The sequence below is a fragment of the Achromobacter sp. PD1 genome (assembly GCF_048541815.1).
In the GTDB taxonomy this organism is placed as follows: Bacteria; Pseudomonadota; Gammaproteobacteria; order Burkholderiales; family Burkholderiaceae_B; genus Achromobacter; species Achromobacter bronchisepticus_A.
Genome location: NZ_CP183349.1, coordinates 1,790,698 through 1,846,561 on the forward strand (window position 1 = coordinate 1,790,698; position 55,864 = coordinate 1,846,561).

Here is a 55,864-nt window from a genome sequence, read left to right on the forward strand (position 1 = left end):
TGACGCCGGCCGAGGTCCAGTACTTGCCGCTTTCGATGTAGATGCGGTCGTCTTCGACGCGCAGGGCCGGGTGTAGCTGGCGCAGCCGATCGGCCGAGCGCCAGTGGGTGGTGACGGCGCGACCGTCCAGCAGGCCGGCGGCGGCCAGCACGAAGGCGCCGGTGCAGACGCTGCAAGTGCGTCCGGCGTCCGCGTCGCGGCGGCGCAGCCAGGCGCGCGTCTCGCCATGGGCGCCCGCGAAATCGGCGCCGGGACCGCCGGGTACGAACATCATGTCCAGACGCTCATCGCCGTCGTCGGCAAAAGTGCCGTCCACCTGCATGCGCAGGCCCTGTTCCCAGGTGGAGACCTGCGGCGTGGCGCCGATGGTGCCCAGGCGGTAGAGCTTGCGGCCGGCTTCCTCGTTGGCCGAACTGAAGGCTTGCCATGGTCCGGCCAGATCCAGCGGCTGGAAGCCGTCATACAGGACGAATTGCACGCGCAATGGCGCATCGGGCGGCGTATTTGGCGCACGCGTCCGGGCGCGTCCGCCTATGCTGGAAGTCGTCGTTTCTAACGGAGCATCGTCATGCATGTGAATTTTCTCTTGTTCGAAGGGCTGACCCAGCTGAATATGACCGGACCGTACGAAGTGCTGGCAGGCGCGCCGGGCTTCACCGTGGATTTTGTCGCAAAAACGCGCGATCCGGTGCGCAGCGATCGCGGGCTGTGTTTCGTGCCCACGCAGGCCATCGCATCGGCGCCGCCCTGCGACTTGCTGGTGGTGCCAGGCGGGCCGGGCACGGATGATGCCATTGTCGACGCCGACTGGGTAGCGTTTACACGTGCGCAAGGCCTGGCGGCGCGCTACGTATTCGGCATCTGCACCGGTTCGCTGCTGCTGGGCGCGGCTGGCCTGCTGCGCGGCAGGCGTGCTTCCAGCCACTGGCGCGCACGTGAACTGCTGTCGCGCTTCGGCGCCATTCCCAGCGATGAGCGCATGTGCGTGGACGGCAAGTTCTACACCGCGGGCGGCGTGACCTCCGGCATCGACATGGGGCTGAAAGTGGTGGCGGACCTGTGCGGCGAGGACGTGGCCAAGCTGATCCAGCTGCAGATCGAATACGACCCCAAGCCGCCGTTTCCTGGCGGCACGCCCAAGACTTCGGAGCCGGCCGTGGTGCAGCGTTATCTGGAGATGTCGCAGGCGCGCTTCGAGCGCCGCTCGCAGGCGGTGGACCGGGCCGCGGCCGCGATGGCGTGAGTTCGTGCGCGCGGCGCGCTCACTTCGCCAGATGATCCAGCGGCAGCGGGCTTTGCGGCTTGACGGTCTGGATGGCGAAGTTGCTGCGGATGTCCTTCACGCCGGGCAGCTTCAATAGCGTGCCCAGCAGGAAGCGTTCGTAGGCGCGCAGGTCGGGCACCACCACCTGCAGCAGAAAGTCGGACTCGCCCGACACCAGGTGCGCGGCGATGACTTCCGGCAAGGTGCTGACTTCCTCGCGGAACAGGGCCGAGTCGCGCTCGTGGTGCCGCTCCACCTTGATGCCGACGAAGACGGTCAGGCCCAGGCCAACTTCGTCCGGCGCCAGGCGGGCTTCGTATCCCTGGATGACGCCGGCTTCTTCCAGCAGCCGCACCCGCCGCAGGCAGGGCGAAGGGGACAGGCCGATCTGTTCGGCGAGTTCGACATTGGTCAGCCGGCCGTTCTGCTGCAGGGCTTCCAGGATCCGGCGGTCGTAGGCGTCCAGTTCGCGTTTTGGCATGGAATTAGGATTAGGTTTGTTTGATTGGTTGAATATGCCAATCATCATAAATCTGATGGCATGAATAGGATGCACATGCCAGCGCCATTTTCCTAGAATGATCGCCTGAGTCAGGACGGAAAGGAGCGGGGAAATGGCGGATATGGCGATGTTTCTAGGGGCTTTGCTGATCGTCTACGTGGTGCCGGGACCCGACATGATCCTGCTGCTGGAAACCGGTGTGCTGCGCGGCAGAGGGCAGGCGCTGGCCGTGGCCGCGGGGCTGGCCATCGCGCGGGCCGCCCACGTGACCCTGGCCGCGCTGGGCTTGGCGGCGCTGTTCAAGACCCATCCCTGGGCGTTCGATGCGGCGCGCACGGTGGGCGGCTGCTATCTGGTCTGGTTGGGCTTGCGGCTATTGCGCGCAGGACCCGTGTCCTACGATGCTTCCGGGCAGGCGCCCGCGAGCCGCGCGGGACTGGGGCCGGCGCTATTGAGCGGCGTGTTGACCAATGTGCTCAATCCCAAGGCCTTGCTGTTCTGCTCGGTGCTGCTGCCGCAATTCGTGTCGCCCGCCCAGGGGCCGATAGGCCAGCAGTTCGCCGTGCTGGGCGTGATCCTGGTCAGCCTGGGCCTGGCGCTGGACGTGCTGTGCGCGTTGGCGGGCGGGGCGGTGGGGCGCTGGATGTCGGCCAGCCCCCGTGCGCAGAAGATCCAGAGCCGGGTGTTCGGGCTGGCGTTGATCGGCTTCGGCTTGCGCCTGACCGTGGCCCAGCGTCCGGCCTGAACCGCCGGCCCCGCAGCTTGCGCCGCGGGACCGGCCGCCAGGTTTACTTGGCGTAGGCGTACGAGGACTCGTCGGCTTCCTCGTCCTTCGGCCGCGGCGGGACCGCGCCGTCCTCCAGCAATTCCGACTGCGTCAGGCCCTTGGTCAGCTCCAGCGCCTGGCGTTCGAACAGGCGCCGGTACAGGCCGCCCTTCAGGCGGATCAGCGCGTCATGGCTGCCTTCCTCGATGACGCGGCCGCGGTCCATCACCAGCAGGCGGTCCAGCGCACGCACCGTGGACAGGCGGTGCGCCACCACTAGCGTGGTGCGGCCCACCATCAGGCGGTCCATGGCCTGCTGGATCAGCACTTCGCTTTCGCTGTCTAGGCTGGACGTGGCTTCGTCCAGGATCAGGATGGGCGCATCGGCCAGGAAGGCGCGGGCCAGGGCCACGCGCTGGCGTTCGCCGCCCGACAGCTTGACGCCGCGTTCGCCGACCAGCGTGTCGTAGCCCTTGGGCAGCGCCATGATGAAGTCATGGGCGCTGGCCAGCCTTGCCGCCTGCTCGATCTCGGCCTGCGTGGCGCCGGGGCGGGCATAGGCGATGTTCTCCGCCAGCGTGCGATGGAACAGCACGGGTTCCTGCTGCACGATGGCGATCTGGCTGCGCAAAGACGCCTGCCGCGCCTGGGCGATGTCCTGCCCGTCGATCGTGATGCGACCGTCGTTCACGTCGTACAGGCGCTGGATCAGCTTGATGAACGTGGTCTTGCCCGAACCCGAATGGCCGACCAGGCCGACCCGTTCGCCCGGGGCGATGCGCACCGAGAAATGGTCATACAGCGCCTTGTCGTGCGCGCCATAGCGGAACGTCACATCTTCGAAGCGGATCTCGCCAGCCGTCACGCGTAGCTCGCCCGCGCCGGGCCGGTCGTCCACGCCCAGCGGCTGCTTTTCCAGCGCGACCAGTTCTTCCATGTCGTTGACCGAGCGCTGCAGGTTGCGGATGTGCATGCCCACGTCGCGCAGATAACCTTGCAGCATGAAGAACATCGTCAGGGCGAAGGTGATGTCGCCCACGCTGGCCTGGCCGCGCGACCACAGCAGCAGCGACGCGCCCAGGATGCCCGCCTGCATGGCGACCAGCATGGCGCCCTGGATGCCGCCGTTGATCGTGCCGCGGATCCAGGTGCGGCGCGTGCGGCGGCGCCATTTGTCGACGACGCGGTCCAGCCTGACTTCTTCGCGCGCTTCGGCGCCGAAGGCCTTGACGACCGCATTGCAGCTGACGGCGTCGGCCAGCGCGCCGCCCATGCGCGTGTCCCAGGCGTTGCCCAGCCGCGCGGCCGGCGCCACATAGCCCAGCGACAACGCCGCGGTCACGGCGATGTACAGCACCGAGCCCAGGCCCACCACCAGCCCCATGATGGGCCAGTGCGCGCCCAGCAGGGCGGTGGCGCCCACCAGCATCACGACCGACGGCAACAGCGCGATCAGCAGCGTGTCGTTGAGGATGTCCACCGCCCACATGCCGCGCGTGATCTTGCGCACCGTGGAGCCGGCGAAGCTGTTGGCGTGCCAGTCCGTGGAAAAGCGCTGCACGCGGTAGAACGCGCTGGACACGATCCCATTCATCATCTTCAGCGTGAAGGTGATGATGTTCTGGAATATGGCCTGGCGCAGTAGCGTGCCGCCGATGCCCAGCGCGATCAGCAGCCAGAACGCGGTGACGGCCGCGCTCCAGACGATTTCGTCGCCGGCCGCGCCCGAGGCCACTGCGTCAACCAGTTTGCCGGCGTACAGCGGCGTCAGCACATCGGTCACCGCCGACAGCAGGGCGAGCACGATGATGCCGGAGGTACGCCAGGGCTGCGCGCGCCAATGGCGGAAGGTAAAGCCAAGGACATCCTTGAAGGTCTGTCCTCGTAGATCGATTTTTTTTCTGGCCATTGCAATGGCCCGGCGTCACCAGGACGCCGGGAGTCCTTGTGTGGAAAGAGGAAGGAGCGGCCTGCGCGGCGAGGCGCGGGCGATTGCGTTCAGGTTTTTGGGGCAGGCACGGAGGACCAGTCGCTAGATAGGCATCCAGCGATGGGTCCGCGCGGGCGACGACTTAATGGCGTCGCGGGGACACGCGCGGGATGGCGGTATGCGGATTCATCATCTTGCGCCTCCCAGTGGTGTGAGATGTGGGGGAAAAGGAATGGGCAGAGGCCCGAATTGAAGATTCTATAGAAGTGGTGTAAGCGAAGCAACGGGTAGGCGCGCGCCGGTGTGGGTTTTTTTCAACTGCGCGCGGCGTTCAGCCTGGGGTGAACAGCGTGGGCGGCAGGCGCGCCACGGCGTCGTAGGTCAGGCGGATGTGGGCGGCCAGCAGGTCACAGGCGTGGTCGGCATCGCGCGCCAGCGTGGCGTCCAGGATGCCCTTGTGCTCATCGTCCAGGTCGCGCGCGATGGGTTTGCGCGTGACGGTCAGGCGGCGGTAGCGCTCGGCCTGCTGGTACAGGATGCCTAGGAAATGGTGCAGCCAGCGCGACGGACAGGCGCGGATCAGTTCGCGGTGGAATTCGCGGTTGCGCTGCTCCCATTCTTCAAAGCGGGTGTCGGGGTCGGCGGCCAGGCGCTGCTCGGCCTTGCTCAGCCGGTGGAAGGCGGCCAGCACCGCGCTTTCCCAGTCGTCGTCGCCCAGCGCGATGGACTGGCGCAGGGCCTGGGTTTCAAGCAGCACGCGGTTCTCGGTGATGTCGCGGAAGTCTTCCAGCGAAATCGGCGTGACGTGGAAGCCGCGCTGTCCTTGCGCGATGACCAGCGCGTCCGACACCAGCAGCGCCAGCGCTTCGCGCAGCGTGCCTGCGCCCACGCCGTAATCGTCCTTCAGGTGTTCGACGCGCAGGCGGGAACCCGGCGGATGCACGCCCTGGATGATGTCGCGGCGCAGGTTGACATAGGCCGCGCCGACCAGGGTGTTGGCCGAGGCGGAATGGGCGAGCGGGGGGAGGGTGGCGCCGTCTGACATGGGAGCTACTTTATCACTGCGTTCAAAAAATCTCGATAAAAATTATTGACGCCGAGATTTATGCTGCTTATCGTAGAAAAAAAGCGTCGAGACCACGACCGGCAAGGAGCCGGCGGCAGGCGCAACCTGGAGACAAGCAGTGATACGGCTACACGACATCCGGTACGTCCGGCTGGGTACCCGCGACCTGGAATCCGCGGTCCGCTACGCGACCGCGGTGCTGGGGCTGGAAGTGGCGCGCAAGGAGCACGGCGCGGTCTACTTCAAGTCCGACTCGCGCGACCACACCCTTTGCTACTTCGAAGGCGATCCGCGCGACCACACCACCGCGTTCGAAGTGGACACGTCCGAAGAACTCGAGCATGCCGGCGCGGTGCTGGAGCGCAGCGGCTATCAGGTCGCCGCAGGCAAGCGCGAGGACGCCGAGCAGCGCTACGTGCGCGATTTCCTCAGTTTCATCGACCCCTCCGGCAACCGCATCGAGCTGGTGCACGCGCCGCATCACAGCGGCCGCCGCTACTTCCCCAGCCGCGATGCGGGCGTGACCGGCTTTTCGCATATCGGCCTGCGCACGCTGGACGCGCGGCGCGACGAAGCCTTCTGGACCGGCCTGCTGTCGGCCCGGGTCAGCGACCGCATCGGCGAAGCGCCGCTGCTGCGCATCGACGAAGTGCACCACAAGATTGCGCTGTTCCCGTCCAGCTATCCGGGCGTGCAGCACATCAACCACCAGGTCGAGAGCATCGACGACATCATGCGCGCCTGGTATCAGCTGAAGGAATGGCAGGTGCCGATCCGCTTCGGCCCGGGGCGGCATCCGACCTCGGGGGCGATGTTCCTGTATTTCGACGGCCCCGACGGCATGATCTACGAATACTCCACCGGCGTGCGCCTGATCACCGCCGAAGACGAGAAGACCTACCGGCCGCGCAGCTTTCCCGCGGTGCCGTCCTCGTTCTGCATGTGGGGCGCCAAGCCCGACATCCCGGAGTTCAAGACGTGAGCGCCGCGCCGATGAAAGCCGACGCCGGCCAGGAAGCCCTGGTGCGGACGGCGGCGCGCGGCCTGGCCCGCGCCGGCCTGGTCCACGCCTACGGCCATTGCAGCAGCCGCCTCGACGCCGGTCACTTCCTGGTATGCGCCGCGCGGCCCATGGGCCTGATCGAACCGGGCGAGGCGGGCACGGTGGTGCCGGTGCACGGCGAGCTGCCCGAGGGCGTGCTGGGCGAGGTCCGCATCCATCAGCACATCTACCGCATGCGCCCCGAAGTGGGCGGGGTGGTGCGTTCCATGCCGCCCACGGTCATGACGCTGTCCTCGGCCCGCGTGACGCCGCAGCCGCGCCATGGCATGGGCTCGTATTTTTCTCCGTCCGTGCCGCTCTGGGACGATCCGCAGCTGGTGCGCAGCGACGCCCAGGCGCGCGGCGTGGCCCAGACCCTGGGCGCGGCGCGCGCCGTGGCCATGCGCGGCAACGGCGCGGTGGTGGCGGCCGAATCGCTGATGCATGCCGTGGTGCTGACCTGGTATCTGGAGGATGCCGCGCGCATCGAATGGCAACTGCGCTCGGCCGGCCTGGCCGAAGGCGCGCCCACGCTCTCGCCGGAAGAGGCGGCTACCCGCGCCGTGGGCACGGGCCGCATCTACGAGCGCATGTGGGAATACCTGACCGCCGGCGACCCTGAAGCGGCGCTGGCAGACCTGTCACAACCGAGGACGCAATGACCGATTTCCGCAATTTCATCAATGGCGAATGGGTCGCCACGGACAAGACGTTCGACAACCGCGATCCGGTCGACAACCGCCTGATCGGACGCATCCACGAGGCCGGCGACGCCGAGGTCGACGCCGCCGTGCGGGCCGCCAAGGCGGCGCTGCGCGGCCCCTGGGGCAAACTCAAGACGCAGCAGCGCGTGGAGCTGCTGCACGCGGTGGCCGACGGCATCATCCGCCGCTTCGACGAGTTCGTCGATGCCGAGATCGCCGACACCGGCAAGCCCTACGACCTGGCCAGCCATCTGGACATTCCGCGCGGCGCGGCGAACTTCAAGATCTTCGCCGACCTGGTGCGCAACATTCCCAACGAGACCTTCGACCTGGAAACGCCGGATGGCGGCCATGCCCTGAACTACGGCGTGCGCGTGCCGCGCGGCGTGATCGGCGTGATCTGCCCCTGGAACCTGCCGCTGCTGCTGATGACCTGGAAGGTGGGGCCGGCGCTGGCCTGCGGCAACACCGTGGTGGTCAAGCCTTCCGAAGACACCCCGGCCACGGCCACGCTGCTGGGCGAAGTCATGAACGAGGTCGGCGTGCCGCCCGGCGTCTACAACGTGGTGCATGGCCGCGGCCCCGGTTCGGCGGGCGAAAAGCTCACGCGCCATCCGTTGGTCGACGGCATCACCTTCACCGGCGAAACCCGCACCGGCGAAGCCATCATGCAGGCCGCGGCGGTGGGCGTGCGCCCCGTGTCCTTTGAACTGGGCGGCAAGAACGCGGGCATCGTGTTCGCCGACGCGGACTTCGACAAGGCGGTGGCCGGCATCGCGCGCGCCGCCTTCGACAACACCGGGCAGGTCTGCCTGGGCACCGAGCGCGTCTACGTGCAGCGGCCGATCTTCGACCGCTTCGTGGCGGCGCTGGGCGAGCGCGCCCGCGGCTTCAAGCTGGGCCGTCCGAAGGACCCTGGCGTCAACCTGGGGCCGTTGATCTCGCAGCGTCACCGCGACAAGGTGCTGGGCTATTACGCCCGCGCCCGCGAAGAGGGCGCCACGGTGGTCGCGGGCGGCGGCGTGCCGGACATGCCGGATGAGCTGGCCGGCGGCGCGTGGATCCAGCCCACCGTGTGGACCGGACTGCCGGAAACCTCGGCCGTGATCCAGCAGGAAATCTTCGGCCCCTGCTGCCACATCGCGCCCTTCGACACGGAAGAAGAAGCCGTCGCCCTGGCCAACGCCACGCCCTACGGCCTGGCGGCCTCGGTCTGGACCAGCAACGTGGGCACCGCCCATCGCATGGGGCAGGCCCTGGAAGTGGGCATCTGCTGGATCAATTCCTGGTTCCTGCGCGACCTGCGCACGGCCTTCGGCGGGGCCAAGCAGTCCGGCATCGGCCGCGAGGGCGGCGTGCACTCGCTCGAGTTCTACACGGAGCTGCGCAATGTCTGCGTGAAGCTCTGACCTGTAAGCAAGCCTTAGTACCGGCAGGCGCCGCGCAGAACGGCGCCGCCGTCCATCCCCCAAGGAGACTTAGCATGCAAGCATACGCACGCGGCCTGTCCGCGCTGGCCGCGGTCGCGGCCTTGACCGTGGCCAACGCCGCAATGGCGGACATCCGCATCGGCTTTACCGGGGTGCTGTCCGGCCCCCAGGCGGCATTGGGCCAGGATCAGTACGACGGCCTGATGTTGGGCATCGAGCAGCTGGGCGGCAGCCTGGGCGGCCAGAAGGCCGTGGTGATCCGCGACGACGACCAGCTCAAGCCCGACGTGGGCGCGCAGATCGTTCAGAAGTTCATCGAGAAGGACAAGGTGGACGTGATCGTCGGCCTGGGCTTCTCCAATGTGCTCATGGCCGAACTGCGGCGCATCAAGGAGTCGGGCGTGGTGGCCCTGTCCACCAATGCCGGGCCCGCGCCCATCGCCGGCCGCATGTGCCTGCCCAACCTGTTCGTACTCGGCTGGCAGAACGACAGCATGTCCGAAGCCATGGGCAAGTACGTCAAGGACCAGGGCTACAAGCGCGCCTACCTGATGTCGTCCAACTACCAGGCCGGCAAGGACAAGCTGGCGGGCTTCAAGCGCTTCTATGGCGCCGCGCCCGCCGACGAGATCTACACCCAGCTGGGGCAGCTGGATTATTCGGCCGAGATCTCGCGCATGCAGTCGGCCTCGCCCGACGCGCTGTTCGTGTTCTACACCGGCGGGGTGGGCGTGAACTTCGTGCGCCAGCTGCGCCAGGCCGGCCTGATGGAAAAACTGCCGTTCTTCTCGGAAAGCCTGATCGACTCCAACACGCTGACCGCGCTGAAGGAACAGGCGGTGGGCGCGATCTACGGCACGCCTTGGGCCACCACGCTGGACAACCCGCAGAACCGCAAGTTCGTCGAGGCCTTCAAGGCCAAGTACGGCCGCTTGCCGTCGGAATATGCGGTAGGCGGCTATGACGCGGCGTTCCTGCTGGATGCCGCCATCAAGCAGCAGGGCGGCAAGGTCGGCGACAGCAAGGCGCTGGCCGCGGCGGTAAAGGCCGCCGGCGCCAACTTCCCCACGGTGCGCGGCAAGTTCCGCTTCAACAGCAACAACATGCCGGTGCAGGACCTGTATGCCTATCAGGTCGTGAAGGAAGGCGACAGCGTGGGCCTGAAGCAGCTGGCCAAGGTGTTCACCGACCACCAGGACGCCTACGTGGCGGACTGCCCGCTGAAGTAACCGTCCCGGGAGACGCCCCATGAACGGATCCTTGCTGTTGTCGCAGATGCTCAATGGCCTGCAGCTCGGCGCCTTGCTGTTCCTGCTGTCCTCGGGGCTGACCCTGATCTTCGGCATCATGAACTTCATCAACCTGGCGCACGGGTCGCTGTACATGATCGGCGCTTTCCTGGGCGCCACCGCCTACAACGCCAGCGGCTCGTTCGCCTTCGCCATCCTGGCGGCGGTGACGGGCAGCGGCCTGGTGGGCGTGGCGCTGGAACGCCTGATCGCGCGGCCGCTGTACAAGCACGACCACCTGTACCAAGTGCTGGCCACCTTCGGGCTGATGATGTTCTTCAATGAACTGGCTTCCGTCATCTGGGGCAGCCGGCCGTATTACGCCGCCGTGCCGCAGGGGCTGGAAGGTGCCGTCAGCCTGTTCGGCAACGACTATCCGGTGTATCGCCTGATGATCATCGGCGTGGGCGCGCTGGTGGCGGTGGGCGCCTGGTTCCTGATCCAGCGCACGCGCTTCGGCATGCTGATCCGCGCGGGCGCCAGCAACGCGCCCATGGCCAGCGTGCTGGGCGCCAACGTGGACCTGCAGAAGACGCTGCTGTTCCTGCTGGGCGCGGTGCTGGCCGGCGTGGCGGGGGCGTTGGCGGGGCCGATCCTGTCGGTGCAGTCCGGCATGGGCGAGCCGGTGCTGATCCTGGCGCTGGTGGTGATCGTGGTCGGCGGCATCGGCTCGGTGCGCGGCACGCTGGTCGCGGCGCTGCTGATCGCGATGATAGACACGCTGGGCCGGGCCTTCCTGCCCGACCTGCTGCGCGCCGTGTTCGACGCCTCCGTCGCCAACGCGGTCGGGCCGGCCCTGGCTTCCATGCTGATCTACGTGCTGATGGCCGTGGTGCTGGCGTTCCGGCCGCAAGGCCTGGTCTTCTCGGCGCGCCGTTGACGCGCGCTTGTACTGGGGTTGGATCATCATGCAAGAACACACATACCGGCGCTGGGCGCTGCCCTTGCTGTTCCTGGTCCTGGCCGGCGTGCCTTTCGTGGCGCAATGGCTGGGCGAACCGTTCTACGTGACGCTGGGCGCGCGCATCCTGATCTATGCGTTGGCCGCGCTGGCGCTGAACCTGGTGCTGGGCTTTGCCGGATTGGTGAGCTTCGGCCACGCCATGTTCCTGGGCCTGGGCTGCTATGCCGTGGGCATCCTCAGCTATTACGGCTTCGGCAACGGCTGGCTGCAACTGGCCGTCTGCATCGCGGTGTGCGCGCTGGTGGCGCTGATCGTCGGCACGGTCTGCCTGCGCACCTCGGGCATAGGCTTCATCATGATTACGCTGGCGTTTGCGCAGATGTTCTATTTCCTGGCGGTCAGCCTGCGCGAGTATGGCGGCGACGACGGCCTGAACATCTACGAAGCCAGTTCCTTCGGCCTGTTCGACCTGGGCGGCAGCCAGCCGGTGTACTGGGCGGCCTGGGCGGTGCTGCTGGTGTCCAGCCTGGCGATGCTGCGCCTGCGCCGCTCGCCCTTCGGCATGATCCTGCGCGCCACCCATGCCAACCCGCGCCGCGTGGACGCGCTGGGCTATTCGGTATTCGGCGTGCGTCTGACGGCCTACGTGGCCTCTGGCGTCCTGACCGGCGTGGCCGGGCTGCTGCTGGCCAACCTGACCGCCTTCGCCTCGCCCAGCTACATGTCCTGGCCGGTGTCGGGCGAGCTCATCGTCATGGTGGTGATAGGCGGGCTGGGCAATGTGCTGGGTCCGATCTTCGGCGCCGTTGCCTATCTGTTGATGGAAGAAGCCTTCAAGAGCATGACGCAGCATTGGATGCTGCTGATGGGGCCGGCGGTGGTGATCATCGCCATGGTGGCCAAGGGCGGCTATGCCAATTCGCTGGCCTGGCTGCGGCGTCCGCCGCCCGCCGCGCCTGCGGCTCAGCCGCCGGCCGCGGGTGAGCAACAGGACCGCCGCCCGCCGGACGCGATCGCCAAGGAGGCTTCGGCATGAGCACGCAAACCGCTGCCGCGCCCGTTGGACTGTCCACGCAGGACCTGGTGCGCCGCTTCGGCGGCCTGAAGGCGACCGACGGCGTGTCGCTGGACGTGGCCCCTGGCGAACTGCACGCGCTGATCGGCCCCAACGGCGCGGGCAAGACGACTTTGATCAACCTGCTGTCGGGCGAGCTGCGGCCCGATGGCGGCGCCGTGCGCCTGGGCGCCTCCGACGTTTCCCGCGCCTCGGTGCAGGAGCGCGTGGCGCTGGGCATGCTGCGTTCCTATCAGGTGACCTCGGTGTTCGACAGCTACACGGTGCTGGACAACGCCTGCCTGGCGGCCTTGCGCAAGCGCCGCCGGCGCTTGTCGGGCTGGACCGCCTTGCGCGATTGCGCCGACGTGGTCGACGCCGCGACCGAGGCGCTGCGGGCCTGCAAGCTGGAAGACGTGGCCGAGGCGCAGGTGGACAGCCTGGCCTACGGCCAGCGCCGCCAGCTGGAGATTGCCATGGCCTTGGCGGGCGAGCCGTCGGTGCTGCTGCTGGACGAGCCCATGGCCGGGATGAGCGCGGCCGAAAGCGCCGGCGTGATCGCCTTGCTGCAAAGCCTGAAGGGCCGCTACACCATCGTGCTGGTCGAACACGACATGAACGCCGTGTTTGCGCTGGCCGACCGCATCAGCGTGCTGGTCTACGGCAAAGTCATCGCCACCGGCAGCGCGGACCAGATACGCAACCATCCCGACGTGCGCCGCGCCTATCTGGGCGACGACGCCGACGCATAAGGAGCCCCGCCATGTTGAGCATCAGCGGATTGACGGCGGCCTACGGGCATTGCCAGGCCTTGTTCGGCGTAGACCTGGACGTGGGCCAGGGCGAGGTCGTCGGCCTGATCGGCCGCAACGGCATGGGCCGCAGCACCGTCATCAAATGCCTGTTCGGCCTGCTGCCGGCCAGCCAGGGCAGCATCCGCTACGGCGAACGGTCCCTGCGCGGACTGGCGCCGTACCGCATCGGCCGGCTGGGCCTGTCGCTGGTGCCTGAAGGGCGCCAGATCTTCCCGACCCTGACGGTGGAAGAGAACCTGATCGCCACGGCGATACACCGCGGCGGCGGCCGCGGCTGGACGCTGGAACGCGTGTATGAACTGTTTCCGCGCCTGCACGAACGCCGCGCCAACCTGGGCACGCAACTATCCGGCGGCGAGCAGCAGATGCTGGCGCTGGGCCGGGCGCTGATGACCAACCCCAGCCTGCTGGTGCTGGACGAAGCCACCGAAGGGCTGGCGCCGGTGGTGCGCGCCGAAATCTGGCGCGTGCTGGCCCAATTGAAAGCCGAAGGTTTGTCGATGATCGTGGTGGACAAGAACACCACGGCCTTGCTGCGCCTGTCGGACCGCAACGTCATCCTCGACAAGGGCGTGACGGTGTGGCGCGGCAGCTCGGCGGAATTGTCCCAGCGGCCCGACCTGGTGGCCGCCTACGTAGGAGTCTGAGATGAGATTGCAGGACAAGGTGGCGCTGGTCACCGGCGCGGCCGGGGGCATCGGGCTGGCGATCGCGCGGCGCTTCGCGGCCGAGGGCGCATACGTGCTGCTGGCCGACCGCAAGGAGGCCGAACTGATGGCCGCGGCCCGCGCCCTGGGCGACCGCGCCGCCGCGCTGGTGGCCGACGTGACCGACCCGGCCGACGCCCAGAAGCTGGCCGGCGAGTGCGTGCGGCGCTGGGGCGGCCTGGACATCTGCGTCTGCAACGCCGGCGTGATCCGCGCGGCGGACTTCCTGGACCTGAAGCTGGAAGACCTGGATGCGGTCATGAACGTCAACGTACGCGGCACCTTCCTGGTGGCGCAGGCCGCCGCGCGCGCCATGGTGGCGGGCGGACGCGGCAACGGCGCCATCGTGACCCTGTCCTCGATGACGGCGGAACTGGCGATGCCAGACCAGTTGGCCTACGGCGCCAGCAAGGGCGCGGTGCGCCAGATGACCAAGTCGATGGCGCTGTCCCTGGCGCCGCACGGCATCCGCGTCAACGCCATCGGCCCCGGCAGCATCGACACCGAGATCCTGGCCACGATCACCAGCAACCCCGAAGCCCGCAGGACCGTGCTGTCGCGCATTCCGATGCAGCGCCTGGGATCGACCGACGAAGTCGCCAAGGTGGCGGTGTTCCTGGCCAGCGATGACGCCAGCTACGTGACCGGGCAGACGGTGTACGCGGATGGCGGCAGGCTGGCGCTGAACTATACGGTGCCGGTGCAGGAGTAGGGGGCGCGTGCCGACGCCGGATGGGTTTCGACAGCGGGCGGGGCAGGGTGATAAATTTTCGGGCGTCACCTGGAAAACGAACCCTGTCCATGAAAACCGCCGCAATTACCTCCTGCCGGGATAACGCCTGGCTCCAACTGCGCATGGCGCTTTGGCCTGACGCGTCAGCTGCCGAGCATCAGGACGATATGGACGATCAGGTCTGCGCGCCGGACCGGTACGTTCAGTTCCTGGTGCGCGCCGACGACGGGCTCGCGATTGGGTTGGCCGAAGCTTCCATCAGGACGGACTACGTCAATGGAACGGACTCCAGTCCGGTGGCGTTCCTGGAAGGCCTGTACGTCATGCCCGAGGCCAGGCGGCAGGGCGCGGCCAGGGCCTTGATTGCTGCCGTCCGGGCATGGGCCAGCGACAGGGGGTGCAAGGAGCTGGCCTCGGATACCGCGCTGGACAATGTCGTAAGCCAGGCCGCGCATGCGCGTCTGGGATTCAGCGAGACGGAGCGGGTCGTCTATTTCAACATGCCGATCTGAGACGCCAACGCGAGCCTCGCATTGCGAGTAAGGTATGGGCTGGAGGCCCTGATTTTCTGGCACCCAGGCCTGTGCCCTTCAGCGGGAACCCGAACACCATGAAGATACTTCGTCCGGCGCTGCGGACCGTTCTTGCCGCAGCCGCATGCACCTTGATCGCCGCTTGCGCGGACAAACCTCCCCAGCAAACCGAGCTGGACTATCGCAGCCGCTCTCCGTCCACGGGGCAGGGCACGAACAACGCGCCTGGATCCTCGGACCAACGCCTGACCATACAATCCGGCGAAGGCGAGCGCCTGAATCTGCCCTGGTTCGTCCGGGATACGCAGGAATGGATCAATAGCAACTGACACATGACCAAGCCCATGACCATGCGATGGATACTCCTGGCGCTTGCCGCGCTGGCGGTGTCGCCCGCCATCAATGCCCAAACCACTTCCAAGCCTGCCGCCTGGACCCCGCCCGGCCCGACCGCATGCAGCTTCTCCGGCTGGACGACGAACGACAAGCCGGCCATCCAGGTGCGCGCGGCGGCATCCGCTCAGGCAGCGGTGCTGGGCAGCCTGCCGACGACGCGCGGCGACGGCCCCGATCCCGGGATCGACTACTACAGCGTGACCTTCGACGTGACCGAGGCGCGCGACGGCTGGCTCAAGATCAGGAACGCCAGCGACGACAAGACCGGCGACGAACAGAGCAAGCCGCGGCCCGTGTATCGGGGCGAGGGTTGGATCGAAGCCGCGGATGCGCAGGTCGGCATCCAGTCGGCGCGAGGCTACGCCCGGCCGGATGCAGGCAGTGAACGTTTGCTGGACCTGGGCGGCGACTGGCTGACCGAGCGCGCCACGCTGCGCGGCATCGTCGCCTGCCAGGGCGAATGGCTGTTGCTGGACTACGAGCTGCGCAACAGCGACACGTTCGAACCGCTGGCGCCCAAGGACCGCACGCGCGGGCGGGCGTGGTTTCGCGGCATCTGCTCGTCGTCGGAGACGACTTGCGACATGCGGTCGGTGGACAAGTAGGGCGCGGCACGCAGGGCTCAAATCCAATTTATTGACATATCGGGAAATCCCGATATCATGACGGCATGGATCTGCTCGAAATATTCAAAGCCCTCTCCAACCGTACGCGCCTTGAGATCCTCAAAGGATTGAAGGACCCCGCGAAGAACTTCCCGCCGCAGGACGAAGGCGATGTTCACACGGTGGGCGTCTGCGTCAGCAGCATCCAGGAAGGCGTGGGGCTGTCGCAGTCCACGGTGTCTGACTACCTGGCGACGCTGCAACGCGCCGGCCTGGTGGAAGCCAGGCGCATTGGTCAGTGGACCTACTACAAGCGGAACGAAGCAACCATACGCGCTCTTGCCGGGCTCATCGGGAAAGAGCTGTAATTTTTTTGCAGGTAAATATCGGAATTTCCCGATATCCCTATTTTTCGAATCAAGGAAAACCATGAAAGCGATGACACTCCAATCATTCGGCGGCCCGGAGTCGTTCGAACTCCGCGACCTGCCCAAGCCCGTGCCGCAGGCGGGACAAGTCCTGGTCCGGGTACACGCCACCTCGATCAATCCCCTGGATTACCAGGTCCGGCGCGGCGACTATGCCGATCTGGTGCCGCTGCCGGCCATCACCGGGCACGACGTCTCGGGCGTGGTTGAAGCCGTGGGGCCGGGCGTGACGGCTTTCGTTCCTGGCGACGAAGTCTGGTACACCCCGCAAATCTTCGACGGGCCGGGCAGCTATGCCGAGTACCACGTCGCAGCAGAAGGCATCGTCGGCAGGAAGCCGCCCGCGCTCAGCCATCTGGAGGCGGCAAGCCTGAGCCTGGTCGGCGGGACCGCTTGGGAAGCGCTGGTCGTGCGCGCGGGGCTGAGAGTCGGGGAGAGCGTTCTGGTGCACGGCGGCGCGGGCGGCGTCGGCCATGTGGCGATCCAGCTGGCGAAGGCCATCGGAGCTCAGGTGTACACGACCGTGCGCGCAGCCAACGCGGAATTCGCACGCAGCATGGGCGCCGACGGGGTCATCGACTACGAAAAGGAAGACTACGTCGACGCCGTCATGCGCGAGACGGGCGGGCGCGGCTTCGACGTCGTGTTCGACACCATTGGCGGCAATAGCCTGGCGCGCAGCCCCGATGCGCTGGCGCAACTGGGGCGGGTCGTCTCGATCGTGGACATCGCCCAGCCGCAAAACCTGATCCAGGCCTGGGGCAAGAATGCGAGCTACCACTTCGTGTTCACGCGGCAGAACCGCGGCAAGCTCGACGAGCTGAGCGCGTTGGTTGCGCGCGGCCAACTACGGCCGCACGTGGGCGCGGTCTATGCGCTTGCCGAGATCCCGCTCGCCCATGCGCGGCTGGAGAGTCCCAATCACGGGGTGCGCGGCAAGATTGCGATTGCCGTTGCGCCCTAGGCTTGGGGGCGGCTGCTTACCAGTTGATGCGTGCCGTCAGCGTGACGTTGCGTTCATCGCCATAGAAGCAGGTGCCGGGGCAGGCGGCCACATAGGTCTTGTTGGCCAGGTTCTTCACGTTCAGGGCGAACTGCCACTTGTCCCATTGATAGCGCAGCGCGGCATCGTACGTGGTGTACGACGGCACCGCCAGGTCGTAGATCTCCTGGCGTCCCACGTAGCGCACGCCGACGCCCGCGCTCAGGCCCGGCACGGAAGCAAAGCGGTAGTCCATCCAGAGCGAGGCCATGTTGCGCGGGACCGAAGCGGGCCGCGAGCCTTCATTGCCCAGATTGCTCTTGGTGACGCGGGCATCCGTCGTTGCCAGCGCCGCCACCAGGTCCAGTTGGCGATTCAGGCTGGCGCGGGCCTCGATCTCGGCGCCCTTCGAACGCACTTCGCCGGTCTGCACCAGGAAGCCCGCGTGGGCGGGATCTCTGGTCAGCACATTGCGTTGCGTGATTTCGTAGAGCGCCACGGTGATGGACGCGTCCACGCCCTTGGGTTCGTACTTCAGGCCGATCTCGTGCTGCACGCCCGTGGTCGGTTTGAAGGGATTGGCGTTGAAGTCCAGGCCCGGGGTGGGTTGGAAGGACTTGCTGTAGCTGTAGTAGGGGGCCAGGCCGTTGTCGAACAGGTACATCAGGCCGGCGCGCGGCGTGAAGGCATGGGAGCTCTCTTCACCCGTACCCGGCCTTGTGTCGGTGCGGACCGAATCGTAGCGGCCGCCCAGCAGCACGATCCAGCGGTCCTTGAACTTGATCTGGTCCTGCGCGTAGAAGCCCAGTTGGCGCATGCTGTTTTCGGAATAGTTGGCGGGGCCAAGATTCGGCCGGGCGCCATAGACGGGCTTGTACAGATCGATCGGCGCGATGCTGCCGAACTCCTGGGAACGCGTGAATTCGCTCTTGCTCCAGTCGATTCCGAACAGCAGCGTGTGTTCGACGCTGCCGTGGCGCAGCTTGCCCAGCAGCTGGTTGTCCACGGCGAGTCCCTTGTCGGTGTCGTAACGGGTTATGGCATAGCGATTGCCCAGGGCGGGGGTCGACGGATTCACGCGCGCGCTCACGGCGGCATACTGGTTGTCGGCCTTGTGTTCGTAGGCCAGCAGGTTCTGTTTCACCTGCCAGTCGTCGTTCAACCGGTGTTCGAGCAGGTAGCCCAGGGTCGTGCCCTTGACGACATAGCGGTCGAAGCCGGGTTCGCCGACGAAGCGGGAGCGCGATATGGGGCCGTTGGGATTGGATAGCAGCGTGCCTTCCAGCGGTTTGCCTGAATCGTAGGGGCTGTCGGTCCGGCTGTAGCTGGCCAGGAGCGTGATCAAGGTGGCGTCGCTGATCTGCCACTCCAGCGCGCCGGCAAGCGACCTGCGGTCATTGTTGATGTAATCGATCATGGTGTCGCTGTCGCGCGCCAGTCCAGTGAGGCGGTAGCGCACGTTTCCGTCCTCCGTCACCGGGCCGCCCAGGTCCATGGCGATCTGCTTCTTGTTCCAGCTGCCTGTCTGCAATTCGAATTCGCGCAGGGGTTCCGCCGTGGGGCGCTTGCTGACCAGGTTGATGATGCCGCCCGGCGCGGCCTGGCCGTACAGGATCGAGGCCGGCCCCTTGAGCAGTTCGATGCGCTCGAAGTTGTAAGGCTCGATCGCGCCGCTGAGCGAATTGATGGGGAACTTGGTGCCGTTCAGATACAGCGGGGCCGCGCCCGTGATGTTGAAGCCGCGGACCGTGAAGCGTGTGCCTATGTGCCTGAGCGCTCCGCCTTCCAGCGACATGACGCTGGCGGTGTAGCCCAGCGCCTGGTCGAGCGAGTCCGCAGCCTGCGCGACGACCTGGTCGCGCGGAACCACCGATACGGACTGGGGCGTTTCGTGCAGCGGCGTGTCGGTCTTGGTGGCGGTCGCGCTGCGGTGGGCGACGAATCCCTGCACCGGGCCGGAGGCGGACTCATGGATGCCCGTGACCGTGACCGCGGGCAAGGTCTGCGCGGACTCCTGGCCCGTCTGCCCGCCGGGCAGCGGGCGCAGCACGTAGCCGCCATTCGGCTGCAGGCGGGCCGCCAGTCCGGTGCCCGCCAGCAGCCTGGCCAAGCCCTCGGACGCCTGGAAGCTGCCTTGCAGGCCGGAACTGCGCTTGTCCGCGATATCGCTGGCCGAATAGGACAGCATCAATCCGCTTTCGAGCGCATAGCGGGTCAGCGCGCTTTCCAGCGGGCCGGCGGGGATCGCGTAGGTCCTGGCGCTGGCTTGGGCCAGGACGGGGGGCGTGCCGGCGCTCAAGGCGATGCCCGTTGCCGTGAACCAGAAGGCGCGGCTTGCGGCCAGCGCCAGAGTGCTGCGGGTAAGGAGGCGCGCGGCGCGCCGAGACAGGCGGTAGTCCATGAGAGATACGGTTTCCGGTAGAAAAATGTGGCTTCTATTAGGTTTGCCACTTGAGAATCGGAAACCCCTCACGTTTGCCCAAAAAATCAGGCGGATGTCTTGCGCATCGCGGCGCTAGATCGTGCGCAGGCGCACGGTGACCCAATACCGCGTCATCCGGTCGACTTCGATCGGATGAGTCCGGCGCAGCATGTCCAGCACCCGGTCGGTGTCGTCCAGCGGATAGACGCCGGAAACCTTCAGGCGGCCGGCATCGGTATCGCAGGACAGCCGGCCGGGCATGTACCGCGCAAGTTCAGCAATGAAATCGGACAGAGGCATGTCCTGCGCGACCAGCATGCCCACGGACCATGAGGCGTCACGCGGGCTGGAGGGGCGGCTGGGCCCCATCGAGTCTTGGGTGAACGAGGCCTGTTCGCCAGCATGGATAAGCCGCGGCGCGTCCGCATGGAGCGCGGGACGGATTTCCACTGTGCCCTCGAACACCGCGACGTGGCTGCGGCCTGGGAACTGGCGCACGCTGTAGCGGGTGCCCAGGGCGCGCACGCGGCCCTGGGCCGTCTCCACGATGAAGGGGCGTCCAGCAGGGGAGACCGGATCGGGAGCGGTGGCGACGAGTATCTGGCCGCGCAGCAGCCGGACCAGGCGCTGCGCGCCATCGAAGCGCACGTCGATGGCGCTTCCGGTGTCCAGGTCGATGCGGCTGGCGTCGGCCAGCGTGATGCCCTGGCGTTCGCCGGTACGCGTGTGATAGTCGGACTGCCAGTCTTGCCAGCCGCGCCACAGGCTGTCGCGCGCCAGCCAGGCGCCGCCGCCGGCGAACAGGGCCAGGGCCAGCGTCTTGACGGCGCGGCGGCGCGCCCGGCCGCCTCGTTCATCATGCGCCAGCGTGCCGCGCACCAGCGGCGTGTTCAATTCCCGCAGTTGCTGGCCGAACGTCTCGATGTGCCGCCAGGCGCGCTCATGGTCGGGATGCGCCTGGCGCCAGCGTTGGCAGGCTTCGCGCGTGGCGTTGCTGGCATCGGCGGCTTGCAGTGCGACCAGCCATTCCACGGCGCGCAGGCTGACACTCGCGGGCAGCGGCGGGCCGTCCAGCAGGGGAAATGCGGTCGGGCTCGGGTCCGTGGAGGCGATGGGCATGGCGGTGTGGGTCGCGGCCGCGGGAGGGCGGCGATCAGGCGCCGAAAAAACAAAGGTGCGCCGCTTTTGCGATATGGCGCTGCACGGTAGCGAGCGAGACGTTCAGCGTTGCGGCGATGTCCGCCTGCTTCATGCCTTCAAGCTGCGAGAGCAGGAATGCCTGGCGCACCGGCGCGGCCAGCGTATCCAGGCGGCGGTCCAGTTCGATCAGCGTCTCGAGCAGGATGGCGCGCGTCTCGGGGCCAGGCGCTTCCCGCTCCGGCAGGTTGGCCAGGCTGGCCAGATAGGCCTCTTCGATCCTGCGGCGCCGCATGAAATTGGACACCACGCCCTGCGCCACCGTGGTCAGCAGCGCGCGCGGTTCGCGCACCGCGACGGTCTCGCCCCGGACCAGCAGACGCATGAACGTATCGTGTGCGAGATCGGCCGCGTCAGAGGAATTGCCCAGCCGCCGCCGCAGCCAGCCCTTCAGCCAGCCATGGTGATTCGCGTACAGCACATCGATGCCCTGGGGCGGCACTGCAAACTCGGTCGCGGACATGCGGCCCTCCGGCTCGTCGCGGGCCAGGAGGAAACCGGTGCCCGGAAATAATGAGAATCATCCGCATTCTAAGATGAGTCGCGACGCGCCGACAAGAGGCCGGAGAGCAAGGAGCCGGTGGCGGTTCTTCTCGATCCGGCCTGGCAAGGCTCCTGATTGATTGAAGCGTAGAAGAGGGCAGCGGAGGCAAACCTTCAAGCCGCGCCGTGCGCGGCGATGTTCCGATACTGTCCTTTGAAATACAGCAACGGCTGCGTGGAAGCAGCTTCTTGCAGATTCAACGCTTTCACTTCGCCAATCACGATCAGGTGATCGCCCGCGGCGTGTTCGGCATAGATCTCGCAATCAAGCCAGTGCAGGCTGCCGGCGATGATGGGATTGCCGAGCGGCGATTCCTGCCACGCGACTTCGTGCCACTTGTCCGTGCCGCGCTGGGCGAATTGGTTGGAAATCCTGACTTGCTCGTCTGACAGGATATTGACTACGAACCGGCCTGCCCGGCGAATCTTGGGGTAGCTGGCCGAACTGGTCATCACATTGAACGACACCAGCGGCGGATTCATCGAAACGCTATGGAACGACTGGCAGGTGAAGCCTATCGGCTCGCCTTCGATGTGCGACGTTATTACCGTGATGCCGGACGCGTAGTGCCCGAGAGCTTCGCGAAAGCGCCTGGGCTCGATCGCAGTACTGGAAAGTGACATAGTGGGGGTTGAATACTGGGTGCAGCTCGATTTGGTCGCCGCGAGCCGCTCGCGACGACCATTTCCGCCTGGGAATCAGTTCGAGAGTTCCCTGCGGACGATTTCAGCGCCGGCGCTCAAGGCGCTCAGCTTGCCTCGTGCGACTGCGCGGGACAGAGGAGCCATGCCGCAGTTGGTGCAAGGATAGAGCTTGTCGGCATCGACAAATTGCAGCGCCTTGCGCAGGGTGTCGGCGACTTCCTCGGGAGTTTCAATGGTATTGGTCGCCACATCGATGGCGCCGACCATCACCTTCTTGCCCCGAATCAGCTCGATCAGATCCATGGGAACGCGAGAGTTCTGGCATTCCAGCGAGACGATGTCGATACTGGATTTTTGCAGCTTGGGAAAAGCCTCTTCGTATTGCCGCCACTCCGATCCCAGCGTTTTCTTCCAATCCGTATTGGCCTTGATGCCATAGCCATAGCAGATGTGGACGGCGGTTTCGCACTTGAGCCCTTCAATGGCTTTTTCCAGCGTGGCCACGCCCCAATCATTCACTTCGTCAAAGAACACGTTGAAGGCGGGCTCGTCAAACTGGATGATGTCGACGCCAGCAGCCTCCAGTTCCCGGGCTTCCTGATTGAGAATCTTGGCGAATTCCCACGCCAGCTTTTCGCGGCTTTGATAGTGGCCGTCGTAAAGCGTATCGATCATCGTCATGGGACCCGGCAAGGCCCATTTGATCGGTTGCTTGGTCTGCTGGCGCAAGAACTTGGCGTCTTCGACGAACACCGGCTTGCGGCGCGCCACGGCGCCCACGACCGTCGGCACGCTGGCATCGTAGCGGTCGCGGATCCTGACCGTCTTGCGGTTCTCGAAATCAACGCCTTCCAGGTGCTCGATAAACGTCGTCACGAAATGCTGACGCGTTTGTTCGCCATCGCTGACGATATCGATGCCGGCGTGCTGCTGTTCCTGCAGAGACAAACGCAGCGCATCCTGCTTGCCCTCGGCCAAGCCCTCGTCCTGCAATTTCCAGGGAGACCAGAGTTTTTCAGGTTCTGCGAGCCAGGAGGGTTTAGGCAGGCTGCCGGCAGTGGAAGTAGGTAGCAATTTTTTCACAATAGATGCCTTGGTGCTTTTGATGATCAAAGAGGGGTGTTTGCGGACCACTGCTCAAGAATCGCCTGGTATGGTTTGATGAAATGCTCTTCGACAAACCGTCCCTGCTCTATAGCCAGCTGGCTACGCTCCTCTCGGTCATAGACAATCCGGGTCAACGAATAATCCTGGTGCTTCAAACTGGGCTGATAGGATTTTCCGGCCGCGGAATTCGCGTTGTAGATCTCTGGCCGGTAAATCTTCTGGAAAGTGTCCATCGTGCTGATGGTGCTGATGAGCTCAAGATTGGTGTAGTCGCTCAGCAAATCGCCGGAAAAATAAAAAGCCAAGGGCGCGGCGCTGTTCGGCGGCATGAAGTAACGAACCTTCATCCCCATCTTCTTGAAATATTCATCCGTCAGCGAGTATTCATCCTGCTGGTATTCCACGCCCAATACAGGATGCTGATTTTCAGTCCGATGATAGGTCTTGCTGCTGGATACGCTCAGGCATATGACGGGCGGCTTGCTGAAGTGCTCTTTGTAAGTGCTTGAATTTACAAAGCACTTGAACAGCTTGCCGTGGAGGTCTCCAAAATTGTCCGGAGTGCTGAACGTGGCTTGATTCTTGGTGTGTTCCAGCAGCAGCACGCTGAAGTCGTAATCCCGCACATACGAGGAGAAGTTATTTCCTACGATGCCTTCAATGCGCTCGTTGGTCTTGCTGTCGACGATGCTGGTCTTCAGTATTTCGATCAAGGGGAGGGCATTGCCGCTGCTTGCGCCGTCTATGCTCATCTCGACGGAAATGATCTCAAGGTTGACGGCATAGCGGTCGCCCTTGGGATTGTCCCAATGCGCCAAGGCATTGAAGCGATTGTCAATCATCCGGAGGGTGTTGCGCAGGTTCTCCTGGCGACTCGTGCCCCTGGCCAGATTGGCGAAGTTGGTCGTGATCCGCGTATTGTCTGAAGGACGATAGTCCTCATCGAAACAAATGCTCTTGATGGCAAATGCAAACTCGTTACTCATGGTGCTCTGCTGCCCTGAATCCTGGATAAAACCCGCGTCTATTTCCTGCTTTTTCAGCGCTGCTTTTTTTATTCAGCAGTCTTGACATTGACGATATAGGAGGCGTAGTTTATGTCGGGCTATCCATGAATAAAAGTGAATTGATCTCATGAAGCCATTAGCTTCATTCATGGATGGATTTGCGGTCGATCGGTCTCGGATCCGACCGCCTGGCGAGCAGACGCTACCGTGAAGAATCAAGCCGCGGCGGGCCTTTTGGCTTGTTCAATGAATGCGCGCAGGTAGTCGATTCCCACGTCCGCCTGGCGAGCGCCCAGATAAATGTGCTTGGCAATGCCTTTCTTGCCCAGCCGGACTGGCACCACATTCATCGTGTCCGCGTACTCCAGCACCAGCCAGCGTGGCAACGCCGCCACCCCGCGGCCGCTGGCGACCATCTGCAGCATGATGTCCGTGGTCTCGATGGCCTTGTGCCGCCTGGGCGTGATGCCGGCCGGCGTCAGGAACATGTTGTAGATGTCGAGCCTGTCGACCGGCACCGGATAGGCCACCAGCACTTCGTTGGAGAGTTGTTTGGGGGTGACGTACTCCTCCCGGGCGAGAGGATGGTTGCCAGCGACGACCAGCACCTGTTCGTAGTCGAATACAGGCTCGAACACGAGTCCGGGCTTGTTCAGCGGATCGGGTGTGACCAGCAGGTCGATTTCGTAGCCGAACAGCGCCCCGATGCCCCCGAACTGGAATTTCTGCTTCACATCCACGTCCACATCCGGCCAGGCCGCCAGATACGGGGAGACGATCTTCAGCAGCCACTGGTAGCAGGGATGGCATTCCATGCCGATGCGCAGCGACCCGCGCTCTCCCTGGGCGAACTGGCGCAGACGCTCTTCGGCCAGAGCCAGTTGCGGCAACACCCGGTTGGCCACCGCCAACAGGTATTGACCGGCTTGGGTGAGTCGCAGGCTGCGGCCTTCACGCAGCCAGATGTCGGTCCCCAGTTGCTGCTCCAGCTTCTTCATGCTGTGGCTCAGGGCCGACTGCGTCACGTGCAGGACGCCTGCGGCGGCAGTCAGCGAACCCTGCTTTTCGACCTCCTGCACGATGGATAGATGGATACGATCAAGCATGATGAAAATTCATGGTTTATTGAGATAAAACCATTCTACTTAATCGTTTCGCCCTATCAGAAGGTCCCGCGTACCGTCAGCGTCGCGTTGCGCGGTTCACCATAGAAGCTGCCCCATCCCGGGGCGCCTATCGTCTGGTAGTAGGTCTTGTCGAACAGGTTGTTCACGTTCAATGCCGCCGACCAGTTCTTGTTGATCTTGTAGCCGATGCGCGCATTCCAGACGGCGTAAGGCGCCTGCGAGACCCGCACCGAGCGGGTTTCCGTGTAGCTGCCGGTCTGGTAGTTCACGCCGCCGCCCAAGGTCCACGCCGACCATTCGCCGGGCAGGCGGTAGTCGGACCACAGGCGCAGGATGTGCTTGGGCGTTACCGTGCGTCCGAAGTTGGTGCTGGATACTTCGGTGTCGTCCAGGAACTTCAGGGTGTTGAAGGTGTAGCCGGCAAACAGCTGCCAGCCGGGGGCCACCTCGCCGCTGATTTCGGCGTCCACGCCCTGGCTGCGCACCTTGCCGCTGGACAGATAGCAGATGTCGCCCACGGAGCATGCGCTGACCAGGTCTTGCTGGGCGCGGTTCTTCTGGTCGACGCGGAAGAGGGCGACCGAGGCGTTGACCCGGCCGTCGAGCAGCTCGCCCTTGATGCCCGCTTCATAGTTCTTGCCCAGGATGGGGTCCAGTATCTGGCCCGATGCGTCCACGGCGTTCTGCGGTTCGAAGATCTCCGCAAAGCTGACGTAGCCGGACCACTGGGGATTGAAGGCGTAGATCAGGCCGCCGTAGGGCGTGACGACGCCATTTTCCTTGTAGGGGTCGGTGTACTGCTTGCCATCGTCCCGGTACTTGCCGGTGTTCTCGTACCAGCTGACGCGGGCGCCCGCCACCAGCGTCAACGGATCGGCCAACTTGAAGCGGCCGACGCCGTAGACGCCGGTCTGCTTCATCGTGATGACGGTCGCGGCGCCGCGGTAGGCGTTCTCGCGCAGCCAGTCATCGGTGGGTTCGGGCACGTGGTGATCCGGATCCCAGACGTTCACGGCGCGGTTCAGGCGCGCAGTCGCGAAATCGTTCTTGCTGGTCAGTTCGTTGATGCTGGCGCCCACGCTGATCGAGTGCTTGCGGCCCAGCGCCTCAAACGCGCCGTCCACGTCCAGGTTGAGCGCCTTGTTGTGCGTGGAAAAATCGAAGATGCCGGCGTACATCGTCGGCCCGAGCCCGGTGGCCGGATTGACCGCGCCTTCGGTGAAGGCGTATTTGGAATCGTTGGACTCCTGGGTGGAAGTCCCGGTAAGTTTCAGCGACCAGTCCTGGTTGAAGCGGTGCGCGAGTTCGGCGAACACCGTGGTCTGCTTGCCGTTCCAGCGGTTCCAGTCTTGCGAGAGCGAGGTCGAACGCTTCAGCCCGATGTCGTCGCCGTTGGTGTAGTGGGGCAGGCCGTGGAAGAACGGCGTGGATCGCAGTTCTTCGTAGCTGATGCCGCCGGTCAAGGTGGTGGCGGGTCCCAGGTCGTAGCTCAGTACGCCGTACAGCACGCCGGTGCGGCTGTCGGCGTTGTCGTAGAAGTATTCCCGGTCGTTGTAGCTGGCCACGGCGCGGCCGCGCAGGGAGCCTGACGCGTTCAAGGGGCCGGTCGCATCGATGTCGGCGCGATAGTTGTTCCAGGAGCCGCCGCTGGCCAACAGCTGTACCTGGTTTTCGGCCAGTGGGCGCTTGCGCACCAGGTTGACCGCGGCGCTGGGCGAACCGGCGCCCTGCAGCAGGCCGGTGGCGCCTCGGATGATTTCCACGCGGTCCAGGATCACGGTGCTGCTGGTGAAGCTGTTGGCCTGGGGGTAATAGAACGCGCGGTTGACGCCGTCGAACTGATAGCTGTCGACCCGGAAGCCGCGCGAGAACACATAGTTTCCGCCCATCGGGCTCTTGTAGAGCGTCATGCCGGTGCTGTTGGCCAGCACGTCGTCCAGCGTGTTGGCGTTCTGGTCGTCCATGCGCTGGCGCGTCACCACGGTGACCGACTGCGGGATCTCTTTCAGGGTCTGCTCGCCCTTGCCTATGGTCACGATCCCGCTGGTATAGCTGCCCGTGCCTTCCGTGACGGCCGGGTCGGCCATGCCCGTCACCGTGACTGGCGCGAGAGTGGTCGCGTCTCCTTGCGGAATGCGGCGCAGGTGATAACCCTCTCCGTTGGCGTTGGCCACGGCTTGCAGGCCCGTGCCTGCAAGCAGGCGCGTGAGGCCCTGTTCCGCGGTGTAGCGGCCCGTAAGCCCTTGCGTCATCACCCCGCGGGTCAGCGTCGGCGACGCGGCCACGGTGATGTTGGCGGCGACTCCGAACTGGCCCAGCGCTTCATCCAGCGTCGTAGGGGCGATGGCGAAAGCGACCCCTTGCGCGGTCGCGGGCTGAGCCCAGGACGCGGCGGGCGCGGCGAATGGAGCCATTGCGGCCAGAGCCAGATGGACGGCAAGGCGCAAGCGCGCCGGACCTGCCCCGGGCGTCTGGGGCGCGGCAAGAGTAGAGGGTGTATGGCGTGCGGCCATGAGGGCTTCCTGGTTCGTCGATGGGTAGGGCCAGACCGCGGGCGCCTCGGGTCTGTCTCTATGTCTAACGAACCACATCCGAAAATCTTCGCTGGCGTTACAAATTTCCCGGGAGAGCGCCCGGGTTGCGGCTCCGCGCGTCAGGCGCGATCGACGCTGACCCAATAGCGCGTGCGGTATCGCAGCCTCAGGTCGAGTACGCCGGCCAGCACTTCCAGCGCCCGGTCGGTGTCGTCGATGCGGAAGGCCCCCGTGACTTCGAGGTCCGCCACCCTGGGGGCGCAGTGCAGGATGCCGACGCGATAGCGTCCCAGTTCCGCGAGGAACTGATCCAGCCGCATGCGGTTCGCGACCAGCATGCCTGCGGCCCAGGCAGGCTCGGTGCCGTCGACCCGGGTTGCGGGAGACAGCGTGCGGTCGTTGAATTCCGCCTGTTCGCCGGCATGCACGGTCCGCCCGGCGGGGGCCACGCGCACGGCCCCTTCAAAGACGGCAAGACGCGTCGAGCCATCGTTGTCGTCCAGTTGGCGCACGGCAAAGCGCGTGCCGAGCGGCGTGAGCAGGCCGTGCCGGGTCTGCACGCTGAAGGGGCGTCCAGCGCCATCCGCGGCCGTCGCGATCAGGATTTCTCCGCTGCGCAATGTGACGCGGCGTTGCTGCGCGTCGTAGCGCAGCGCCACCGCGGTATCGGTGTTCAGGGTCAGGAGGGTGCCGTCGGGCAGGGTCATGGTCCGCTGCTCGCCGGTGGCGGTGCGATAGACGGTGCTGCCTTCCCACCAGCCCTCGCGCGCGCCTGCCCATGCCAACGTGCCCAGGCAGAAGCTGCCGGCCGCCCATTTCATGACGCTGCGGCGCGAACGCTGTTCGCAGTAGCGCAGGATGGTCTGGCTGGCGGCGCCCTCGGATACTGTGGTGGCATTGATCTCGCGCCCGATGCCCTGGAGGCGTTGCCACGCGAGCTCGTGGCGCACGTCTGCCTGGCGCCATGCCGCACAGGCGGCCTGCGTGGCCGCGTCGGGGGCATCCCCGGTCCGCATCATCCATCGCGCCGCCTGCCTGATGATGTCGGGATGCAGCCGTTCGGCCTGGGCGGCGTTCATGCGTACAGCACCGCGTAGCAATGCTCCCAGGCCTTGACGATGTCGCGCTGCACGGCCGCCACCGAAATATCGAGTTGCCGGGCGATGTCGCGGTAGGGCAGGCCTTCCAGCTGCGCCAGCACGAAGACCCGGCGCGCCCGTGGCGGCAACTGCTCCAGCATGCGGCATACGGCGTTCAGCGCTTCCATCACCAGCGCGTGCGTTTCGGGGCTGGGCTCGACGGCCTCGTTGCGCGATGCCAGCGTTTCCAGATAGGCCTGTTCCACGGCGCGGCGGCGCGACTGGTCGATCAGAAGACGCTTGGCGACGGTGGTGAGAAAGCCGCGCGGCTCGGCAAACGCCGCGCGCGACTCGCTGCGCATGACGCGTTCGAAGGTGTCGTGCGCCAGATCCGCGGCGTTTTCGGTATTGCCGCTGAGCCGGCGGCGCAGCATTTGCACGAGCCAGCCGTGATGCTCTCGATACAGGCTGACGAAATCGTCGGAGGAGGCAAAGTCGGCGGGGGGCAAGGGGGGTTCCGTTCAAATGCTAATGGGAATGATTTCTAATTGTATAGGATCGTCATTCCAGGTGTTCCCCACGATGTCGCGCCGCATTGGCCAGGTCCGCAATCGGCGCCAGCAGCCCCCGATCAAAGCTTTCCAGCGCCGCGCCCGCGTGCAATCTTGCAGGCCAATCGGAATGCGTCAGCGCGCCGCGTCCGAGCGAGACGAAGTCTGCCTCCTGCCGCGCCATCATCCCGCCGGCCGCCATCGGGTCATGCAGCGACCCGTTGGCCAGTACCGGGACCGCAACGTGCTGCCGCGCCAATGCCGCGAGGCTTGGACCCTGATCTCCAAAAGCCGGACGCCAAGCCTCGAACTCGGTCGTGTGCAGGTAGTCGATGGGCTGCGCGCCCAGCGTTCGGTAGATCTGCGCCGCATCGGCCTCGCCGCCTTCCCACTTGTGGCTGAAGTCATTGACCTTGCCCTGCGAGCTGCGCACGCCCACGACATAGCGCGGTCCGGTAGCTCGGCGCACGGCCTGGATGACCTCCACCGTCAAGCGCAGCCGGTTGTCCAGGCTGCCGCCATAGCGGTCCGCGCGCAGATTGGTGTAGCTGGTGAGGAACTGGTCCAGCAGGTAGCCGTTGGCGCCGTGGATTTCGACGCCGTCGAAGCCGGCCTCCTGCGCTCTGCGCGCAGCCTGGGCAAAGCCGTCGATGGCCTCTGCGATGTCCTTGTCCGACATGGCTTCAGGCATCCGGTACGGCCCGTCGCCCCTATAGAACGCCATTTGCTGTCCCTTGGGCTGTACGGCCGACGGACCCTTGGGCGTGCCGCAATGAGGATTGCCCTGCGACAGCGCGCCCGCATGCATGAGCTGCGCGATGATGCGGCCGCCGTGCGCGTGCACGCGGTCGACCACGGTGCGCCAGGCGTCGCGCTGCGCGTCGTCGGTCAGGCCGGGCTGGAACAGGTAGCCCTGCGCATGCGCCCGGTCGGTGTAGATGCCCTCGGTGATCACCAGGCCGAAGCCGCCTGCCGCGAAGGCTTGGTAGTAATCGGCCATTTGCGACGTGGCGCGGCCATCTTCCGTGGCGCTGACTCGAGTCATGGGGGCGACGGCGAGACGATTGGCCAGGGTCAAGCCCCTTTCCAGCTGTAGCGGCGCGAACAGTCCGACCTGCGCAGCATCGTTCGTACGATAGTCGAGCGCGCCCATGTCAACGGCCCTCCTGCGGACGCACGGCGGCGATGGCCTCGATCTCGATCATGGCGGCCGGGTCGTAGAGCGCCTTGATCTCGGCGATCGTGTCGGCGGGGTAGGGGGCCGAGAAGTGGCGGCGGCGCAGCGTGACCACGTCCTGGAAGTGCCCCATGTCGGTGACGAAGATGGTGACCTTGATGACGTCCTTCAGGCTGGAGCCGCCGGCTTCCAGCGCGCGGCGCAAGTTCAGGAAGGCTTGTTCGCCTTGAGCCAGAAAGCCGCCCTCGACGATCTTGCCGTCATCGCCGGCGCCCGCCTGGCCGGAGATGAAAAGCAGGTTGCCGAACTGGATGCCCTGCGACAGCAGGAAGGGTTCGTAGTTGTCGGGCTGGGTGACGACGCGCTGTAGCATGATGCGATTTCCTTCATTTATGGTTTGGAGGTGAATCAGCGCGAAAATCGCTGATCCATGTCGTAAATGTAGGAATATGCGGGGATGCTGACAAAGGTTCATTTATCAGCTATAAGATGAGAAAATCTCATCCATGATCATGCAACGCCGATCTCTTCCGCTCTCCGGACTGCGCGTATTCGAGGCCGCCGCGCGCCTGGGCAGTTTCAAGGCCGCGGCCGAGGAACTGGCCGTGACGCCGACCGCCGTCAGCCATCAGATCCGCGCGCTGGAAGCGCAGACCGGGCTGGTGCTGTTCGACCGCCACGTGCGCAGGGTGTCGTTGACCGAGGCGGGCGCGCAGCTCTATCCCGTGCTGCGGGATGGCTTCGATGCCTTCGAGGCGGTGCTGGCGCGCCTGACGCAGCAGCGCACGCGGATGCAGGTGAGCATCTCCGCGACCAACGCCTTCACGGTGAAGTGGCTGGTGCCGCGCATGGCGGATTTCCGCAGCAGGCATCCCGGCATCGACCTGCAGCTGCAGGCCAGCGACGACGTGGTCGATCTGCGATCGGCCGCGGTCGACATCGCGATCCGCTATGGCCGCGGGCCATATCCGGGCCTCGTCGCGCAGCCGCTGTTCACGGACCGGTTCGCGCCCGTGGCGAATCCGCGGCTGGGCGTGGCCTCACCAGACGATCTGGCCGGCGTGCCGTTGATCCGTTTCAACTGGAAGCGGTCCCATCCGGACAATCCGACCTGGGAGCGCTGGTTCGAAGTTGCGCGCCGTTCCCTGCCACGGCAGGCGAGCCAGCTGCGTTTTTCCGATGAGGGCCATGCCATACAGGCGGCCGTGGCCGGCCATGGCGTGGCGCTGGTCAGCCTGGCGTTGATAGCGGAAGAGCTGGAAGCGGGCCATCTGGTGCAGCCCTTCGGCCCGGTGATCGCCGGGCATACCTACCATCTGGCCATGCCCGCCGACCGGCCGCCCTCGGCGCCTGTCCAGGCCGTGGCGCAATGGTTGCGCATGCAGGCGGCGGCGCACGAGCCGGGTCGCAAGAAAGCGTAGGCGGGCTGATCGGGAGCCTGGTTCGCGGTTGTCAGCGAGCCGCTTTTGCAAGCACTTCCATGGCGGCTGCCTTGGCGCGGCCGAACTCCGCATGGTCGTCCATCGACGCGGCGACGTTGGCGTATGCCTGGTAGGCCAGCAGCTCCATGACCAGTTTCGCCTCGTCGGCGTCGGCCGCGATTTGCCCTTGCGCCCGGGCTTCGCGGAGCAATTCGTGAAGACGCGCGCGTCCTGCCTCGCGGTATTGCTGGATGGCGTCGCGCAGGGGGCCGGGACGCGCACGATACTCGCTGCTTACCGCAGTGATGACGCAGCCGCCCGGCAGCTGGCGGGTCTCCACGAAGTCGAACCAGCCGGTCATCAGGGCGCGCAGCCGCGTCAGCGGCGTGCGCTTGCGCATGGCCGGTTCGACGACCTGGGTCTGGTACAGGCCTATCGCATGGGCCAAGGCTGCCAGTTGCAGGTTTTCCTTGTCGCCGAACAGAACCTGAAGATTGCTTTTCCCCACTTCGGCCATGTCGGCCACCTGGCCGAAGGTGAGGCCGCCCAGTCCTTCGACGGAGAGGAGCTTTACGGCTTCGTCCAGCACGCGGGTGCGCGCGCGCTCGCCGCGCAAGCGGCGGCCATCGGTTGGGGGAGAGGGGGGCAACGGGTTCATCGGACCTTGTTTTTCTGCTTGCACGGGTTTCATTCTTTCACGATACTATAAATACGATCGTACATATATAAATGTAAAGAATGAACCCTGAATCCGCGCTGCAAGCTGAAAAGAACCACCCCTGGCGCGCCCTCGCGGTGCTGTTGACGGGCAACTTCGTGACGATCCTGGATCTCTTCATCGTCAATGTCGCGTTGCCCAGCATCCAGAGCGGCTTGTCGGCATCCGATACCGATCTGCAGCTGATCGTGGTGGCTTACGCATTGGCTTATGGCCTGTGCCTGATCAATGGCGCGCGTTTGGGCGATCTGTTCGGGCGGCGGCGCTTGTTCCTGGCCGGCATGGGGCTGTTCACCGTGGCTTCGGCGCTATGCGGGGTGGCGGTTACGCCGTGGCAGCTCATCCTGGCGCGCGCCTTGCAGGGGGTGGGGGCGGGCGTGCTGATGCCGCAGGTGCTGGCTTCGATCAGTGTGGTGTTCGAGGGCGAGGCGCGCAGGCGCGCGTTCGGCATCATGGGCGCGGTGCAGGGCGTGGCCGCAAGCATCTCGCAGCTGCTGGGCGGCATGCTCATCACGCTGGATCCGCTGGATCTGGGGTGGCGGCTGGTGTTTCTCATCAACGTGCCGATAGGCATTGCCGCGTTGCTCGCGGGGCGCCGGGCGCTTCCCGAATGGCGCGCGCCGGTTCCGACGCGGGTGGACCTGCGCGGCGCGCTTGCGGGCGCTGCCGGGCTGGCCCTTATCCTGGTGCCTGTCATGGAGGGACGAGAGCATGGCTGGCCCTGGTGGTCGCTTGCCGGGCCTGTGCTGGCGTTGGGCGTGCTGGCGTATTTCGTCCGCTATGAGAAAGCGCTGGCCCGGCGCGGTGGCGTGCCTGTGCTGGATATGGCGCTGTTTGCCAACCGGCCATTCGTGGCTGGCATAGGCGCGGTGTTCTTCTTTTTTTCAGCCATCAGTTCGTTCTTCTTCGCGTTGACGCTGCTGTTGCAGTTCGGGCTCGGATTCGCGCCGCTGGCGGCGGGCGCCGTGTTCACGCCTTCGGCGCTGGCGTTCTTTGGCGCGTCGCTTGCCGGTCCGAAACTGGCCGCCCGCCATGGACGCGGGGCGCTGCTGTTCGGTGTCCTGGTCTTCACCGCGGGCTTGGCGCTGTCTGCGGTTACCGCCGCGACGCAGCCCCAGAACCTGGCGCTGCTGGTGGCCTCGCTGGTGCTGAATGGCGCAGGGCAAGGGCTGGTGATCCCGCTGGCATTCAACGCCATTCTGGGTTCGGTGCGGGAGGAGCAGGCCGGCATGGCTTCCGGCATGCTCAGCACCTTGCAAGTCGTGGGGACGTCCACCGGCGTGGCGGTGGTGGGCGGCGTTATCTTCACAATGCTCGAGGCCGCGGGAAGCCTGTCCACCGGTGATGGCGCATCGGTCCATGGGCGGGCGCTGGCGGCGGCCATGCTTTACAACATTGCCGCTGCGCTGCTCAGCCTCGTCCTTTTCAGGCTGGCGACGCGCCGATAGGCGCCAAGAATCCGTCCCAGCATTCCCGGGTGAACTCATACAACGCATCCTGCGCCGTCAACGGCGTGCGCCCTGCCAGCCGGGCCAGCGCGTAGTGTCCCTGGCGCTGCGGGTCGGACGGGATCGGCACTTCGACCAGCAGGCCGGCTTCCTGCTGCTGGCGCGTGACGCAGATCACGCCCAATAGCAAGGCGTCCGTGCGCAGCGCCAATTCCACCAGCGCGTCCAGATTCTCGCAGCGGTGCGTGACCATTTGTTCCGGCGCGCCGCCTGGCCCCAGGGTTTCCGCCAGCCGCAGCGAGACTTCCGGGCTGAGAGTGGTGGACGCCACGGGGTATTGGCGGATTTGTTCTATGCCTGGCCGCTTGTGGGCGAGGATGGGATGGCCCTTGCGGCAGACCAGGCCCGCGCGCAGCGCAGGCAGGGCGCGGGTTTCCAGGTCGGCCGCGTCATACAGCATGCGGGCGTCGCAGACCATGGCGTCGATGCGTTCGTCGCGCAGCATTTCCAGCAAGGCGGCGGTGGCGCCCAGTTCGACGCCCACGCGCACCTGGGGATGGCGCTCGGCCATGTGGGCCAGGAAGGGCGACAGCAGCAGGGACGCGGGCGCCGGGCTCAGCCCGATGGACAGCGTGCCCGATTCGCCGCTATGCAGGGTTTTCAGTTCGCGCTGCAGCTCGGCTTCCTCGAAGCGCATGCGGCGCGCGCGTTCGGCCACGCAGGCGCCGTAGGGCGTGAGGCGCACGCGGCGGGTGCCGCGGTCGAGCAAGGGCAGGCCCAGTTCGGCTTCGAGCGCCTGGATGCTGCGGCTGAGCGCTGGTTGCGACAGATTGACCGCCTCTGCGGCACGCGAGTAAGTGCCGTGTTCGACCACCGCCAGCAGGTGTTTGAGTTTCTGAAAATCCATGCTCAGGCCGCATAAATACTATGAAATAAATGCATTGGAATTATAGATAAGCTGTTCGTATCATGGTCCGCAGACGGCGCCCGCAGAGGCGCCGCACACCGCGTCCGGGACTCGCACCGCGGCGCGGCTCGTCAAATACGGAGACAGATTCGAATGAAGCAGCACTTGTTGTCGGCCGCCATCCTGGCGGCCTGCGCGGCCATGGGCGCTCAAGCCCAGGCCCAGGAAGTCCAGCAGAACGCGCAGAAGCAGTCCCAGGCCGCGATGCGCCCGGCGGGCGCGGCCAGCGGCCAGGTCACGATACGGCGCGACGGCTATGGCATGCCGCACGTCTACGCCAACACCGTGTACGGCATTTTCTACGGCTATGGCTATGCGGTGGCGCAGGACCGCCTGTTCCAGATGGAAATGGCGCGGCGCAGTACCCAGGGCCGCGTGGCCGAGGTGTTGGGCCAGTCCATGGTGGGGTTCGACAAATCCATCCGCGGCAATTTCTCGCCGGAGCGCATCCAGCGCCAACTGGCCGCGCTGCCGGCATCCGAGCGCCAGATCCTGGACGGCTATGCGGCCGGCATGAACGCCTGGATCGCGCGGGTGCGCGCCGAGCCCGGCAGCCTGATGCCGAAGGAGTTCAACGATCTGCGCTTCCAGCCCGCGGACTGGACGGCCTATGACGTGGCGATGGTGTTCGTGGGCACGATGGCCAACCGCTTCTCCGATGCCAATAGCGAGATCGACAACCTGGCGCTGCTGACCGCCCTGAAGGACCGGCATGGCGACGAGCGCGCCATGCAGATCTTCAATCAGCTGCGCTGGATGACCGACAGCCGCGCGCCGACCACCGTGCCCGAGGAAGAGGGCGTGTACCGGCCCGATGGCGCCAAGCCCTCCGCCAGGCTGTCCTATGCGCTGCCGCGCTACGACGGCACGCCGCCCATGCTGGAACGCGTGGCGCGCGATCCGCAGACGCGCGGCGTGCTGGACGAGGCGCCCGCGGCCGCGTCGGCGCGCCTGCTGGCGCAGTTCGCGGAATCGGGGCAGCCCGGCATCGCCGGTTTTCCGACCACCAGCAATATGTGGATCGTGGGCCGCGACCATGCCAAGGACGCCCGTTCCATCCTGCTGAACGGGCCGCAGTTCGGCTGGTGGAATCCCGCCTACACCTACGGCATCGGCCTGCATGGCGCGGGCTTCGACGTGGTTGGCAACACGCCGTTCGCCTATCCCAGCATCCTGTTCGGCCACAACGCGCACGTGACCTGGGGCTCGACCGCGGGCTTTGGCGACGACGTGGACATCTACGCCGAAAAACTCGATCCGAACGACCGCACGCGCTACTTCCACGACGGCGTCTGGAAGACGATGGAAAAGCGCACCGAGCTCATCGAGGTCAAGGATGGGCAGCCGGTGATGATGGACGTGTACCGTACGGTGCACGGCATCGTCACCAAGTTCGATGACAAGCAGCACGTGGCTTATGCCAAGGCGCGCGCCTGGGAAGGCTTTGAGCTGCAATCGCTGATGGCCTGGACCCACAAGGCGCAGTCGCGCAATTGGGACCAGTGGAAGCAGCAGGCGGCGCGCCATGCGCTGACCATCAATTGGTACTACGCCGACGACAAGGGCAATATCGGCTACGCGCACACGGGCTTCTATCCCAAGCGCCGTCCGGGCCACGATCCGCGCCTGCCCGTGCCGGGCACGGGCGAGATGGACTGGGACGGCATGCTGCCGTTCTCGACCAATCCTCAGGTCTACAACCCGCGCCAAGGCTTCATCGCCAACTGGAACAACCAGCCTATGCGCGGCTATCCGTCCACCGACCTGTTCGCCATCGTGTGGGGCCAGGCCGACCGCTACGCCGAGATCGAGACCCGCCTGAAAGCCATGACGGCCAATGGCGGCAAGGTCAGCGCGCAGCAAATGTGGGACCTGATCCGCACCACCAGCTATGCCGACGTGAACCGGCGCCACTTCCTGCCGTTCCTGCAGCAGGCGGTGCAGGGGCTGCCGGCGGACGATGCGCGAGCCAGGCTGGTTGCGGGGCTGGCGTCCTGGGACGGCATGGGCACGAGCGACAAGCAGGCCGGCTATTACGACAACGCGGGGCCTGCCGTGATGGACGCCTGGCTGCGCGCCATGCTCAAGCGCACGCTGGCCGACGAGATGCCCGCGGACTTCTTCAAGTGGTACAGCGCCACCGGCTATCCGACGCAGGCGGCACCCGCCACGGGATCGGTCAACCTGACGGTGGGGGTGAAGGCGCTGTTCAACGCGCTGGCCGGCCGCGATTCGGGCGTGCCGCAGAAGTACGACTTCTTCAACGGCCAGCGGCCGCAGGACGTGAGCCTGGCCGCGCTGGATGATGCGCTGGCGGCGTTGCAGAAGGCCTACGGCCAGGATCCGGCAAGCTGGCGCATACCCGCGCCGCCCATGGTGTTCGCGCCCAAGAACTTCCTGGGCGTGCCGCAGGCGGACGACAAGGCGGTGTTGAGCTTCCCGGCCACGCAGAACCGCGGCACCGAGAACAACATGACGGTGTTCGACGGCCAGGGCGTGCGCGCGGTGGACGTGGTGGCGCCGGGGCAGAGCGGTTTCGTCGCCCCGGACGGTACGCCGTCGGCCCACACCCGCGACCAGTTCGACCTGTACACCAGCTTCGGCAACAAGCGGGTCTGGTTCACGGACGCGGAAGTGCGCGCCAACGCTAAGTCGGTAGAGACGTTGCGCTATTGACGGCGTAGCCGCCCTGGTGGCTGGCCAGGCGCGCATAGACCCCTTGCCGCTTGAGCAACTGGTCGTGCGTGCCGGCCTCCGCCAGCGTGCCGCGTTCCAGCACCAGGATCAGGTCGGCATCGCGTATCGTCGACAGGCGGTGCGCGATGACCAGCGTGGTGCGGTGGCGCATCAGCACGTCCAGCGCGCCGCGTACCTGCATTTCCGATAGCGTGTCCAGGTGCGAGGTGGCTTCGTCCAGGATCAGCACGGGGGCGTTCTTCAGGAAGGCGCGGGCAATCGAGATGCGCTGGCGTTGGCCGCCCGACAACTGCATGCCGCGTTCACCCACGCGCGTCGCCAGGCCCTCTGGCAGAGCGCGCACGAAGTCCGCCAGCGCGGCTTGCTCCAGCGCGCGCGCCAGGTCCGCGGGGCTGGCTTCGGGCCGGGCCAGCCGGATGTTGCCTTCCAGCGTGTCGTTGAACAGATAGGTGTCCTGCGTCACCAGCGCCACGCGCTCGCGCAGGCCGTCGAGCTGCAGTTCGCGCAGGTCCACGCCATCGAGCTTGACCTGTCCCGCGCGCGGATCCCAGAAGCGCAGCAGCAGGCTGGCCACCGTGCTCTTGCCCGCGCCCGATGCGCCCACCACCGCCACGGTGGCGCCGGCCGGCACCTTGAAGCTCAGGCCGCGCAAGGTGTCCGCGTTCTTGCCCGGATAAGCGAAGCTGACGTGCTCGAAGGCCAGCGACAGGCCGTGGGCGGAGACGGGGGCCGGCAGCGGTCCGTCCGTCACCGGTTCCGGTTCGTTGGCGACCACGTGCAGGCGGCGGGTGGCGGCGATGGTGTCCGCCAATTGCCGGCTGACCTGCGAGATCTCGGACACGGGCAGGAAAGTAGCCAGCGCGATCAGCACCAACAGGGGCAGCATGCCGGCCGACAGCGCGCCGGCCGATACCTGCAGCGCGCCCACGACGGCCACCGCCAGGCCGCCCAGGCCCATCGCGATTTCAAAGCCCGCGGTCTGGCGCGACAGGTCGTCCAGGATGTCCAGGCGGCGGGTGCGGTAGCGGTCCGCCACGCGCAGGAATTCATCGCGCCGGCGGCCGGTGGCCTGGAAGGCGGTCAGGTCGGCCAGGCCCTGGATGGTGTCGGTGGTGTGCGCGCTCATCTCGCCCAGCGCCTCGCGCGCCTTGTCGCCCAGCGCGTCGACCTTGCGGCGTCCGCGCACCGGCGACACCAGCGCATAGGCCAGGAAGGGCAGCAGCGCCAGCGCCACCGGCCAGCTGTAGACGCCCAGGAAACCCAGCACGGACAGCGGCACCAGCACCGAGACGATGGCGGGAGCGATGGTGTGGGCGTAGAAGTACTCCACCATTTCCACGTCCTGGGTGGCCAGTGCCACCAGGTCGCCGGAGCGGCGCTGCAACAGGTAGGCCGGCGCCAGGCGCTCCAGCTTGTCGTAGAGCTTGACCCGCATGTCGGCCAGCAGCTGGTACGCCATGGCGTGGGCCAGCCAGGACTCCAGCCAGTGGAACAGCGCGGCCAGGGGCGCTGCGACCAGCAGGCCGGCGATCAGGGCCGAATAGTCGCGGCCGTCGCGGATGGCGGCGACGATCAGCGCGCTGAACACGCCCACGCCGATGTAGGCCGCGACCCGCGCCACGCCCAGCAGGATCGTGGCGGTCAGCGTGCCGCGCCACGGCCGCACCACTGAAAGCAGGGTGCCGAGCGTGGCGCGCCAGCCGACCTGCACCGCGTCCGCGTCCAGCGAGCGCAGGGCCGGGCCTTGTCCGCCGGATTCCTGAGCGGGATCATCGCGGTTCGTCGTCTGCGCAGGGGCGGCGGCGGCCGGGGCGGCGGATCCCGCCGACGGATTGCGGTGCGCGGCCGCCTGTTCGTGCATCAGGCGGTAGTACAGGCCGCCTTGCCGCATCAGTTCCGCATGGGGGCCTTCTTCCGCGACCCGGCCCTGGTCCAGCACCAGGCAGCGGTCGGCGCCGATGACGCTGGCCAGGCGGTGCGCCAGGATCAGCGTGGTACGGCCGGCCATCAAGCGGTCCAGCGCCTGCTGGATCAGCGCCTCATTCTCGGTGTCCACCGACGACAGCGCCTCGTCCAGGATCAGGATGGGCGCGTCGCGCAGCAGCGCGCGGGCGATTGCCACGCGCTGGCGCTGGCCGCCGGACAGCTGCAGGCCGCGCTCGCCGATGCGGGTGGCGTAGCCCTCGGGCAGCGCCATGATGAAGTCGTCGATATTGGCGGCGCGGGCGGCGGCGCGCACCTGTTCGTGGGTCGCGTCGGGGCGTCCCAGCCGCAGGTTGTCGTCGATGGTGCCGTGGAACAGCGTGATGTCCTGGCTCACCAGCGCGATGTGCGACAGCAGCGCCTGCGTGTCGAGTTCGTTCACGTCATGGCCGCCGATGCGGATGCGGCCGGACTGGGGCACGCATTCGCGCAGCAGCAGGCGCACGATGGTGGACTTGCCGGCGCCGCTGGGGCCGACCACGCCGACGCGTTCGCCCGCCGCGATGCGGAAGCTCAAGCCCTGGTGGGCGCGGCGCTCGGGCGTGTAGGAAAACGCCACGTTGTCGAATTCGATGGTGGGCGCGAGCCGGCCTGGCGTCTTGCCGCCGGCCTCCGGCGCGGGCGTCAGCGGCTGCGCGTCCGTCAACGCATGGATGCTGGCGGCGGCCGACTGGCCCAGCATGCCCCGGTGCAGCACCGAGCGCAGGTCGCGCAGCGGGCGGAAGATCTCGGTGCCGGCCATCAGCACGATCAGCAGGGCCTCCACGCTCATGTCGCCGTGGGCCACGCGCCAGGCGCCCAGCGTCAGCGCCAGCGCCGCGCCCAGGGCCACGCCCAGGTCGCTGATGCCGCGCGTCAAGAGGCTGACCGACAGCACCCAGAAGGTGTTGTCCGACAGGCTGCGGGCGCGGGCCGCCAGCCGCTGGCCCCAGGCCTTGCCCTGGCCATAGGACTTCAGCGTGGGCAGGCCCTGCACGGCGTCCAGGAAGTCCTCGCCGAAATCGTTCAGGGACTTGCTGCGGGCCAGGCTGGCGCGGCGGTCCAGCATGTGCACCGCCATCGGCCCGAACAGCGCGAACAGCGCGGCCGCCAGGAACACCAGCGCGGTGGGCACGTCCCAGAACGCGATCACGGCGAAGATGGCGAAGGGCGCCGCGGCGGCGATCGCGACTTGCGGCAGATATTGGCCGAAGAAGGCTTGCAACTGCTCGACCCCGTCGACCACCGTCAGCATCACGCCGCCCGTGCGCTGGTTGGCGAACCAGGCCGGGCCCAGGCTCACGATGCGGTCATAAAGCCGGGCGCGCAGCGCATGCTGCACGGTGGCGGCGCAGCGGTTGGCCTGCACGGTGCGCCAGTGGTCCAGGAAGGCGCGCAGCAGCACCATGGCGGCGGCCCACAGCGCGGGGGCGAGCCAGTCCTGCCAGGGGGCGCCGTCGAACACGCGGGCCAGCAGCTGGCCCAGGAACACGTAGCGGGCGATGCCGGCGGCCAGGGCCAGCAGGCCCAGGCAGATGCCGCCCGCCATGCCGGCGCGCAGGCCCGCCGTCAACTGCCAGAGGCGCGAATCGAAATACATAGCAAACTCCTTTCAGTGCTTGCATGGTCCCCGATCCCGCGACCCGGCGAAAGCGATAGTTTTTCAATCTAGGGTTGAGCTAGACTTGACCCATGGCCGATCTCCCCAACCACACGCCGCCCCTGGCGGCCTTGCGCGCCTTCGAGGCCGTCGCCCGCCTGGGCAGCCTGAGCCGCGCCGCCGCCGAACTCCACGTCACCAAAAGCGCCGTCAGCCATCAGCTGCGGGCGCTGGAGGCGGATCTGGGGGTGGCGCTGCTGCGCCGCGGCGGCACGGTACGCCGCGCCGAGACCACCGCGGCGGGCGCGGATCTGCTGGCGTCGGTGCAACAGGCCTTGACCCTGTTGGAGACCGCCTGCCGCAACGTGCGGGCCTCGGCCCGCGGCAAACGGCGCAATACCCTGAACGTTTCCGCCAACCCGTCGCTGGCCGCCATGTGGCTGGCGCCGCGCATCGGACGTTTCATCGAGCTGCACCCCGGCATCGACATCCAGGTGTACCTGCACGCCAGCCAGGACCCGGCCTGGAAAAGCCAGGACATAGACCTGGCGTTCCTGCACGTGCGCGCCATGGGGCCGCATATCGCGGAACCCGGCGACATTCCGCTCATGACCGAAACGGTGGTGCCGGTTTGCAGTCCGTCCCTGGTCGATCCGGCCGAGCGCGGCGATCCCGCCGTGTTCCTGCGCCATCGCTGGCTGGAGGAAAAGCACGTGGACAGCCCCGAGACCGACTGGCGCACCTGGAGCCCGCGCCTGGGACTGGCCGAATCGGACTGGCAGGAGCCCATGGTGCTGAGCGGCCTGAGCACGGTCGCCGCGGCCGCGGCTGCCGGCGTCGGCATCGCGCTGGGCCGCGCGCCGCTGATCGACGAGGAACTGGCCAGCGGCCGGCTGGTACCCCTGGTGCCGCAGCTGCGCATGGCAGGCTCCTGGGGCTACGTGATGCGGATCCAGGCCAACCGGCCGATGGACGCCGCCTTGCCGACGCTGGTGGAGTTCCTGGCGGAAGAAGGGCGCAGCACCGGCGCCTGGCAGAACCTGGCGGACGCGGGGCGTTGAGCCCGCGTCCGGGCGTCAGTCCGCGCCGCCCCGGCCGCGCGGCGGAGAGCTGATGGTGACCGCCGAGGTGACGATCAGCTCCATCAGGATGTTGCGCGCGAGGTTTTCGGCATAGTCGTTGCGCGCCTCCGCCGTGGCAATGGCGCGTTCCACCGACCCCTCCACGATGGCGTTGATCTGCTGGATGTGCAGCTCGCAGATCTGCACCAGGTCCGGGTGGCGCTTCTGGTGGAAGTACAGGAAGCGCCGCGCCAGCGTCTGCAGCATGGCGTGGAACTCGGCCGCGTAGCTGTTGCGCGAGGCGACGCCGATCTGGCTGGTCAGGCTGAAATGCAGGCGCATGTACATGCGCATGTCGTTGACCGCCTTCAGGTCTTCGAGCTCCCGGGCCAGGCGCGCCAGTTCGGCGCGCTCGCGGTCGTCGGCCCACTGCGCCGCCTGCGCCACGATCAGCCGTTCGATCTCGCGGCGCGCCTGGATGATCTTCAACTGGCCTTGGTAGTCGATCTCGGAGATGAAGATGCCTTGGCGCGGGGCGATTTCCACCAGGCGCTGGAACGCCAGCTTCTGCAGGGCGTCGCGCACCGGCGAGCGGCCGATCCCGACGCGTTCGCTCAGGGTGGTTTCCGACCACTGGCTGCCGGGCGGCAGTTCGCCGGTGACGATCATTTCCTCCAGGGCGCAATAGGCCTTTTCGGTCTGGCTGACAGCGGTGCGGCCAAAGAGGGGGAAAGCTTGGGTCATGGAGTCGGAAGCGCGCGTTGTTGAAGTTCGCGTTTTAACACTTTGCCGGTGCTGTTTTTCGGCAATTCATCCAGAAAGACATAGCGCTTGGGGCGCTTGAAGCGCGCGATGGATTCCAGGCACAGCCGGTCCAGGTCCCTGTCCGAGGCCTGGGCGCCGGGCTTCAACACCACGAAGGCCAGCACCGACTCGCCCCATTCGGGGTCGGGGCTGCCGACCACCGAGACTTCCTGCACGGCATCGTGGCGCATCAGCGCCTCTTCGACCTCGCGCGGATAGATGTTGGTGCCGCCGCTGATGATGACGTCCTTGGAACGGTCTTTCAGGTGCAGCAGGCCGCGCTCGTCCAGGATGCCGATATCGCCCGTGTGCAGCCAGCCGCCGGCCAGCGTGTCGGTGGTGGCGCGCGGATTGTTCCAGTAGCCCTGCATGACCGTTGGTCCGCTGACGACGACTTCGCCCAATTCGCCAGGGGCTGCGGGCCGGCCGGATGCCTCGCGGATTTCGACGTCCATGGCCGACTGGATGTATCCCACCGAGCCCAGCAGCGCGTCATCGTTGCGAGCTACCGCGTCGGCAATCTGGGCCGCGGACAGGGCCGAGATCGACATGGGGCTTTCACCCTGTCCGTAGATCTGCGCCACGCGCGCGCCGTAGCAGGCCACCGCGTCCTTGATGTCCTCGATGTAGAAGGGCGCGCCGCCCACGATCAGCGTGCGCAGACCGGGGGGCGCGCCGCCCGCCAGGCGGGCGTGGCGCACCATGCGCTGCACGATGGTGGGCGAGGCGAACAGGCTGACATTGCGGTAGTGCGTCAGCAGCCCTGATAGTTCGTCTTCGTCCAGGCCGCCGCTGTCCGGCACGATCTGCAAGGCGCCGTGCAGCCAGTACGGAATGCTGTAGAGGCCGCCGCCATGCGACAGCGGCGCCACGTGGACCATGGCGTCGCCAGGCTGTACCGACTGCACGTCGGCATAGAAGTTCAGGCACATACCGAACAGGTTGGCGTGGCTGAGCATGACGCCCTTGGGCTTGCCGGTGGTGCCGCTGGTATAGAACAGCCAGGCCAGGTCCTGCGGCGGACGCGTTTCCAGGGGCAGCCGGGGACCCAGGGCGCCGGCCGCGTAGTCGGCCGATTCCACGTCCACCACGCGCGTCGCGGGCAGGCTGCGAGCGACGGGCGCCAGCGCCTGCAGCAATTCGCCTTGCGACAGGCACAGGCGCGCATCGCAGTCGCGCAGGATGTACTCGAGTTCGTTGGGATGCAGCTTGGCGTTGACCGGCACGGCGCACAGGCCGGCGTGCCAGATGGCGAGCATCGATTCGATATAGCTGGGGTGGTTGCGCAGCGCCAGCATGACGCGCTGGCCGGGCGCCAGGCCCAGCGGGCCGCGCAGCCAGCCGGCCAGTGCCTGCACCCGGGCCTGGAGCTGGGCGTAGCTGAGGGGATCGCGGGTGCCAGCGGCCAGCGCCGGCTGGTCGGCATAGGTGGTGGCGCTGCGGTGAAAGAGAGAGCTGAGATGCATGGCGGTTTCTGGGTTGATGGGGGCGTGGATCAGCGGCCAAGCAGGGTGATGCAGGTCACTGCCTCTTCCACGCCGTTGAAGCCGCCGCCGTTCTCGGCGATGGCGAAGCGCGCGCCTTCGACCTGGCGGGCGCCGGCTTCGCCGCGCAGCTGGATCACCATTTCATGGACCTGCGCCAGCCCGGTCGCGCCGATGGGGTGGCCGCGCGACAGCAGGCCGCCGGATACGTTGATGGGGATGCGGCCGCCCAGGCTGGTGGCGCCGGATTCGGCCATCGGTCCGCCTTCGCCGAAGGCGCAGAAGCCCAGCGCCTCGGTCTGCTGGATCTCGGCAAATGCCGTGGCGTCGTGCACTTCCGCCAGCGACATGTCCTGCGGGCCGACCCCCGCGCGTTCATAGGCTTCGAGCGCGGCCAGGTGGCACAGATGTTGGTCGTAGCGGACGGCCGGGCGGTCCGTGGCGGTGCGCAGCACGCTGGCGTACAGGCGCACGGCGCGGGCGCGTTGCAGGCGCTTCAGGCCCTGGGCGTTGCAGACGATGGCGGCGGCCGCGCCGTCGCTGATGGGCGCGCACATGGGCAGGGTCAGCGGCCAGGACACGGGCCGGGCGGCCAGGGCCTCGTCTATCGTCATGGGGTACTGGAACTGGGCCAGCGGATTGCGGGTGGAATGCATGTGGTTCTTGGCGGCCACGGCGGCGAGCTGGCGCTGGGTGGTGCCGAAAGTCTTCATGTGCAGCCGCGCCAGGCTGGCGTAGATGTCCATGAATACGCTGCGCTTGCCAGGCTCTTCGAAGCCGGGCGGAGGCGTCACGTCGGGCGCCAGCGCCATCAGGCGCGCCATCTGCGCTTGTGCGTCGTGCACGTCCCAGGCGCCGTCGAACACGGCGAAGCTCTTCGCCTTGTCCTCGGAAAACAGCTTGTCTACGCCCACGGCCAGGCAGATGTCGCCCGCGCCCGAGGCCACGTACAGGTGCGCCGCGTTCAACGCCGTGCTGGAGCTGGCGCAGGCGTTCTCCACGTTGGTGACGGGGATGCCGGCAATGCCCATGGCCTTCAGCGCGACCTGGCCCGCCACCATGTATTGGCCTTCGATGGAACCCTGGCCAGCGGTGGCGAAGTACGCTGCCTGCAGGTCGGCGGCGTCGCAGCCCGCGTCGGCCAACGCCTGCGTCACGGCGTCGCGCGCCAGGTCCTTGACGCTTTTGGCAGGCTGCTTGTCGAAGCGGGTGATGCCCACGCCCGCGATGTATGTGGTGTCGTTGCTCATGCTTGGATGCCCGTGGTGAGGATGGATTCAATGATGTGGCGGTTGGTCTCGACTTCGGCGGCCGATCCGCTCCAGGCGATTTCGCCGTGGTCCAGCACGTACTGGCGGTGCGCCAGGCGGGCGGGGACCTTCAGGTTCTGCTCGACCAGCACAATGCCGGTGCCTTGGCGGTGGACTTCGGCGAACACTTCGATCAGTTCGTTGACAATGCGCGGCGCCAACCCCTCGGTCGGTTCGTCCAGCAGCAGGACGCGCGGATTGCCCAGCAGCGCGCGCGCGATCGACAACATCTGCTGTTCGCCGCCGGACAACTGGTCGCCATGGAAGCCTATGCGTTCACCCAGCCGGGGAAAGACCCGCAGCACGCGGTCCTGCGTCCAGTAGCCGGGCTGGTGCGCCAGCGCGCCCATGCGCAGGTTTTCGCGCACGGTCAGGTTGGGGAAGATGCGGCGGGTGTCAGGCACCAGCGCGATGCCGTCGCGGCTGATCTGTTCGACGGCGCGGCGCGTGGCGTCCTGGCCGCCGATCAGCCGGTTGCCGGCCGAAAGGGGCAGCAGCCCGATCAGCGTTTTGAGCACGGTGGACTTGCCGGCGCCGTTGCGCCCCACGATGGCGACGATTTCGTCCTGGGCCGCGCGCAAGCCTATGTTCTTGAGCGCCAACGCCTGGCCGTAATGCACGCTGGCATGTTGCAGTTCGATCATGCCGCCACCTCTTCGCCCAGGTAGACGGCGCGCACGGTGGCGTCGTCGCGGATGGCGGCGGGCGGCCCCTCGGCGACCTTGCGGCCGTTGGACAGCACCACGATGTGTTCCGACAGCGTCATGATCACGTCCATGTTGTGTTCGATCAGCAGTACCGTGCGGCCGGCGGCCGCATGGCGGATCAGGCGGTTGGCGGCGGCGATTTCGTGGTGGCCGACGCCGGCCAGCGGTTCGTCCAGCAGCAGGATGCGCGGATCGGGCAGCAGGGTCAGGCCCAGTTCCAGCGCCCGTTGCAAGCCATACGACAAGGTGCCCGCCATGGTGTCGCGCCAGGCCGTCAGGTCGGTCAGCTCCAGCATGGCGTCGATGGTGGACGCCAGGCGGCGGTCGTAGCGTGGCGCCAGCCAGAACGGCAGCAGATGGGAGTGGCTGATCTGCGCGGCGATGCGCAGGTTCTCCAGCACCGTCATTTCAGGAAAGATCTTGGTGATCTGGAAGCTGCGGCCGATGCCGTGCCTGGCGCGCTCATGGGCCCGCAGGCGCGAGATGTCCGCGCCGTGGCACAGGATGCGCCCGCCATGCCCGGGCAGGTTGCCGGACAGCACGTTGAGCAGGGTGGTCTTGCCCGCGCCGTTGGGGCCGATCAAGCCGTAGACGCGGCCGGTTTCGAAGGCGTAGCTGAAGTCCTCGATGGCGCGCAGCGCGCCGAAGGTGACGCTGACCTGTTCGCATTGCAGGGCGATGTCGCTCATGACGGGCTCCCTTCGCGCGGGGCCAGCGGCACGGCCGGCGCGGATGGACTGGCGGGGGCGGGCGCCGGGGGGCGCTTGCGGCTCCAGCGTGCCTGCAGCGCGCCCAGCACCCCTTGCGGGAAGTACAGCGTGGCCAGAATGAAGACCAGGCCCAGGATGCCGTACCAATAGGGCGTCCAGCCGCTGAGCCATTCCTTCAGGGCTTCGAACAGCAGCACGCCGGCCACCGGCCCCCACAGCGTGCCGGCGCCGCCCAGCAGGGTCATGATGATGACGTCGCCGGAGGTGGTCCAATGCAGCATCTGCGGATTCATGTACATCAGCACCGCGGCCAGCAGTCCGCCCGCCAGGCCGCCGACGGCGCCCGACACGAGGAAGGTGATCTGCTTCAGGCGCTGCACGTTGTAGCCCAGCTGGGCGGCGCGGATCTCGTTCTGGCGCACGCCCGCGACCGCGCGGCCGAAGGGCGAAGCGCGCAGCATCGCCATCAGCGCCATCACCAGGGCGAACACGGCGGCGACATACCAATAGAAGTTCACGGTATCGAAGAAATCGATGCCGGCGAGTTCCGGCCGGCCGATGCCGGGCAGGCCGTCCGCGCCGCCGGTCCATTCGCGCAGCTTGCTGTCGGCCAGGATGTACATGAGCTGCGACAGCGCCAGCGTGACCAGCGCAAAGAAGATCCCCGAGACCCGCAGCGCGAACACGCTGAAGATCCAGGCGCAGGCCGCGCCCGCCACGATGGCGAGCGCCAGCCCCGCCTCGAACGGCAGGCCGTAGCGCTGGGTCGCCAGCGCCAGCGCGTAGCCACCCGTGCCCAGGAAGGCGGCGTGGCCGAAGGACACCATGCCCAGCAGACCGAACACCAGGTCGAAACCCACGGCGAAGATGGACCACACCATGATCAGGATGGTCAGGTTCAACAGAAAGTCGTTTTGCGTGCAGAAGGGCACCGCGATCACCGCGGCGGCCATGCCTGCCGCGATGGCGGCATCTTGGCGGGAAGTCGTCATGCCAGCCTCGCTTGGCGGGAGAACAGTCCTTGCGGACGGGTGAGCAGGGTGGCGATCAGCATGGCGAACGTCAGGATGTCGACCCAGCTGGGCATGAAGGTGTAGCCCACGGCGCGCACCATGCCGATCAGCAGCGACGCCGCGACCACGCCGCGGATGTTGCCCAGCCCGCCCAGGATCACCACGATGAAGCAGTCGATGATGGTGTTGGTGGCCATGCCCAGCTCGATCGGAAACAGCGGCGCGGAGATGGCGCCGGCCAGCCCGGCCAGCGCCGCGCCCACGCCGAACACCGCGCTGCGGATGGTGGCGGCCGGCAGGCCCAGGATGCGCACCATTTCGCCGTCGCTGCTGGCGGCGCGCACCAGCATGCCGAAGGTGCTTTTCTCCAGCACGAAGAACAGCGCGGCGGACACCAGCAGGCCGAAGGCGATGACGAACAGGCGGTAGACCGGGATGGTGCTGCCGGCCAGCTCGACCGTGCCCGCCAGCAGCGCCGGCATCGGCGTTTCCTGGTAGCCCAGGCCCCAGACGAACTTCACGGCCTCGCTGATGACGAGGATGAAGCCGAAGGTCAGGATCAGCTGATAGAAGTGCGGGCGGTTGTACAGCGGCCGCAGGGCCAGCCTTTCCATCGCCACGCCGACGAGGCCGACGCCCACCGTTGCCACGACCAGCCCGGCGATGAAGGAACCGGTGCGCAACTGGATGTCGAAGGCCAGGTAGGCGCCCAGCATGTACAGCGCGCCATGGGCGAAGTTGATGACGCCCAGCATGCCGAAGATAAGCGTAAGGCCGGACGCCAGCAGGAATAGCAGCATTCCCAGGCTCAGGCCGATGATCACGGTGGACATGGCAGAAATCCGTCAGGCGGCGCGCAGGGCGCGCCGGGGGGAGAGCCGGTCCGCAGGGGCCGGCGGGTGCGTGACGCGGTGGCTTCAGCCCGCGCAGGGTTCGAAAACCTGATCCGGCGGGAACACCTTGACGATGTCCATGACGTAGGCCGGCTGCGGCGGCTTGCCCGTGGCCACCACGCCCCACAGGCCGTTCTGCATGGCCTGGTGGTCGCAGGCGCGCATGGTCTTCTTGCCTTCCACGGAGTTGGCGCGTTCGCTGGCGGCAAACGCCTCGACCCACTTTTCCTTGTCCCAGGTGCCGGTCTTGTCGACCACGTCCAGCCACCAGCTCATGCCGTCGTAGGCTTCGCCTGCGGCGGCCGAGGGGAACTCGTTGTATTTCTTGCGGAAAGCCTCGACGAAGGCCTTGTTGGCGTCGTTCTCGACGGTGAAGTGATATCTCACGCCCGATTGCACGCCGACCGCGGTGGGGCCGACGCCGGCTGCCATGGTCTCGTCGGCGATCACCGGACCAAAGATCTTGCGCGTCTTGCCGAGTTCGATCTGGCCGGCCTGCTTGACCATGGTGACGGCGTCCGAGCCCGTCATGAACAGCGCCACGCCGTCGGCGTTGGAGCGCGCGATCTTGTCGGCGATTGAGGAATAGTCGCGGTTGCCCAGCGGCGGGAAGTCGGCGCCCACGATCTCGATGCCGGCCTTCTCGGCTTCGCGCCGGTACCAGTCCCAGCTGTCGCGCGTGGCCTGGTAGTCGGCCGTCACGCCGTAGATGCGCTTGAGCTTCTGCTCCTTGGAGTAGGCCAGCGCCATGCGCTGCTCCATGCCCAGCGTGTTGGAGGTGCGGAAGGTGTAGCGCGAGCCGCCCGGCACCGTGATCTTGTCGTCGGCCGACATGGTGACCAGATGGGGAATCTTGCGCTGCTTGGCGATGTTCATGATGGCCAGCGTGCTGGCCGAGCTGACCGCGCCGAAGATCATCTGCGATCCATCGGAGATCAGGCGGGTGGTTTTCTGTACCGCGGGCTGCGGCTTGGTTTCATCGTCTTCCCAGGTGACCTGGATGGGCTTGCCCAGCACCTTGCCGCCGCGCTGCTCGATGGCGATGGTGACGCCCTTGCGCATGTCTTCGCCAAAGATGCCGTAGGTCCCCGACAGCGAGACCACGCCGCCGATCTTGAACGTGTCGGGATCGGCGGCGCGCGCCCCTGTCGCATACAGGGCGCACAGCGCCAGCGCGCCGCAGGCGGCGTGACTCCATGTCTTCATTTTTGTCTCCACGTATTTTTCATTATGGCTCGTAATGTTTTACGTAGCTCAGTTGAAATACTACGTTTTGGACTGTGATGTGAAAAATTGGGGAATACCCGAGCGCCCAGACAAAAAAACCGCCCCGAGGCGGCTAGCGCCTGGGGCGGTTTGGGGTGGGGGCCGGCTTGCGGTCAGCGCTGGCGCGCCTTGGTCTGCTTCAGCGCCGACTGCACCATGCCTTCGACCAGCGGAATGACCTTGTCCGCCAGCTCGGGCCGATAGCCGTAGGGATGCGTTTCGTCCATGTAGGTGGACTGGCACATTTCCAGCTGGATGGCGTGGACGTTGTCGGCGGGCTTGCCGTAGTGGCGTGTGATGTAGCCGCCCTTGAAGCGGCCGTTCACCGCCCAGGTGTAGGCGGTGTTTTCGCGCAGCCGCTCTTCGACTGGCGCCAGGATGTCGGGCGCGCAGGCCGCGCCGTCGGCGGTGCCGATGTTCAGGTCGGGCAGCTTGCCTTCGAACAGGCGTGGCAGCACGCTGGCGATCGAGTGCGCTTCCCACAGCAGCACGGTGCCGTGCTCGGCCTTGATGCGGTCGATTTCCTCGCACAGCTTGGCGTGGTAGGGCTTCCAGTAGGTCTGTAGCCGGTGTTCGCGTTCCGCGTCGGTCAGGACGGCCGCGTTGCGGTAGAGGGCGTCGCCGCGGAAAGTCTGGGTCGGGCACAGACCGGTCTTGGTCTGGCCGGGATACAGGCTTTCATCGTTGGGCGGACGGTTCAGGTCCACCACGTAGCGCGAATAGCGCGCGCCAATGACGGACGCGCCCAGCGTCTCGGCGAACTTGTACAGCGTGTCCAGGTGCCAGTCGGTGTCGCCCGACTGCAGCCCCAGCGGCGTCATCTGCGCGCGCTGCGCGTCGGGGATCATGCTGCCCAGGTGGGGAATGGAGATCAGCAGCGGCGCCGTGCCGCGGCTGAATTGGTAGATATCGCTCAAGTAAAACTCCGGGGGAAATGGCGGGGCGCAGGCAAGGGCATGCCTGGCAGCGTCCCTGGGTATCCGGTATTGCGCCCGGCGGGGCAATGCCGGTAATCATAGTGGATCGGGCGCATGCCTAAGGCCGCGGCGGCGCGGCGTCGCCGGCCCAGGGCGCGCCGCCGCGCCATCTGTCGGCGATGGCGTCGATCAGGACGCGCACCTTGGGCGCCAGATGGCGGCGGTGCGGATAGACCGCGCACACCGGCGCGCCAGGTGGAGCTACGGATTCCAGCACCGGCGCGAGCCGGCCGGCGCGCAAGTCCTCGCCCACCAGGAAGGCGCCCAATTGGACGATGCCCTCGCCCGCCAGCGCGGCGTCGCGCAGCGCTTCGGTGTTGCCCAGCCGCAGGCGTCCAGCGATATGCACGCTGCGTTCCTGGCCGTTGACGGCAAAGCGCCAGGGGACCAGCGCGCCGGCATGGGTGTAGGCCAGGGTGTGGTGGCCGGCCAGGTCGTCCGGGCTGGCCGGCACGCCATGGCGGTCCAGGTAGCCGGGGGCGGCGCAGGTGATCAGGCGGTGCGGCGCCAGCACGCGGCGCACCAGCCGGCTGTCGGTTTCGCCGCCGATGCGGATGGCGACGTCCACGCCGTCGCGCACCAGGTCGATGTAGTCATCCGAAAAGCTGACGTCCGCCTCGACTTCGGGCCAATCGCGCAGGTACTCGCGCAGCAGCGGCATGATGTGCAGCCGCCCCAGCGATACCGGCAGGTCGATGCGCAGCCGGCCGCGCGGCGCCTGCTTGCGGCTGGCCATGGCGTCGGTGGCGTTGTCGACCTCGGACAGGATGCGCTGCGCGTGTTCGTAGAAGACGCGGCCCTCATCGCTGAGGCTGACGCTGCGCGTGCTGCGATGGAGCAGCCGGGCGCCCAGGCCCAGTTCCAGGCGCGCGATGCACTTGCCGACGGCCGAACGCGACAGGCCCAGCTTTTCGGCCGCGGCGGTAAAGCTCTGCGTGTCAGCCACGCGCACGAATGCGAGCAGGTCGCCGATGTGATCCAACCGGGCGGCCGGGTAGGATGAATTGCGCACGATTCGTCCCTTGTGTTTATTGATATTCCTACTTTATCAGCGAAATGGAAACAGTAGACTGCCTAGGGGTCGGCCCGGCAAGGGCTTTATTGGAACCCCTGATCATGACCCGCGGCATTTCCCCTGAAGACCACGCCTTCGCTGGCGCTTCGTGTACCGAACCCATGCCCGAGCGCGCCGGCTGGCGCGCGTGGCTGGGCGTGATCGCCGTGGGCCTGGCGACCTTTTGCGTGGTCACGACCGAAATGCTGCCGGTCGGGCTGTTCGTGCCCATCACCGCGGCGCTGGACGTTTCGGTGGGCATGGGCGGCTTCATGCTGTTCGTGCCCGCCATCCTGGCGGCGCTGTTCGCGCCGCTGGTCGTCATCGGCGCAAAGGGGGCGGACCGCCGCGTGATCCTTGGCGGTCTGCTGGCGTTGCTGGTCTGCGCCAACGCGGCCAGCGCCTGGGCGCCCAGCATGCCTTGGTTCCTGGCGGCGCGGGTGCTGGTGGGCTTTTGCATCGGCGGCGTCTGGGCGATCGCTGGCGGACTGGCGGGCCGGCTGGTCGGGCCGGGCTCGGTGGGATTGGCCACGTCCGTCATTTTCGGCGGCGTCGCGGTGGCGTCCGTGCTGGGCGTGCCCCTGGGCGCCTTCATCGGCGAGCTGGCCGGCTGGCGCGCGGCCTTCGGCGCCATGGCGGCGCTGTGCGCGGCCGTGCTGCTGCTGAATCTGCTCAGCCTGCCGCCGTTGCCCGCGGCGCGCACGCTGCGTCCGCGCCAACTGGTGTCGCAATTGGCCAATCCGAGCTTGCGGCGGGGTCTCCTGATCACGCTGTTCCTGGTCGCGGGCCATTTCATGGCCTACACCTTCGTTCGTCCGCTGCTGCAGATCCACGCGGCGTTCGGCCAGAACTGGATCGGACCGCTGCTTTTCGCCTACGGCGCGGCAGGCGTGGCGGGCAACTTCCTGGGCGGGACCGCGGCCGCCAGGCGGCCGGCCGCGACGCTGCTGCTGATCGCGCTCAGCCTGCTGGTGGTCTTGCTGCTGCTGGGCATACTGGGGCAACTGCGTCCAGCCGCCGCGGCCTTGCTCTTGCTGTGGGGCTTGGCCTATGGCGCGGTGTCGGTGTCGCTGCAAACCTGGATGATGAAGGCCGCGCCGGATGCCGTGGAAGCCGCCACCTCGCTGTTCGTCGCGGTGTTCAACCTGGGCATCGCGGCAGGTTCGCTGCTGGGCGTGCCCAGCGTGGACGCGCTGGGGCTGCGGACCAATTTGTGGCTGGCCGCGGCCTGCATGCTGTGGCCGGCGTGGATGCTGGCGCGGGCAGGGTGGGGCGAGTGGCGCGGCGGCTACGCGCGAAAGGCGCGCAACAGGGTGTCCACGCCGTAGCGGCAGGTAGCCAGATGCTCTTCGTTCGGGCCTTCGGCGCGGCCGCCGGTCAGCCGCGCGTGCGACGCGATGCCGTCGATCAGGTTGCCCAGGGTACGCGCCGCCTGGCGCGGATCGTCGATGCGCAGTTCTCCGCGATCGCATGCCCGTTTCAGGCACTGTTCCAGGGGCGCATGCAGTTGTACTTCCACCGCCAGCCGCAGGGATTCGGCCAGGTGCGGCAGGCGATGCGATTCCGAGACGATCAGGCGGTAGAGCGCGGCCGATTTGGGTAGCAGGGAGTAGTTCAAGAGGCGTCGCGACAGCTCGTGCAGGGCGGGGCCGACGGGCTGGTCCAGCATGGTGTCCGGGAATACCGTCGCGCGCATGTCGTTCAATTCATGCTCCAGCACCGCGACCAGCAACCCCTCCTTGTTGCCGAACAACTGGTAGGCGGTGGCCGCCGATCCGCCGGCCTGCCGCACGATGCTCTGGATGGAGGTTTGCGCGTAGCCGTGCTCCAGCAGTGACTGTGTGGCGGCTTCGAGCAGGCGCTCGCGGCGCGCCTCGCCCCGGCTGGTCAGCGCGCGCGGCGCCGTATCGTCTGGAATCGTGTTCACTTCATTCCCATGGCCGCGTGTGGGTCGCGGACTCTCTAGCGCCACGCGGGTGCCTGGCTAAAAATGTGTAATGTATAGTACATTACGCACTTGACTTCATTCAAGCAGCTGTGACCCGCCGCAACGGCGCCGCCTGCAGCGCTCATCACCATGATCGACGACCTGGTTCAATTGGGAAAACTGGTCAGCCTGGGGCTGGCCTTGATGCTGCCCCTGGCCAACCCCCTGACCTCCATGACATTGCTGCTGTCCCTGGGCCAGCAGATTCCCTATAAAGAGCGAGAACGCCAGGTCACACAGGCCGCCTTTTACGTGGTTGGCATCATGCTGGTCACCTACTACGCCGGCGCCTGGATCATGCATACCTTCGGCATTTCGATTCCGGGGCTGCGCATCGCGGGCGGGCTGATCGTAGCCAGCATCGGCTTCAGCATGGTGTTCCCGTCCGCGCCGTCGACCGCCTCCGAGGCCGACGTGGCTGACGCCCAGGCCAACCGGCAGACGCCCAACATCGCCTTCGTGCCGCTGGCGATGCCGGGCACGGCGGGTCCGGGCTCCATCGCCATGATCATCAGCGGCGCGGCAACCCTCGATGCCTCGGTGACGCAGACCTATGCGCCCTGGGTGATGGCGGTGACGCCCATCCTGGTGTTCTCCCTGCTTGGCCTGCTGTTCTGGATTTGCCTGCGGTCGGCGGGCCGCATCGTGGCCGTGATCGGCCAGGGCGGGGTGGAGGCCATCTCCCGCATCATGGGCTTCCTGCTCGTGTGCATGGCGGTGCAGTTCGTGATCAACGGCGTTCTGGAAATCGTGCAACAGCATGGCGGCATCTAATCGGGCCCGGCGCGGCTGCCTGGCGATTGCCGGGCGCGTCATCTTCAGCCTTGTTCTCATTCTGTCCGCGCTGTGGGGCGGCCTGGCCCTGGCCTACCGCTTGCCGGGCGGCGCGGTAGTGCAAGGCGCGGCGGCGCTGGCCTGGGCCGGGCTGTGCCTGTACGCGGCCATCGCGCTGTGGCGCGGGCGCGCGCGGCGCGCCGCCTGGACCTGGCTGGTCGGCATGGCCGCGCTATGCGTCTGGTGGCAGACGCTGGTCCCGTCCAACGACCGCATCTGGGCCGACGACGTGGCGCGCACGCTGCGCGGCAGCGTCTCCGGATCCATCGTCACCTTGGACAGCGTGCGCAATTTCGATTGGCAGGCCGATACCGACACGCGCTACACGGCGCGCTGGGAAAGCCAGCAATACAACCTGAACGAGCTGGTTTCCGTAGACATGGTCCTGTCGTACTGGGGCAGCCCGGCCATC

At 66.7% G+C, this 55,864-nt stretch carries 52 protein-coding genes and 1 pseudogene (2 of these 53 running past the window's edge); 23 read left to right on the forward strand and 30 right to left on the reverse strand.

Going from position 1 to position 55,864, the window contains the following annotated elements; genetic code table 11:
- Positions 1–478, reverse strand: the 5' portion of a protein-coding gene (locus ACM1PE_RS08405; RefSeq protein ID WP_419342966.1) for a GlxA family transcriptional regulator. Its footprint begins 398 nt before the window's first position; the window shows 478 of its 876 coding nt (coding positions 1–478); it begins with the start codon at positions 476–478; its stop codon lies beyond the left edge, outside the window.
- 90 nt (positions 479–568) lie between these two features.
- On the opposite strand from ACM1PE_RS08405, the gene ACM1PE_RS08410 reads away from it, so the two are divergent.
- Positions 569–1,243: a DJ-1/PfpI family protein gene (locus ACM1PE_RS08410; RefSeq protein ID WP_419342968.1), complete on the forward strand. Its 675-nt coding sequence runs from the start codon at positions 569–571 to the stop codon at positions 1,241–1,243.
- A gap of 19 nt (positions 1,244–1,262) precedes the next feature.
- Here ACM1PE_RS08410 and ACM1PE_RS08415 read toward each other — a convergent pair whose 3' ends face one another.
- Positions 1,263–1,745 (reverse strand): Lrp/AsnC family transcriptional regulator, encoded by a 483-nt coding sequence (locus tag ACM1PE_RS08415; protein WP_054454795.1) that lies wholly within the window; start codon positions 1,743–1,745, stop codon positions 1,263–1,265.
- Positions 1,746–1,887: 142 nt separating this feature from the next.
- Between ACM1PE_RS08415 and ACM1PE_RS08420 the strand changes: the two genes are divergently transcribed.
- Positions 1,888–2,511, forward strand: a complete 624-nt coding sequence (locus ACM1PE_RS08420) for a LysE family translocator (RefSeq protein WP_251880664.1) — start codon at positions 1,888–1,890, stop codon at positions 2,509–2,511.
- A 43-nt stretch (positions 2,512–2,554) separates the two neighbouring features.
- Here the strand turns inward: ACM1PE_RS08420 and ACM1PE_RS08425 are convergent, their stop codons facing one another.
- Together ACM1PE_RS08425 and ACM1PE_RS08430 are read right to left on the reverse strand one after the other, a co-directional pair.
- Positions 2,555–4,441 (reverse strand): ABC transporter ATP-binding protein, encoded by a 1,887-nt coding sequence (locus tag ACM1PE_RS08425; RefSeq protein ID WP_059380583.1) that lies wholly within the window; start codon positions 4,439–4,441, stop codon positions 2,555–2,557.
- A gap of 352 nt (positions 4,442–4,793) precedes the next feature.
- Entirely contained in the window at positions 4,794–5,507 is a 714-nt protein-coding gene (locus ACM1PE_RS08430; protein WP_419342969.1) for a GntR family transcriptional regulator, read from the reverse strand.
- A gap of 139 nt (positions 5,508–5,646) precedes the next feature.
- Between ACM1PE_RS08430 and ACM1PE_RS08435 the strand changes: the two genes are divergently transcribed.
- From ACM1PE_RS08435 to ACM1PE_RS08500, 14 genes are all read left to right on the forward strand, one after another.
- Complete coding sequence (locus tag ACM1PE_RS08435) at positions 5,647–6,510, forward strand: VOC family protein (protein ID WP_054456504.1); 864 nt, start codon at positions 5,647–5,649, stop codon at positions 6,508–6,510.
- Positions 6,507–7,232, forward strand: coding sequence for a class II aldolase/adducin family protein (locus tag ACM1PE_RS08440; RefSeq protein WP_419342970.1), 726 nt, complete (start codon positions 6,507–6,509; stop codon positions 7,230–7,232). The genes ACM1PE_RS08435 and ACM1PE_RS08440 overlap by 4 nt, the downstream gene beginning before the upstream one ends.
- Positions 7,229–8,683: a 2-hydroxymuconic semialdehyde dehydrogenase gene (locus ACM1PE_RS08445; RefSeq protein ID WP_059374175.1), complete on the forward strand. Its 1,455-nt coding sequence runs from the start codon at positions 7,229–7,231 to the stop codon at positions 8,681–8,683. The genes ACM1PE_RS08440 and ACM1PE_RS08445 overlap by 4 nt, the downstream gene beginning before the upstream one ends.
- 74 nt (positions 8,684–8,757) lie before the next feature.
- Positions 8,758–9,933 carry an ABC transporter substrate-binding protein gene (locus tag ACM1PE_RS08450; protein WP_059374176.1) on the forward strand — a complete coding sequence of 392 codons (1,176 nt, stop codon included), beginning with the start codon at positions 8,758–8,760 and terminating at the stop codon, positions 9,931–9,933.
- Between the two features lie 19 nt (positions 9,934–9,952).
- On the forward strand, positions 9,953–10,873 hold the full coding sequence (locus ACM1PE_RS08455; protein ID WP_059374177.1) for a branched-chain amino acid ABC transporter permease: 921 nt from the start codon (positions 9,953–9,955) through the stop codon (positions 10,871–10,873).
- Between the two features lie 28 nt (positions 10,874–10,901).
- Entirely contained in the window at positions 10,902–11,933 is a 1,032-nt protein-coding gene (locus tag ACM1PE_RS08460; RefSeq protein WP_059374463.1) for a branched-chain amino acid ABC transporter permease, read from the forward strand.
- Positions 11,930–12,703, forward strand: a complete 774-nt coding sequence (locus ACM1PE_RS08465) for an ABC transporter ATP-binding protein (RefSeq protein WP_059374178.1) — start codon at positions 11,930–11,932, stop codon at positions 12,701–12,703. Before ACM1PE_RS08460 ends, ACM1PE_RS08465 begins: the two co-directional genes overlap by 4 nt.
- A gap of 11 nt (positions 12,704–12,714) precedes the next feature.
- Complete coding sequence (locus ACM1PE_RS08470; protein ID WP_118932987.1) at positions 12,715–13,413, forward strand: ABC transporter ATP-binding protein; 699 nt, start codon at positions 12,715–12,717, stop codon at positions 13,411–13,413.
- A 1-nt stretch (position 13,414) separates the two neighbouring features.
- Entirely contained in the window at positions 13,415–14,185 is a 771-nt protein-coding gene (locus tag ACM1PE_RS08475; protein WP_059374180.1) for an SDR family oxidoreductase, read from the forward strand.
- An 89-nt stretch (positions 14,186–14,274) separates the two neighbouring features.
- Positions 14,275–14,718, forward strand: coding sequence for an aminoglycoside 6'-N-acetyltransferase (gene aac(6') / locus ACM1PE_RS08480; RefSeq protein ID WP_419342971.1), 444 nt, complete (start codon positions 14,275–14,277; stop codon positions 14,716–14,718).
- A 98-nt stretch (positions 14,719–14,816) separates the two neighbouring features.
- Positions 14,817–15,068 carry a hypothetical protein gene (locus tag ACM1PE_RS08485; RefSeq protein WP_059374182.1) on the forward strand — a complete coding sequence of 84 codons (252 nt, stop codon included), beginning with the start codon at positions 14,817–14,819 and terminating at the stop codon, positions 15,066–15,068.
- A gap of 3 nt (positions 15,069–15,071) precedes the next feature.
- The gene (locus ACM1PE_RS08490; RefSeq protein ID WP_306632950.1) at positions 15,072–15,740 is read left to right on the forward strand and encodes a hypothetical protein; all 669 of its coding nucleotides are present in this window, start codon (positions 15,072–15,074) and stop codon (positions 15,738–15,740) included.
- A 65-nt stretch (positions 15,741–15,805) separates the two neighbouring features.
- Entirely contained in the window at positions 15,806–16,108 is a 303-nt protein-coding gene (locus tag ACM1PE_RS08495; RefSeq protein ID WP_054456511.1) for an ArsR/SmtB family transcription factor, read from the forward strand.
- Positions 16,109–16,169: 61 nt separating this feature from the next.
- On the forward strand, positions 16,170–17,132 hold the full coding sequence (locus ACM1PE_RS08500; RefSeq protein WP_419342972.1) for a zinc-dependent alcohol dehydrogenase family protein: 963 nt from the start codon (positions 16,170–16,172) through the stop codon (positions 17,130–17,132).
- A gap of 16 nt (positions 17,133–17,148) precedes the next feature.
- On the opposite strand, the gene ACM1PE_RS08505 is transcribed toward ACM1PE_RS08500, so the two are convergent.
- From ACM1PE_RS08505 to ACM1PE_RS08560, 12 genes are all read right to left on the reverse strand, one after another.
- Positions 17,149–19,551: a TonB-dependent siderophore receptor gene (locus ACM1PE_RS08505; protein WP_419342973.1), complete on the reverse strand. Its 2,403-nt coding sequence runs from the start codon at positions 19,549–19,551 to the stop codon at positions 17,149–17,151.
- Between the two features lie 114 nt (positions 19,552–19,665).
- Complete coding sequence (locus ACM1PE_RS08510; RefSeq protein WP_059374185.1) at positions 19,666–20,691, reverse strand: FecR family protein; 1,026 nt, start codon at positions 20,689–20,691, stop codon at positions 19,666–19,668.
- Positions 20,692–20,725: 34 nt separating this feature from the next.
- Positions 20,726–21,232, reverse strand: a complete 507-nt coding sequence (locus ACM1PE_RS08515; RefSeq protein ID WP_059374186.1) for a sigma-70 family RNA polymerase sigma factor — start codon at positions 21,230–21,232, stop codon at positions 20,726–20,728.
- A 194-nt stretch (positions 21,233–21,426) separates the two neighbouring features.
- Positions 21,427–21,936 (reverse strand): flavin reductase family protein, encoded by a 510-nt coding sequence (locus ACM1PE_RS08520; RefSeq protein ID WP_419342974.1) that lies wholly within the window; start codon positions 21,934–21,936, stop codon positions 21,427–21,429.
- Between the two features lie 75 nt (positions 21,937–22,011).
- The gene (locus ACM1PE_RS08525) at positions 22,012–23,040 is read right to left on the reverse strand and encodes a methionine synthase (protein ID WP_118933039.1); all 1,029 of its coding nucleotides are present in this window, start codon (positions 23,038–23,040) and stop codon (positions 22,012–22,014) included.
- A gap of 26 nt (positions 23,041–23,066) precedes the next feature.
- Entirely contained in the window at positions 23,067–24,050 is a 984-nt protein-coding gene (locus tag ACM1PE_RS08530; RefSeq protein ID WP_419342976.1) for a DUF1852 domain-containing protein, read from the reverse strand.
- 236 nt (positions 24,051–24,286) lie between these two features.
- Complete coding sequence (locus ACM1PE_RS08535; RefSeq protein ID WP_419342977.1) at positions 24,287–25,177, reverse strand: LysR substrate-binding domain-containing protein; 891 nt, start codon at positions 25,175–25,177, stop codon at positions 24,287–24,289.
- A gap of 56 nt (positions 25,178–25,233) precedes the next feature.
- Entirely contained in the window at positions 25,234–27,711 is a 2,478-nt protein-coding gene (locus ACM1PE_RS08540) for a TonB-dependent siderophore receptor (RefSeq protein WP_419342978.1), read from the reverse strand.
- 140 nt (positions 27,712–27,851) lie between these two features.
- The gene (locus ACM1PE_RS08545; RefSeq protein ID WP_419342979.1) at positions 27,852–28,811 is read right to left on the reverse strand and encodes a FecR domain-containing protein; all 960 of its coding nucleotides are present in this window, start codon (positions 28,809–28,811) and stop codon (positions 27,852–27,854) included.
- Positions 28,808–29,320, reverse strand: coding sequence for a sigma-70 family RNA polymerase sigma factor (locus ACM1PE_RS08550; protein WP_419342980.1), 513 nt, complete (start codon positions 29,318–29,320; stop codon positions 28,808–28,810). The genes ACM1PE_RS08545 and ACM1PE_RS08550 overlap by 4 nt, the downstream gene beginning before the upstream one ends.
- A 52-nt stretch (positions 29,321–29,372) precedes the next feature.
- A complete protein-coding gene (locus ACM1PE_RS08555) occupies positions 29,373–30,515 on the reverse strand; it encodes an NADH:flavin oxidoreductase (RefSeq protein WP_419342981.1) in 1,143 nt (380 codons plus the stop codon).
- Between the two features lies 1 nt (position 30,516).
- Positions 30,517–30,912, reverse strand: a complete 396-nt coding sequence (locus ACM1PE_RS08560; RefSeq protein WP_118932999.1) for a RidA family protein — start codon at positions 30,910–30,912, stop codon at positions 30,517–30,519.
- Positions 30,913–31,051: 139 nt separating this feature from the next.
- Here ACM1PE_RS08560 and ACM1PE_RS08565 point away from each other — a divergent pair, with 139 nt between their 5' ends.
- A complete protein-coding gene (locus tag ACM1PE_RS08565; protein ID WP_419343823.1) occupies positions 31,052–31,960 on the forward strand; it encodes a LysR substrate-binding domain-containing protein in 909 nt (302 codons plus the stop codon).
- A 31-nt stretch (positions 31,961–31,991) separates the two neighbouring features.
- Here ACM1PE_RS08565 and ACM1PE_RS08570 read toward each other — a convergent pair.
- A pseudogene (locus ACM1PE_RS08570) lies at positions 31,992–32,683 on the reverse strand (TetR/AcrR family transcriptional regulator).
- Between the two features lie 15 nt (positions 32,684–32,698).
- Here ACM1PE_RS08570 and ACM1PE_RS08575 point away from each other — a divergent pair.
- Positions 32,699–34,126, forward strand: coding sequence for an MFS transporter (locus tag ACM1PE_RS08575; protein ID WP_419342982.1), 1,428 nt, complete (start codon positions 32,699–32,701; stop codon positions 34,124–34,126).
- Here the strand turns inward: ACM1PE_RS08575 and ACM1PE_RS08580 are convergent.
- Positions 34,104–35,033 (reverse strand): LysR family transcriptional regulator, encoded by a 930-nt coding sequence (locus ACM1PE_RS08580; protein WP_118933001.1) that lies wholly within the window; start codon positions 35,031–35,033, stop codon positions 34,104–34,106. The two genes, ACM1PE_RS08575 and ACM1PE_RS08580, sit on opposite strands and share 23 nt — an antisense overlap.
- 153 nt (positions 35,034–35,186) lie before the next feature.
- Here ACM1PE_RS08580 and ACM1PE_RS08585 point away from each other — a divergent pair, with 153 nt between their 5' ends.
- A complete protein-coding gene (locus ACM1PE_RS08585) occupies positions 35,187–37,769 on the forward strand; it encodes a penicillin G acylase (RefSeq protein WP_419342983.1) in 2,583 nt (860 codons plus the stop codon).
- Here ACM1PE_RS08585 and cydC read toward each other — a convergent pair.
- Complete coding sequence (cydC, locus tag ACM1PE_RS08590; protein WP_306632929.1) at positions 37,741–41,352, reverse strand: thiol reductant ABC exporter subunit CydC; 3,612 nt, start codon at positions 41,350–41,352, stop codon at positions 37,741–37,743. The genes ACM1PE_RS08585 and cydC overlap by 29 nt on opposite strands.
- Positions 41,353–41,444: 92 nt before the next feature.
- Between cydC and ACM1PE_RS08595 the strand changes: the two genes are divergently transcribed.
- The gene (locus ACM1PE_RS08595) at positions 41,445–42,413 is read left to right on the forward strand and encodes a LysR substrate-binding domain-containing protein (RefSeq protein WP_059374199.1); all 969 of its coding nucleotides are present in this window, start codon (positions 41,445–41,447) and stop codon (positions 42,411–42,413) included.
- Between the two features lie 15 nt (positions 42,414–42,428).
- Here ACM1PE_RS08595 and ACM1PE_RS08600 read toward each other — a convergent pair whose 3' ends face one another.
- From ACM1PE_RS08600 to ACM1PE_RS08645, 10 genes are all read right to left on the reverse strand, one after another.
- Positions 42,429–43,157, reverse strand: a complete 729-nt coding sequence (locus ACM1PE_RS08600) for a GntR family transcriptional regulator (protein WP_419342984.1) — start codon at positions 43,155–43,157, stop codon at positions 42,429–42,431.
- Positions 43,154–44,683 carry an AMP-binding protein gene (locus ACM1PE_RS08605; protein WP_419342986.1) on the reverse strand — a complete coding sequence of 510 codons (1,530 nt, stop codon included), beginning with the start codon at positions 44,681–44,683 and terminating at the stop codon, positions 43,154–43,156. The genes ACM1PE_RS08600 and ACM1PE_RS08605 overlap by 4 nt, the downstream gene beginning before the upstream one ends.
- Positions 44,684–44,712: 29 nt before the next feature.
- Positions 44,713–45,951 carry a thiolase family protein gene (locus tag ACM1PE_RS08610; RefSeq protein ID WP_419342987.1) on the reverse strand — a complete coding sequence of 413 codons (1,239 nt, stop codon included), beginning with the start codon at positions 45,949–45,951 and terminating at the stop codon, positions 44,713–44,715.
- On the reverse strand, positions 45,948–46,655 hold the full coding sequence (locus ACM1PE_RS08615) for an ABC transporter ATP-binding protein (RefSeq protein ID WP_059374203.1): 708 nt from the start codon (positions 46,653–46,655) through the stop codon (positions 45,948–45,950). Before ACM1PE_RS08615 ends, ACM1PE_RS08610 begins: the two co-directional genes overlap by 4 nt.
- Positions 46,652–47,407 (reverse strand): ABC transporter ATP-binding protein, encoded by a 756-nt coding sequence (locus ACM1PE_RS08620; protein ID WP_419342988.1) that lies wholly within the window; start codon positions 47,405–47,407, stop codon positions 46,652–46,654. Before ACM1PE_RS08620 ends, ACM1PE_RS08615 begins: the two co-directional genes overlap by 4 nt.
- Positions 47,404–48,420 (reverse strand): branched-chain amino acid ABC transporter permease, encoded by a 1,017-nt coding sequence (locus ACM1PE_RS08625; RefSeq protein WP_419342989.1) that lies wholly within the window; start codon positions 48,418–48,420, stop codon positions 47,404–47,406. The genes ACM1PE_RS08620 and ACM1PE_RS08625 overlap by 4 nt, the downstream gene beginning before the upstream one ends.
- Positions 48,417–49,274, reverse strand: a complete 858-nt coding sequence (locus ACM1PE_RS08630) for a branched-chain amino acid ABC transporter permease (RefSeq protein WP_059374206.1) — start codon at positions 49,272–49,274, stop codon at positions 48,417–48,419. The genes ACM1PE_RS08625 and ACM1PE_RS08630 overlap by 4 nt, the downstream gene beginning before the upstream one ends.
- Positions 49,275–49,358: 84 nt before the next feature.
- Entirely contained in the window at positions 49,359–50,540 is a 1,182-nt protein-coding gene (locus ACM1PE_RS08635) for an ABC transporter substrate-binding protein (RefSeq protein WP_118933009.1), read from the reverse strand.
- A gap of 173 nt (positions 50,541–50,713) precedes the next feature.
- Positions 50,714–51,517 (reverse strand): N-formylglutamate deformylase, encoded by an 804-nt coding sequence (hutG, locus tag ACM1PE_RS08640; RefSeq protein WP_059374208.1) that lies wholly within the window; start codon positions 51,515–51,517, stop codon positions 50,714–50,716.
- A 118-nt stretch (positions 51,518–51,635) separates the two neighbouring features.
- Positions 51,636–52,589: a LysR family transcriptional regulator gene (locus ACM1PE_RS08645; protein ID WP_059374209.1), complete on the reverse strand. Its 954-nt coding sequence runs from the start codon at positions 52,587–52,589 to the stop codon at positions 51,636–51,638.
- Positions 52,590–52,693: 104 nt separating this feature from the next.
- On the opposite strand from ACM1PE_RS08645, the gene ACM1PE_RS08650 reads away from it, so the two are divergent.
- A complete protein-coding gene (locus ACM1PE_RS08650) occupies positions 52,694–53,959 on the forward strand; it encodes an MFS transporter (RefSeq protein WP_059374473.1) in 1,266 nt (421 codons plus the stop codon).
- Here the strand turns inward: ACM1PE_RS08650 and ACM1PE_RS08655 are convergent.
- Positions 53,920–54,558 (reverse strand): TetR/AcrR family transcriptional regulator, encoded by a 639-nt coding sequence (locus tag ACM1PE_RS08655; protein ID WP_059374210.1) that lies wholly within the window; start codon positions 54,556–54,558, stop codon positions 53,920–53,922. The genes ACM1PE_RS08650 and ACM1PE_RS08655 overlap by 40 nt on opposite strands.
- A 150-nt stretch (positions 54,559–54,708) precedes the next feature.
- Between ACM1PE_RS08655 and ACM1PE_RS08660 the strand changes: the two genes are divergently transcribed.
- Together ACM1PE_RS08660 and ACM1PE_RS08665 are read left to right on the forward strand one after the other, a co-directional pair.
- Positions 54,709–55,392: a MarC family NAAT transporter gene (locus tag ACM1PE_RS08660; protein ID WP_059374211.1), complete on the forward strand. Its 684-nt coding sequence runs from the start codon at positions 54,709–54,711 to the stop codon at positions 55,390–55,392.
- Positions 55,379–55,864: the beginning of a DUF4105 domain-containing protein gene (locus ACM1PE_RS08665; RefSeq protein WP_419342991.1), read on the forward strand. It continues 549 nt past the right edge of the window; the window shows 486 of its 1,035 coding nt (coding positions 1–486); its start codon is at positions 55,379–55,381; the stop codon falls past the right edge of the window. The genes ACM1PE_RS08660 and ACM1PE_RS08665 overlap by 14 nt, the downstream gene beginning before the upstream one ends.

What these genes read in the sequence shown, in the direction of transcription:
- ACM1PE_RS08620 (WP_419342988.1), bottom strand. Translation starts at nt 47,407, where the DNA reads ATGAGCGACATCGCCCTGCAATGCGAACAGGTCAGCGTCACCTTCGGC.
- ACM1PE_RS08545 (WP_419342979.1), bottom strand. Translation starts at nt 28,811, where the DNA reads ATGAACGCCGCCCAGGCCGAACGGCTGCATCCCGACATCATCAGGCAG.
- ACM1PE_RS08625 (WP_419342989.1), bottom strand. Translation starts at nt 48,420, where the DNA reads ATGACGACTTCCCGCCAAGATGCCGCCATCGCGGCAGGCATGGCCGCC.
- ACM1PE_RS08485 (WP_059374182.1), top strand. Translation starts at nt 14,817, where the DNA reads ATGAAGATACTTCGTCCGGCGCTGCGGACCGTTCTTGCCGCAGCCGCA.
- ACM1PE_RS08470 (WP_118932987.1), top strand. Translation starts at nt 12,715, where the DNA reads ATGTTGAGCATCAGCGGATTGACGGCGGCCTACGGGCATTGCCAGGCC.
- ACM1PE_RS08630 (WP_059374206.1), bottom strand. Translation starts at nt 49,274, where the DNA reads ATGTCCACCGTGATCATCGGCCTGAGCCTGGGAATGCTGCTATTCCTG.
- ACM1PE_RS08580 (WP_118933001.1), bottom strand. Translation starts at nt 35,033, where the DNA reads ATGGATTTTCAGAAACTCAAACACCTGCTGGCGGTGGTCGAACACGGC.
- ACM1PE_RS08445 (WP_059374175.1), top strand. Translation starts at nt 7,229, where the DNA reads ATGACCGATTTCCGCAATTTCATCAATGGCGAATGGGTCGCCACGGAC.
- ACM1PE_RS08560 (WP_118932999.1), bottom strand. Translation starts at nt 30,912, where the DNA reads ATGCTACAGCGCGTCGTCACCCAGCCCGACAACTACGAACCCTTCCTG.
- cydC (WP_306632929.1), bottom strand. Translation starts at nt 41,352, where the DNA reads ATGTATTTCGATTCGCGCCTCTGGCAGTTGACGGCGGGCCTGCGCGCC.
- ACM1PE_RS08465 (WP_059374178.1), top strand. Translation starts at nt 11,930, where the DNA reads ATGAGCACGCAAACCGCTGCCGCGCCCGTTGGACTGTCCACGCAGGAC.
- ACM1PE_RS08460 (WP_059374463.1), top strand. Translation starts at nt 10,902, where the DNA reads ATGCAAGAACACACATACCGGCGCTGGGCGCTGCCCTTGCTGTTCCTG.
- ACM1PE_RS08475 (WP_059374180.1), top strand. Translation starts at nt 13,415, where the DNA reads ATGAGATTGCAGGACAAGGTGGCGCTGGTCACCGGCGCGGCCGGGGGC.
- ACM1PE_RS08555 (WP_419342981.1), bottom strand. Translation starts at nt 30,515, where the DNA reads ATGGGCGCGCTCGACTATCGTACGAACGATGCTGCGCAGGTCGGACTG.
- ACM1PE_RS08610 (WP_419342987.1), bottom strand. Translation starts at nt 45,951, where the DNA reads ATGAGCAACGACACCACATACATCGCGGGCGTGGGCATCACCCGCTTC.
- ACM1PE_RS08605 (WP_419342986.1), bottom strand. Translation starts at nt 44,683, where the DNA reads ATGCATCTCAGCTCTCTCTTTCACCGCAGCGCCACCACCTATGCCGAC.
- ACM1PE_RS08420 (WP_251880664.1), top strand. Translation starts at nt 1,888, where the DNA reads ATGGCGATGTTTCTAGGGGCTTTGCTGATCGTCTACGTGGTGCCGGGA.
- ACM1PE_RS08415 (WP_054454795.1), bottom strand. Translation starts at nt 1,745, where the DNA reads ATGCCAAAACGCGAACTGGACGCCTACGACCGCCGGATCCTGGAAGCC.
- ACM1PE_RS08520 (WP_419342974.1), bottom strand. Translation starts at nt 21,936, where the DNA reads ATGTCACTTTCCAGTACTGCGATCGAGCCCAGGCGCTTTCGCGAAGCT.
- ACM1PE_RS08425 (WP_059380583.1), bottom strand. Translation starts at nt 4,441, where the DNA reads ATGGCCAGAAAAAAAATCGATCTACGAGGACAGACCTTCAAGGATGTC.
- ACM1PE_RS08615 (WP_059374203.1), bottom strand. Translation starts at nt 46,655, where the DNA reads ATGATCGAACTGCAACATGCCAGCGTGCATTACGGCCAGGCGTTGGCG.
- ACM1PE_RS08510 (WP_059374185.1), bottom strand. Translation starts at nt 20,691, where the DNA reads ATGCCCATCGCCTCCACGGACCCGAGCCCGACCGCATTTCCCCTGCTG.
- ACM1PE_RS08540 (WP_419342978.1), bottom strand. Translation starts at nt 27,711, where the DNA reads ATGGCCGCACGCCATACACCCTCTACTCTTGCCGCGCCCCAGACGCCC.
- ACM1PE_RS08535 (WP_419342977.1), bottom strand. Translation starts at nt 25,177, where the DNA reads ATGCTTGATCGTATCCATCTATCCATCGTGCAGGAGGTCGAAAAGCAG.
- ACM1PE_RS08430 (WP_419342969.1), bottom strand. Translation starts at nt 5,507, where the DNA reads ATGTCAGACGGCGCCACCCTCCCCCCGCTCGCCCATTCCGCCTCGGCC.
- ACM1PE_RS08600 (WP_419342984.1), bottom strand. Translation starts at nt 43,157, where the DNA reads ATGACCCAAGCTTTCCCCCTCTTTGGCCGCACCGCTGTCAGCCAGACC.
- ACM1PE_RS08565 (WP_419343823.1), top strand. Translation starts at nt 31,052, where the DNA reads ATGCAACGCCGATCTCTTCCGCTCTCCGGACTGCGCGTATTCGAGGCC.
- ACM1PE_RS08450 (WP_059374176.1), top strand. Translation starts at nt 8,758, where the DNA reads ATGCAAGCATACGCACGCGGCCTGTCCGCGCTGGCCGCGGTCGCGGCC.
- ACM1PE_RS08410 (WP_419342968.1), top strand. Translation starts at nt 569, where the DNA reads ATGCATGTGAATTTTCTCTTGTTCGAAGGGCTGACCCAGCTGAATATG.
- ACM1PE_RS08585 (WP_419342983.1), top strand. Translation starts at nt 35,187, where the DNA reads ATGAAGCAGCACTTGTTGTCGGCCGCCATCCTGGCGGCCTGCGCGGCC.
- ACM1PE_RS08635 (WP_118933009.1), bottom strand. Translation starts at nt 50,540, where the DNA reads ATGAAGACATGGAGTCACGCCGCCTGCGGCGCGCTGGCGCTGTGCGCC.
- ACM1PE_RS08595 (WP_059374199.1), top strand. Translation starts at nt 41,445, where the DNA reads ATGGCCGATCTCCCCAACCACACGCCGCCCCTGGCGGCCTTGCGCGCC.
- ACM1PE_RS08495 (WP_054456511.1), top strand. Translation starts at nt 15,806, where the DNA reads ATGGATCTGCTCGAAATATTCAAAGCCCTCTCCAACCGTACGCGCCTT.
- ACM1PE_RS08575 (WP_419342982.1), top strand. Translation starts at nt 32,699, where the DNA reads ATGAACCCTGAATCCGCGCTGCAAGCTGAAAAGAACCACCCCTGGCGC.
- ACM1PE_RS08505 (WP_419342973.1), bottom strand. Translation starts at nt 19,551, where the DNA reads ATGGACTACCGCCTGTCTCGGCGCGCCGCGCGCCTCCTTACCCGCAGC.
- ACM1PE_RS08660 (WP_059374211.1), top strand. Translation starts at nt 54,709, where the DNA reads ATGATCGACGACCTGGTTCAATTGGGAAAACTGGTCAGCCTGGGGCTG.
- ACM1PE_RS08530 (WP_419342976.1), bottom strand. Translation starts at nt 24,050, where the DNA reads ATGAGTAACGAGTTTGCATTTGCCATCAAGAGCATTTGTTTCGATGAG.
- ACM1PE_RS08515 (WP_059374186.1), bottom strand. Translation starts at nt 21,232, where the DNA reads ATGTCCGCGACCGAGTTTGCAGTGCCGCCCCAGGGCATCGATGTGCTG.
- ACM1PE_RS08500 (WP_419342972.1), top strand. Translation starts at nt 16,170, where the DNA reads ATGAAAGCGATGACACTCCAATCATTCGGCGGCCCGGAGTCGTTCGAA.
- ACM1PE_RS08455 (WP_059374177.1), top strand. Translation starts at nt 9,953, where the DNA reads ATGAACGGATCCTTGCTGTTGTCGCAGATGCTCAATGGCCTGCAGCTC.
- ACM1PE_RS08650 (WP_059374473.1), top strand. Translation starts at nt 52,694, where the DNA reads ATGACCCGCGGCATTTCCCCTGAAGACCACGCCTTCGCTGGCGCTTCG.
- ACM1PE_RS08490 (WP_306632950.1), top strand. Translation starts at nt 15,072, where the DNA reads ATGACCAAGCCCATGACCATGCGATGGATACTCCTGGCGCTTGCCGCG.